At 65.3% G+C, this 57,671-nt stretch carries 51 protein-coding genes and 1 pseudogene (2 of these 52 cut by a window edge); 28 read left to right on the top strand and 24 right to left on the bottom strand.

Features of this window, described 5'->3' with window-relative positions:
* From gcvT to HOP03_03750, 4 genes are all read right to left on the bottom strand, one after another.
* On the bottom strand, positions 1–184 hold the 5' portion of the coding sequence (gene gcvT / locus HOP03_03735; protein ID NOT87275.1) for a glycine cleavage system aminomethyltransferase GcvT. 917 nt of this gene lie to the left of the window's left edge; the window shows 184 of its 1,101 coding nt (coding positions 1–184); the start codon lies at positions 182–184; its stop codon lies beyond the left edge, outside the window.
* Positions 185–320: 136 nt separating this feature from the next.
* Positions 321–848: a hypothetical protein gene (locus tag HOP03_03740; protein NOT87276.1), complete on the bottom strand. Its 528-nt coding sequence runs from the start codon at positions 846–848 to the stop codon at positions 321–323.
* A 42-nt stretch (positions 849–890) separates the two neighbouring features.
* Positions 891–1,325 (bottom strand): NfeD family protein, encoded by a 435-nt coding sequence (locus tag HOP03_03745; GenBank protein ID NOT87277.1) that lies wholly within the window; start codon positions 1,323–1,325, stop codon positions 891–893.
* Between the two features lies 1 nt (position 1,326).
* Positions 1,327–2,283, bottom strand: coding sequence for an SPFH/Band 7/PHB domain protein (locus tag HOP03_03750; GenBank protein ID NOT87278.1), 957 nt, complete (start codon positions 2,281–2,283; stop codon positions 1,327–1,329).
* Between the two features lie 220 nt (positions 2,284–2,503).
* Here HOP03_03750 and HOP03_03755 point away from each other — a divergent pair, with 220 nt between their 5' ends.
* Genes HOP03_03755 through HOP03_03765 form a run of 3 tightly spaced genes read left to right on the top strand, consistent with a single transcriptional unit; the run spans position 2,504 to position 5,434 of the window.
* Positions 2,504–3,148 carry a sigma-70 family RNA polymerase sigma factor gene (locus tag HOP03_03755; protein ID NOT87279.1) on the top strand — a complete coding sequence of 215 codons (645 nt, stop codon included), beginning with the start codon at positions 2,504–2,506 and terminating at the stop codon, positions 3,146–3,148.
* The gene (locus HOP03_03760; protein NOT87280.1) at positions 3,141–3,977 is read left to right on the top strand and encodes a hypothetical protein; all 837 of its coding nucleotides are present in this window, start codon (positions 3,141–3,143) and stop codon (positions 3,975–3,977) included. Before HOP03_03755 ends, HOP03_03760 begins: the two co-directional genes overlap by 8 nt.
* 41 nt (positions 3,978–4,018) lie before the next feature.
* Positions 4,019–5,434, top strand: coding sequence for a PDZ domain-containing protein (locus HOP03_03765; protein NOT87281.1), 1,416 nt, complete (start codon positions 4,019–4,021; stop codon positions 5,432–5,434).
* Positions 5,435–5,483: 49 nt separating this feature from the next.
* On the opposite strand, the gene HOP03_03770 is transcribed toward HOP03_03765, so the two are convergent.
* Positions 5,484–6,455, bottom strand: a complete 972-nt coding sequence (locus tag HOP03_03770) for an aldo/keto reductase (protein NOT87282.1) — start codon at positions 6,453–6,455, stop codon at positions 5,484–5,486.
* A 347-nt stretch (positions 6,456–6,802) separates the two neighbouring features.
* On the opposite strand from HOP03_03770, the gene HOP03_03775 reads away from it, so the two are divergent.
* Positions 6,803–7,399, top strand: a complete 597-nt coding sequence (locus HOP03_03775; protein ID NOT87283.1) for a TMEM165/GDT1 family protein — start codon at positions 6,803–6,805, stop codon at positions 7,397–7,399.
* 10 nt (positions 7,400–7,409) lie between these two features.
* On the opposite strand, the gene HOP03_03780 is transcribed toward HOP03_03775, so the two are convergent.
* Positions 7,410–8,867: a hypothetical protein gene (locus tag HOP03_03780; GenBank protein NOT87284.1), complete on the bottom strand. Its 1,458-nt coding sequence runs from the start codon at positions 8,865–8,867 to the stop codon at positions 7,410–7,412.
* Positions 8,868–9,034: 167 nt separating this feature from the next.
* Here HOP03_03780 and HOP03_03785 point away from each other — a divergent pair, with 167 nt between their 5' ends.
* The 6 genes from HOP03_03785 (at position 9,035) to HOP03_03810 (ending at position 15,209) form a co-directional block, all read left to right on the top strand.
* Positions 9,035–10,180: a GGDEF domain-containing protein gene (locus HOP03_03785; protein ID NOT87285.1), complete on the top strand. Its 1,146-nt coding sequence runs from the start codon at positions 9,035–9,037 to the stop codon at positions 10,178–10,180.
* A 208-nt stretch (positions 10,181–10,388) separates the two neighbouring features.
* Positions 10,389–11,729: a NupC/NupG family nucleoside CNT transporter gene (locus tag HOP03_03790; protein NOT87286.1), complete on the top strand. Its 1,341-nt coding sequence runs from the start codon at positions 10,389–10,391 to the stop codon at positions 11,727–11,729.
* A 129-nt stretch (positions 11,730–11,858) separates the two neighbouring features.
* The gene (locus tag HOP03_03795; GenBank protein NOT87287.1) at positions 11,859–12,851 is read left to right on the top strand and encodes a ribokinase; all 993 of its coding nucleotides are present in this window, start codon (positions 11,859–11,861) and stop codon (positions 12,849–12,851) included.
* Between the two features lie 88 nt (positions 12,852–12,939).
* Positions 12,940–13,278, top strand: a complete 339-nt coding sequence (locus tag HOP03_03800) for a YegP family protein (GenBank protein NOT87288.1) — start codon at positions 12,940–12,942, stop codon at positions 13,276–13,278.
* Between the two features lie 63 nt (positions 13,279–13,341).
* Positions 13,342–14,355, top strand: a complete 1,014-nt coding sequence (gene dusB / locus HOP03_03805; protein NOT87289.1) for a tRNA dihydrouridine synthase DusB — start codon at positions 13,342–13,344, stop codon at positions 14,353–14,355.
* 29 nt (positions 14,356–14,384) lie between these two features.
* Positions 14,385–15,209, top strand: a complete 825-nt coding sequence (locus tag HOP03_03810) for a methyltransferase domain-containing protein (protein NOT87290.1) — start codon at positions 14,385–14,387, stop codon at positions 15,207–15,209.
* A 47-nt stretch (positions 15,210–15,256) separates the two neighbouring features.
* Here HOP03_03810 and HOP03_03815 read toward each other — a convergent pair whose 3' ends face one another.
* From HOP03_03815 to HOP03_03835, 5 genes are all read right to left on the bottom strand, one after another.
* Positions 15,257–16,321: a metal-dependent hydrolase gene (locus HOP03_03815; GenBank protein ID NOT87291.1), complete on the bottom strand. Its 1,065-nt coding sequence runs from the start codon at positions 16,319–16,321 to the stop codon at positions 15,257–15,259.
* Between the two features lie 37 nt (positions 16,322–16,358).
* Positions 16,359–16,604 carry a hypothetical protein gene (locus tag HOP03_03820; GenBank protein ID NOT87292.1) on the bottom strand — a complete coding sequence of 82 codons (246 nt, stop codon included), beginning with the start codon at positions 16,602–16,604 and terminating at the stop codon, positions 16,359–16,361.
* A gap of 94 nt (positions 16,605–16,698) precedes the next feature.
* Entirely contained in the window at positions 16,699–17,418 is a 720-nt protein-coding gene (locus HOP03_03825) for a DJ-1/PfpI family protein (GenBank protein ID NOT87293.1), read from the bottom strand.
* Positions 17,419–17,512: 94 nt separating this feature from the next.
* Positions 17,513–18,328: a UDP-2,3-diacylglucosamine diphosphatase gene (locus tag HOP03_03830; GenBank protein NOT87294.1), complete on the bottom strand. Its 816-nt coding sequence runs from the start codon at positions 18,326–18,328 to the stop codon at positions 17,513–17,515.
* A complete protein-coding gene (locus HOP03_03835) occupies positions 18,325–20,055 on the bottom strand; it encodes a GNAT family N-acetyltransferase (protein NOT87295.1) in 1,731 nt (576 codons plus the stop codon). The genes HOP03_03830 and HOP03_03835 overlap by 4 nt, the downstream gene beginning before the upstream one ends.
* 204 nt (positions 20,056–20,259) lie before the next feature.
* Here HOP03_03835 and HOP03_03840 point away from each other — a divergent pair, with 204 nt between their 5' ends.
* The 3 genes from HOP03_03840 to HOP03_03850 all read left to right on the top strand — a co-directional run bounded on the left by HOP03_03840 (position 20,260) and on the right by HOP03_03850 (position 22,941).
* Positions 20,260–21,489 (top strand): methionine adenosyltransferase, encoded by a 1,230-nt coding sequence (locus HOP03_03840; GenBank protein NOT87296.1) that lies wholly within the window; start codon positions 20,260–20,262, stop codon positions 21,487–21,489.
* Between the two features lie 145 nt (positions 21,490–21,634).
* Positions 21,635–21,970: a helix-turn-helix transcriptional regulator gene (locus tag HOP03_03845; protein NOT87297.1), complete on the top strand. Its 336-nt coding sequence runs from the start codon at positions 21,635–21,637 to the stop codon at positions 21,968–21,970.
* A 2-nt stretch (positions 21,971–21,972) separates the two neighbouring features.
* A complete protein-coding gene (locus HOP03_03850) occupies positions 21,973–22,941 on the top strand; it encodes a hypothetical protein (protein NOT87298.1) in 969 nt (322 codons plus the stop codon).
* Between the two features lie 495 nt (positions 22,942–23,436).
* Here HOP03_03850 and HOP03_03855 read toward each other — a convergent pair whose 3' ends face one another.
* The 3 genes from HOP03_03855 to HOP03_03865 all read right to left on the bottom strand — a co-directional run bounded on the left by HOP03_03855 (position 23,437) and on the right by HOP03_03865 (position 26,962).
* Positions 23,437–24,429, bottom strand: a complete 993-nt coding sequence (locus tag HOP03_03855) for a hypothetical protein (protein ID NOT87299.1) — start codon at positions 24,427–24,429, stop codon at positions 23,437–23,439.
* 17 nt (positions 24,430–24,446) lie between these two features.
* Complete coding sequence (locus HOP03_03860) at positions 24,447–25,220, bottom strand: hypothetical protein (GenBank protein ID NOT87300.1); 774 nt, start codon at positions 25,218–25,220, stop codon at positions 24,447–24,449.
* A gap of 272 nt (positions 25,221–25,492) precedes the next feature.
* Entirely contained in the window at positions 25,493–26,962 is a 1,470-nt protein-coding gene (locus HOP03_03865; GenBank protein NOT87301.1) for a glycerol-3-phosphate acyltransferase, read from the bottom strand.
* A 294-nt stretch (positions 26,963–27,256) separates the two neighbouring features.
* Between HOP03_03865 and HOP03_03870 the strand changes: the two genes are divergently transcribed.
* Both HOP03_03870 and HOP03_03875 read left to right on the top strand, forming a co-directional pair.
* Positions 27,257–27,967, top strand: coding sequence for a hypothetical protein (locus HOP03_03870; GenBank protein ID NOT87302.1), 711 nt, complete (start codon positions 27,257–27,259; stop codon positions 27,965–27,967).
* Between the two features lie 13 nt (positions 27,968–27,980).
* On the top strand, positions 27,981–31,160 hold the full coding sequence (locus tag HOP03_03875) for a sialidase (protein ID NOT87303.1): 3,180 nt from the start codon (positions 27,981–27,983) through the stop codon (positions 31,158–31,160).
* An 89-nt stretch (positions 31,161–31,249) separates the two neighbouring features.
* Here HOP03_03875 and HOP03_03880 read toward each other — a convergent pair whose 3' ends face one another.
* Positions 31,250–34,093: a protein kinase gene (locus HOP03_03880; GenBank protein ID NOT87304.1), complete on the bottom strand. Its 2,844-nt coding sequence runs from the start codon at positions 34,091–34,093 to the stop codon at positions 31,250–31,252.
* A 111-nt stretch (positions 34,094–34,204) separates the two neighbouring features.
* A complete protein-coding gene (locus HOP03_03885; protein ID NOT87305.1) occupies positions 34,205–34,807 on the bottom strand; it encodes a sigma-70 family RNA polymerase sigma factor in 603 nt (200 codons plus the stop codon).
* Between the two features lie 302 nt (positions 34,808–35,109).
* Between HOP03_03885 and HOP03_03890 the strand changes: the two genes are divergently transcribed.
* From HOP03_03890 to HOP03_03930, 9 genes and pseudogenes are all read left to right on the top strand, one after another.
* The gene (locus HOP03_03890; GenBank protein ID NOT87306.1) at positions 35,110–35,724 is read left to right on the top strand and encodes a hypothetical protein; all 615 of its coding nucleotides are present in this window, start codon (positions 35,110–35,112) and stop codon (positions 35,722–35,724) included.
* A gap of 39 nt (positions 35,725–35,763) precedes the next feature.
* Positions 35,764–36,879 (top strand): hypothetical protein, encoded by a 1,116-nt coding sequence (locus HOP03_03895; protein ID NOT87307.1) that lies wholly within the window; start codon positions 35,764–35,766, stop codon positions 36,877–36,879.
* Positions 36,880–37,004: 125 nt separating this feature from the next.
* Complete coding sequence (locus HOP03_03900; protein ID NOT87308.1) at positions 37,005–37,307, top strand: hypothetical protein; 303 nt, start codon at positions 37,005–37,007, stop codon at positions 37,305–37,307.
* Positions 37,308–37,636: 329 nt separating this feature from the next.
* Positions 37,637–37,768 (top strand): annotated as a pseudogene (locus HOP03_03905) (endonuclease).
* A gap of 82 nt (positions 37,769–37,850) precedes the next feature.
* On the top strand, positions 37,851–38,216 hold the full coding sequence (locus HOP03_03910) for a hypothetical protein (protein ID NOT87309.1): 366 nt from the start codon (positions 37,851–37,853) through the stop codon (positions 38,214–38,216).
* A 64-nt stretch (positions 38,217–38,280) separates the two neighbouring features.
* Positions 38,281–38,466 carry a hypothetical protein gene (locus tag HOP03_03915; GenBank protein NOT87310.1) on the top strand — a complete coding sequence of 62 codons (186 nt, stop codon included), beginning with the start codon at positions 38,281–38,283 and terminating at the stop codon, positions 38,464–38,466.
* Between the two features lie 238 nt (positions 38,467–38,704).
* Positions 38,705–38,908, top strand: a complete 204-nt coding sequence (locus HOP03_03920) for a hypothetical protein (protein ID NOT87311.1) — start codon at positions 38,705–38,707, stop codon at positions 38,906–38,908.
* Positions 38,909–39,078: 170 nt separating this feature from the next.
* The gene (locus HOP03_03925; protein ID NOT87312.1) at positions 39,079–39,360 is read left to right on the top strand and encodes a hypothetical protein; all 282 of its coding nucleotides are present in this window, start codon (positions 39,079–39,081) and stop codon (positions 39,358–39,360) included.
* A gap of 89 nt (positions 39,361–39,449) precedes the next feature.
* Positions 39,450–41,612, top strand: a complete 2,163-nt coding sequence (locus tag HOP03_03930; protein ID NOT87313.1) for a peptidase domain-containing ABC transporter — start codon at positions 39,450–39,452, stop codon at positions 41,610–41,612.
* A gap of 810 nt (positions 41,613–42,422) precedes the next feature.
* On the opposite strand, the gene HOP03_03935 is transcribed toward HOP03_03930, so the two are convergent.
* The 6 genes from HOP03_03935 to HOP03_03960 all read right to left on the bottom strand — a co-directional run bounded on the left by HOP03_03935 (position 42,423) and on the right by HOP03_03960 (position 50,415).
* On the bottom strand, positions 42,423–43,211 hold the full coding sequence (locus HOP03_03935; protein ID NOT87314.1) for a response regulator transcription factor: 789 nt from the start codon (positions 43,209–43,211) through the stop codon (positions 42,423–42,425).
* Positions 43,141–45,792: a sensor histidine kinase KdpD gene (locus HOP03_03940; protein NOT87315.1), complete on the bottom strand. Its 2,652-nt coding sequence runs from the start codon at positions 45,790–45,792 to the stop codon at positions 43,141–43,143. The genes HOP03_03935 and HOP03_03940 overlap by 71 nt, the downstream gene beginning before the upstream one ends.
* A 150-nt stretch (positions 45,793–45,942) precedes the next feature.
* Entirely contained in the window at positions 45,943–46,539 is a 597-nt protein-coding gene (gene kdpC, locus HOP03_03945; GenBank protein NOT87316.1) for a potassium-transporting ATPase subunit KdpC, read from the bottom strand.
* Between the two features lie 10 nt (positions 46,540–46,549).
* Complete coding sequence (gene kdpB / locus HOP03_03950) at positions 46,550–48,598, bottom strand: potassium-transporting ATPase subunit KdpB (GenBank protein NOT87317.1); 2,049 nt, start codon at positions 48,596–48,598, stop codon at positions 46,550–46,552.
* A 10-nt stretch (positions 48,599–48,608) separates the two neighbouring features.
* Complete coding sequence (gene kdpA / locus HOP03_03955; protein NOT87318.1) at positions 48,609–50,309, bottom strand: potassium-transporting ATPase subunit KdpA; 1,701 nt, start codon at positions 50,307–50,309, stop codon at positions 48,609–48,611.
* 13 nt (positions 50,310–50,322) lie between these two features.
* On the bottom strand, positions 50,323–50,415 hold the full coding sequence (locus tag HOP03_03960) for a potassium-transporting ATPase subunit F (GenBank protein ID NOT87319.1): 93 nt from the start codon (positions 50,413–50,415) through the stop codon (positions 50,323–50,325).
* Between the two features lie 212 nt (positions 50,416–50,627).
* Here HOP03_03960 and HOP03_03965 point away from each other — a divergent pair, with 212 nt between their 5' ends.
* The 4 genes from HOP03_03965 (at position 50,628) to HOP03_03980 (ending at position 55,508) form a co-directional block, all read left to right on the top strand.
* A complete protein-coding gene (locus tag HOP03_03965) occupies positions 50,628–52,112 on the top strand; it encodes a hypothetical protein (protein ID NOT87320.1) in 1,485 nt (494 codons plus the stop codon).
* A 131-nt stretch (positions 52,113–52,243) separates the two neighbouring features.
* Entirely contained in the window at positions 52,244–53,656 is a 1,413-nt protein-coding gene (locus HOP03_03970) for a circularly permuted type 2 ATP-grasp protein (protein NOT87321.1), read from the top strand.
* Between the two features lie 2 nt (positions 53,657–53,658).
* Positions 53,659–54,693 (top strand): alpha-E domain-containing protein, encoded by a 1,035-nt coding sequence (locus HOP03_03975; GenBank protein NOT87322.1) that lies wholly within the window; start codon positions 53,659–53,661, stop codon positions 54,691–54,693.
* 68 nt (positions 54,694–54,761) lie between these two features.
* Positions 54,762–55,508: a peptidase gene (locus tag HOP03_03980; GenBank protein ID NOT87323.1), complete on the top strand. Its 747-nt coding sequence runs from the start codon at positions 54,762–54,764 to the stop codon at positions 55,506–55,508.
* Positions 55,509–55,908: 400 nt separating this feature from the next.
* On the opposite strand, the gene HOP03_03985 is transcribed toward HOP03_03980, so the two are convergent.
* Both HOP03_03985 and HOP03_03990 read right to left on the bottom strand, forming a co-directional pair.
* Complete coding sequence (locus HOP03_03985; GenBank protein NOT87324.1) at positions 55,909–56,127, bottom strand: polyprenyl synthetase; 219 nt, start codon at positions 56,125–56,127, stop codon at positions 55,909–55,911.
* A gap of 569 nt (positions 56,128–56,696) precedes the next feature.
* Positions 56,697–57,671, bottom strand: the 3' portion of a protein-coding gene (locus HOP03_03990) for a hypothetical protein (GenBank protein ID NOT87325.1). It continues 4,302 nt past the right edge of the window; only the last 975 of its 5,277 coding nucleotides appear in the window; the start codon falls outside the window, past its right edge — the gene reads right to left on this strand; it ends in the stop codon at positions 56,697–56,699.

Genomic DNA, 57,671 nt, shown 5'->3' on the forward strand with positions numbered 1-57,671 from the left:
TGCGAGCGCCGCGCAGGTCGACCACGGTCATGTGCGAGACATCGAACATGCCGGCGTCGCGGCGCACCTGGTGGTGTTCGTCGATCTGCGAACCGTAGCTGATCGGCATGTCCCAGCCGCCGAAGTCGACCATCTTGGCGCCGAGTGCGCGATGGGCGTCGTTGAGGATGGTCTTCTGCGTCATGGTGCCGGCCCCGTCGGAAAGATCGGCATTATCCCAGAGCGGGACGTCGCATGGGCGGCGCGCTTGCGACAACGCGCGACCGCACGGATGCGCATGGCGCGCGACGTCGTGGGCTGCCGCTCGCCCTGCGGTTCGGCTAGATGCCGATCCCCTCATTCAGGCAGTCGACCCGCTTGCTCGCAATCGGCATCAACTTGCCGCTGGCGATGTCGAACCGCCGCGCCCAGCGCACATCGCGCGAGTACTCGCGATTGCCGTGACGGACGAAGGCGGCAACGTTGGGACTGGCGACACGATCGATCCGGCAGGTGCCGATCTGAAGCCCATAGCCTTTGCGTGGCTTGGGCACGGCGGCGGTGTCGGTCACGTTCCAGCGCGCCTGTCGTGCGCCCGGGTCGAGATTGCGCAGCGCCAGCAATTGCGTGGACGTCGCCTCCCTCGCGGGATCGGTGGCGAATCTGCCGACCACCGTCAGACTGTAATCGCAGACCTGGGCCGGCAACGGACCGCCGGGGATACAGGACCCCTGCAGCTCGTCCAGCCCTGCGGGATACGGCGGCACATTGCGACCGACCAGATCGTCGCTCTGCGGGCCGGTGGCGAACGCCGTGGCGGACAGTAGCGACAAGCCGGCCGAACAGATCAGGTACAGACACTTCGTCATCGCAAAAAGCCTCATTGAACAGTGATGAATCCTGTCGCCGACCTACTCGACGGCTTCGACGCGCAGGGTCATGCCTTCCGCACCGACGATGCGCACGTCGACGCCGGCAGGCAGATCGGGGCCGCTCACTTCCCAATAGGCATCGGCGATCTGCACGCGCCCCGCGCCACGTTCGATCGCGCGCTCCAGGGACACCACGCGCCCCACCAGTTGCTCGGTACGGCGGTTCAGCGCCGGCTGGTCGCTCGGGATCTCCCGTCCGCGGAAGTACGTCCGGTACACCTGGATCGAGATGAAGCTGAGCGCGATGAACGCGACGGCCTGGGCGAGGATCGACATGCCCGGCACGACCAGGACGCCAAGGAACACCACCGACGCGGCGATGCCCATCCAGAGCATGAAGGCGCCCGGCACCATCGCCTCGGCCGCGAACAGCAGCAGCGCGATCGCTGCCCAGATGATCGCATCCCAGCGCATGTCAGCCTCCACTGCGCGGCATCGCCGGCGGCTTGTTGGCCTGCTGGTGGGTCAGCGCTTCCTTGGCGAGCTCGGTGATGCCCGCAAGCGAACCGAGGATGCCCGCAGACTCCATCGGCAGCATGATGAACTTCTGGTTCGGCGCTTCGGCCAGCGCCTTGAACGCTTCGATGTATTTCTGGGCGATGAAGTAGTTGATGGCGTTGACGTTGCCGCTGGCGATGGCGTCGGAGACCATCTGCGTCGCCTTGGCTTCGGCTTCGGCCAGACGCTCGCGGGCTTCCGCCTCGCGGAACGAGGCCTCGCGCTTGCCTTCGGCTTCCAGCACTGCCGCCTGCTTCTCGCCCTCGGCGCGCAGGATCGCCGACTGGCGCACGCCCTCGGCTTCGAGCACCGCCGCGCGCTTGTTCTGTTCGGCCATCTTCTGCTGCTGCATCGAGGCGATCAGATCGCGCGGCGGCTGGATGTCCTTCAGTTCGATGCGGTTGACCTTCAGCCCCCACGGATGGGTGGCGTGGTCGACGGCGGTCAGCACCTTGGCGTTGATCTCGTCGCGCTTGGACAGCGACTCGTCGAGATCCATCGAGCCGATCGCTGTGCGGATGTTGGTCATGACCAGATTGAGGATGGCCACTTCGAGCTGGGCGACCTCGTACGCGGCCTTGGCAGCGTCGAGCACCTGGAAATAGACCACGCCGTCCACCTTCACCACGGCGTTGTCCTTGGTGATGACGTCCTGGCTGGGCACGTCCATCACCTGTTCCATCATGTTGATCTTGCGGCCGACGCCCTGATAGATCGGCATCAGGATATGCAGCCCCGGCGCGAGCGTGCGCGTGTATTTGCCGAAGGTCTCGACCGTCCATTCGTAACCCTGCGGCACCATGCGGACCGCCTTGAACAGCACGACGATACCCGCGAACACCACGACCGCCGCCAGAAAAAATCCACCGCCCATGTCGAAACCTCCCCACTGGAATGGGGTCAGTATAGGGTGTGACCGGCAGGGTGCGCAGGCTGCTGGACAACAGCCTGCCATGCGGCCCGGGATGGCCGCCGCGACGAAGCAAGCGCAGGCGATCGCTTGGCCGGAAGCCGGGCCGCACACGGACCGGGTCGGCCATTCGTTCAGCCCGTCGGCAGCGGTTTTCGATGGCCTGCGACGTTTTCGCCTACTGATGCATCCAGATGATGAGATGACCTCACGACCCTCCAGCTTCGCCATCGATGTGCCCGACGCCCTGCTCGCGCGCATGCGCCTGGGCGAGCACGCGGCGTTCGAGCAGGTCTACCGCTGGTTCGAACGGCCGGTGTTCACGCTGGCGCTGCGGATCTGCGGCGAGCGCGAGCAGGCGGCGGACGTGCTGCAGGACACCATGCTGAAGGTCATCGCCCGGATCGGCGAGTTCCGCGGTAGCCGCATCGATCGTGTCGGTGCGGCGCATCTCGATGGCAGCCCGTTCTGGGGATGGCTGCGACAGATCGCGGTCAATGAAGCGCTGATGGCGCTGCGCCGGCGTCGCCGCAGCGACGATGAAGACGCCAACCATGCCGACGAAACCGATTGGGTCGACGACCGCACCCCGCCACCGCCCGCCGCCGCCGATGCCGCTTGCCTGCAGCGCGCCCTCGACGCATTGCCGGCGAATACCCGTACCGTGCTGTGGCTGTATCACGCCGAGGGCTACACCCACGACGAGATCGCCGTGCTGATGCAACGCACGCCCAGCTTCTCGAAATCCCAGCTCGCGCGCGGCACACGCCGCCTGCGCGAGTTGCTCGAACCCACCGCACTGCCGCTCCGCGAGGCCGCCCATGGCTGACGCTTCCCGTTCCCCGCATCATGCCGGTTCCGATCCGCCCGGCTGGAGCGATGTCTTCGCCGCGCTGCCGTTGGCTGCGCCTCCCGCATCCGCGTGGCCGGCGGTTGCCGCACAGCTCGATCAGAGGAAGGCACATGCGCGCAGCCGTACATGGCTGGCACTGGCCGCATCGCTGTTCGCGCTGACGTTGTGGCCGGTGGCGTGGATGCTGCGCGACGCGGAACGCGACACCGCCGCCGTCGCGGCATCGCCCGCCACGATCGCCCACGCACCGACCACCGCCACGCCGTCCGCCGCCATCGGCGGCGGCGATCCTCGCACCGATCCTCGCACCGATCCTCGCGCCGATGTGCGCGCCGATCCGCCCGTCGTCGCCGGTACCACTGACCGTTCCGCGCGGATGCTGTCGATCGCGGCGAGCACCGCCCGTCCGGCGCATGCGCACAGCGCGCGACGCAGTGCGGATCGCGCGCTACGGCGCACGACGCAAGCGCCTTCCACTGCAGGCATCGCGCAGCCGCAGGAGAATGCCGACACGACGCTGGAAACCCTGTACAGCGCATCCGCGCAGCTCGAAACCCTGCTGAGCTTCGCACGCGACACACGGGTCGAAAGCGGGCCGGCCGCAGCGCTGGCCAGCGCCTTCGATGCCGAACTCGCGACGATCGACGCGCAGTTGGCGCAACCGGGACTGGCAGCCGGCGAGCAACAGGCACTGTGGCAGGCACGCGTCGAGACGCTGCAGCGTTCGACGGACTTCGAAAGCAATCTGCGCCTGCTGGCCGCCGACGGCGGGCGCCTGGACGGCGCGCTGGTCAGTATCGATTGATGTTCCGCTCTTTCCTTTTCGTTTCCCTGTCCGAGGTTCCCATGAGACCGCTTCGCCCCCATCTCCTCGCTCTGGCCGTTGTCTGCGGATTGTCGTTCGCCGGCGCCGCCCTGACCCAATCCAAAGACCCGACGCCGGAACAGCAGAAAAAAATCGACGCGGCGCGCGAAGACGTGAGCCGCGCCGCCAAGCGCTTGGCTGAGCTCACCCGTGAGTACGGCGGCGATGGCTTCCACTTCGATCATGCGTTGCCGGCGCGGCGCCCTGTGGTCGGCGTGCTGTTCGCGCCCGATGAAGGCGGCGGCGTGCGCATCGCCGGGGTCACTCCGGATGGCGCGGCAGCGGCGAAAGGCATCAAAAGCGGAGACCGGCTGCTGCGCATCGGCGGCAAGACCATCGAGGGCGGCTCGCCGGAAGCGCGGGTCGAGAACGCGCGCAGGCAGTTGCAGGGCCTGGACGAAAACACTCCGGTGAAACTGGTCTATGCACGCGGCGACAAGGAGACGGAAGTCGAAGTCAAACCCAGACTGGACAGCCGGATCATGGTCTTCTCCGGCGACGGCAGAATGATGCGCCCCGACGGCGTCATCGGCATCGAAACCGATCGCCTCGACATCGAAGGTCTCGACGGCGCCCGCTTTCCGGGCGCGGGCGATGCGCCGCACGTGTTCGTCTTCAGCGGCGATGACGCACAAGGCGGGCACGGCGCGCCGCGCATCGACAAGCGCGTGATTCGGATCGACTGCAAGGGTGATGAGGATGCATGCCGCAAGCAGGCGCATGCGCAGATGATGCGCGCCCCCGTCGGTATCGACCCGGCCGGCATGAGCGGTCCTCACGAGATGCAGACGCATGTGTTCCGCTTCGACTGCAAACCCGGCGACACCTGCCAGGGTCAACAGCGGCTGGCCGAAGCGTTCCGCTGGAACGGCTTGAATCTGGCGTCGGTGGACAAGTCGCTGGGGCGTTATTTCGGCGCCGACGCGGGCGTACTGGTGCTCAGCACCGGGCCGTCCCTGGGCCAGTTGCAGGCGGGCGACGTGATCCAACGCGTCGACGGCAAAGCGGTGGCGACACCGCGCGCCGTGATGGATGCGCTGCGCGACAAGCCGGCGGACATTACCGTCGCGGTGGATTACCTGCGCGACCGCAAATCCGGCAGCGCGCAATTGAAGGTGCCCAAAGCGATGCTGTTCCCGCCGATGCCGCCGATGCCGCCGATACCTCCCGCGCCACCGGCACCCCCTGCGCCGCCGCATCCGCCGAAGGCCGGCGCGGCGCCGCACGCGCCTGACGGCGCAGCGATGGTGACGCATCGCAAGATCGTGATGGTCGACAAGGATGGCCAGGTGCAGACCTGGGAGGACGACGGCAACGACGCGATGCCGATGCCACCCGCGCCTCCGCCGCCTCCGCCGCCTCCACCACCGCCGCCGCCGCCGCCGCGCGTGGATTGAAGCGCGATCCGCATGACGCCCCCTCGACGGGGGCGTCGTTGTTTCGGGATCAGCTCGTCGCGGCTTCCACCCGCCGCCACACCGCGTCCTCGACGGTATCGGCGAGGGTCAACGCCTGCAGGTTCTGCAGCAATTGCTCGACCCGGCTGGCGCCGAGGATCACGGTGGATACGTGCGGGTTGCGCAGGCACCAGGCGATCGCCAGCGATGCTGGCGGCAATCCGAGTTCGACCGCGAGCGCGCTGAATTTACGTGCGCGTTCCAGGCGTCGATCCTCGCTGTCGCCCATGATCAGGTCCTGCAGCCAACCATGATCCTCCAGACCGAGGCGGGCATCGCCGGGGATGGCCGCATTGTATTTGCCGGTGAGCAGGCCCGAACCGAGCGGCGACCACGTGGTGGTGCCCAGGCCCAGCTCGGCGTAGAGCGGCGCGTACTCCAGTTCGACGCGCTCGCGATGCAGGAGGTTGTACTGCGGCTGCTCCATCGACGGCCCATGCAGCGAATGTTGCTTCGCGATCTTCGCGGCTTCGCGGATCTGCGCGGCGGGCCATTCCGACGTGCCCCAGTACAGCACTTTGCCCTGGCGGATCAGGCCGTCCATCGCCCACACCGTTTCCTCGATCGACGTGTCGGGGTCCGGGCGGTGGCAGAAATAAAGATCGATGTAATCCACGCGCAGGCGTTTCAGCGCAGCGTCGCAGGCGTCGCGCACGTGTTTGCGCGAGAGACCCTGTTGCATCGGCTTGGGTTCTTCGACCGCACCGAACATCACCTTGCTCGATACCGCGTATCCATCGCGCGGCAGGCGCAGATCGGCGATCACATCGCCCATCACCCGTTCCGCCTCACCGCTGGCGTACACCTCGGCGTTGTCGAAGAAATTCACGCCATTGTCCCAGGCGGCGGCGATCAGATCGCGCGCCGCGCCACGGCCGATCTGCTGGCCGAAAGTGATCCAGGCGCCAAACGACAGTGCGGACACCTGTAGGCCGGTCGAACCAAGACGACGGTATTGCATGATGTTGTTCCCGTAACGTCGAAGATGCGGCCAGTATACCCAAGCATCGCGCGCCGTCGGAACGGTTACAATGCGCGCCCCGTTGTCGGGGAATTCGCCCTCCGGGGAGTAGCCCGCCAGCGGAAGTTACCGCCGGTAGCCGCGTCAACATGCTTGGCCTGCAGGCCATGGCGCGGGTGGCATCGCAGTCGCGGAAGCACTGCGATATCGGGCAAGACCGAAGGCGGATATCGCGTGCCGGACCGGGCTGCGCGATATCTGTCTTCGCGTCCGCACGAAAGCCCGGCTCTGGAGTTCCCATGGATGTTTCCTCGCTTTCGACCCTCGCCGCCCTGCCAACGCTGGGCATGTCCACATTGGTGGTCGCCATCGCCGAGATCGGCGACAAGACCCAACTGCTTGCCCTGTTGCTGGCCGCGCGCTTCCGCCGGCCGTGGCCGATCATCGCCGGCATCTTCGTGGCCACCGTGCTCAACCACGCGCTCGCCGCCTGGCTCGGCGCGCTGGCCGCCAGTTACCTCACGCCGGATGTGCTGCGCTGGATCGTCGCCGGCAGTTTTTTCGCCATCGGCCTGTGGACGCTGAAACCCGACACGATCGACGAAGATGGCGAGAAGCTGCCCGCGCGCGGCGCGTTCATCGCCACCGTGATCGCCTTCTTCATCGCCGAGATCGGCGACAAGACCCAGATCGCCACCGTCGTGCTGGCGGCGAAATCGCCGCTGCTGTGGCCGGTGGTGATGGGCACCACCCTCGGCATGCTGCTGGCGAACGTGCCGGTGGTGCTGCTGGGCAGCCGCTTCGCAGCGAAACTGCCGCTGAAAGCCGCACGCATGGCTGCGGCGGCGCTGTTCCTGGCGCTGGCGGCGTGGGTCGCGGTGCAGGGTGTCTCCGTCGACGCCCAACTGCCTCAATCGGGCAAGACCGAATCACGCAACCCTTGATTCGTTTGCCTCAAAACGAGGTTTGCGGCCAATCCGCAACCCTCAACAGCTCGAACTGTTGCGACAGCGCAGTGCCGCAAACTTCCGTCCGCAATTGAATGCCCGTCGACAGCGTGCCGCCGGGAACGGTCGCGCAGTAGCTGCTGTTGTTCACGCTGCGCAGTTGCCCATTGGGCGTCAATCGCCATTTTTCCGAACTGCCGCCATCGCAGTTCCACAGATGCATCGCCTTGCCGCTGCCGGCGCTGCCGCCGGAAATATCCATGCAATAGGGATTGCTGCCTCTGGGCCGGAGCTGGCCCTCGGCGGTGTACACGAACTGCTGGTCGGAGCCGCCCGTGCAGAACTCCTGGTCGATCTGCGAACCGTTGGAATAGCCGTTGTTGCGGGTACCGATGCAGCGCGTGCCGCTGGCGCTCTTCGGCCGCAACGTGAAGTAACCCGGCAGGCCCCGGCGCACACCGACCAGCGGCAGCGTGGACGTCCATGACGGCACGAAGACATTCGGGTCCGCAAGCGAGTTGGTGACATCCATCCCGACCGCCGAAACACCATGCGCCATCGCGATGTAGGTGGCCTCGAAACTGGTGCTGTTGAAATCGCCCGCGGCACTCCACAGATGCATCATCTGGCGATATTCCGCCGCGCGGTTGGCGACGATCTGATAGTGGTCGCCCGCCTGCACGTTGGCGCACAGCACCTGCGCCGATGCGGCAGCCGACATGCCATCGACCGTACCCGAGACCTCGCCCGGATCCGGCGCGTCGATGTCCGGGCACAGGAACGCGTTGGCGAACGCACCGCGGAGCGCGATCATGTCCGCCATGCCCTGATTCACCGCGGCGATGCGACCACCGGTGAACCCGACGATGATCCTGCCACGCAGGGCATCGAACGCCGGCCAACCCACCGCCTTCAACTTCTCGCGCGGCGTCGCGCCGGGCGCAGCGGCGATCCGGTTGCGAAGATCGCTGTAACGATAGAGCCGCGTGCCCAGATAACCGGAGACGAAGCTGTCCAGCGCGTCGATCCTGCCCACGTCCCACGCGCTCAGCGCATTGTCCCAACGTGTCTTCATGTCGATGAAGACCACGATCGGCGCCTCGCCGGGATGGGCGTTCTGCCAGGCGACGATGTCGTCGAGGCAATCGGCCAAGCGATCGGCGGTGCCTCTGCAGTTGTTGTTGACCGGGCCGCCATCGTGCGCCACGTACGGCCCGCGTGGATCGGCCCACCAGGACGCCTGGTCCTGCACATCCAGTTCCAGCGTGCGGTAACCGGCGGTGAGCCAGCTCGAAAGCTGCGCGCCGTGTTCGTAACTGTTGTGCGGTTGGAGCATGTAGACCTGATCCATGCCCAGGGGCGACTGCGCGCTGGCGACCGTCGGACATGCCAGCAGGGTAGCGATCGCTCCGGCGATGGCGACGGCAGCGCTCCAATGGCGTTTGCGACCGTTGCGGATATTCATCAGATCTCCTCCATAAGCGTTCTGAACGAATCGTCATCATACGGCCATGTTGCGTTGCAGGAGAGGCGCCATCGCGCAGCCAGCCGCGCCGGTATCGATGCCGCACCCGCAAGTGCGGGTCGCGACGCTATCCTGTGCGCATATCGGCATCGGGATTTCGGGACGGCATGAGTATCACCGGCGAGTGGAAACGGGATCTGTTGCGGACGCTGTTCTCGCGCCCGGACGAGGTCATGCTCGATCTTGGCGCCGGTGGCGAGCTGCTGGTGGCCCGCGTCCGCGCGCTGCTGTCGGCGCTGACGCTGCTGCTGCCGCCGGTGGCGATCATCGGCAATCTCGGCGCCGGCAGCACGACGGAGCTGATGATCGGCCTGGGCGCTTCGATCTTCATCAACATCTGCGCCCAGGTCTGGCTGGCGCTGGCCGGCCACCGTCGCCGCCATCACTGGCTGTCCTACGCCACCACCACCTACGACGTCACCACCACCACGCTGGTGCTGGGACTGCTGCACTTCAGCGACCCGGTGGCGCCGTTCAACAGCATGGTGGTGTGGTGCTTCTATCTGTTCTCGATCGGCATGACCGCGCTGCGCAACGACGGGCGACTGACGCTGTACGCGGGTGCGATGGCGATGTTGCAGTACGGTGTGCTGGTGGCCGCGCTGCTGACCCGGGCCCACTCGCCGGATGAATTGATCTCGATCGACTACGGCACCGTCTCGGTCGGCGGCCAGGTCGAGCGGGTGGTGCTGATGCTGCTGATGACGTTGCTGACCACGACGATTGTCTACCGGATGCAACGGCTGATCGAATCCTCCGGCAGCGATGGCCTGACCGGGCTGCCGAACCGCGCCTGGCTGGTGCAGCGCATGCCGATGATCCTGGAATCGGTGCGCGAGGAGGGCGAATCGCTGACCCTGGCGCTGCTCGACCTCGACGATTTCAAGCGCATCAACGTCGAGTACGGCCATCTGGCCGGCGACCGCGCCATCCGCCACATCGCCGGCTCGATGCGCGAGATCCTGCACTCGAAGGAACGGCTGGTGCGGATCGGCGGCCAGGAATTCGTCCTGCTGCTGCGCTGCCCGATCGGCAATGCCTGGGAACGGCTGGACCGGCTGCGGCACATGATGGCGGAACGGCCGTTCGTGGCCGAACGCGGCGGCGACCCGCTGCCGATCACCTTCAGCGGCGGGCTGGCGGCCTATCCCAGCGACGGCAACGATGTGTCGTCGCTGCTGCGCAGCGCCGACCGCCGGCTGCAGGTGGCCAAGCTGGAAGGCTGCAACCGGGTGGTGGCGCGGGACGTGTAGGTCGGGCCCTGGCCCGGCATTGCAATGCCGGCATCACTCGGGCCAATCATCGAAACCGCCTCGATCGTTGTTCGGATCGTTGTTCGATGCGACCGGCAAGTCGGCAATGTCGGGCCAGGGCCCGACCCACATCGCAATCCCGACAGTTGCCCCGGCCGGCCCCGCTGGCCTACCCTGCCCCAGTTTGGCCGATGGCCTGGGGAGCGAATTGATGGAAGCTTTGACGCGGATCGGCTTCGGCCTGTTCGGATTGGCGGTGCTGATCTGCATCGCATGGGCATTCTCGAACAACAAGAAAGCGGTGGACTGGAAGCTGGTCGGTACCGGCGTGGCATTGCAGATCGCCTTCGCGGCGTTCGTGCTGATGACCACATGGGGCGGCGCGATCTTCGAAGGGCTGGGCAAGACGTTCGTGACCCTGATCGGGTTCACCACCGAAGGCTCGAAGATGATCCTCGGCGGCTTCGCCGACCAGGACAAATACGGTTTCGTCTTCATCTTCCACGCGCTGCCGACCGTGATCTTCTTCGCCTCGTTCATGGCCGTGCTCTACCACCTCGGCGTCATGCAATGGGTGGTGCGGGTCATGGCGATGGCCATCACCAAGGTGATGAAGGTCTCCGGCGCGGAAACCACCAGCGTCTGCGCCAGCGTGTTCATCGGCCAGACCGAAGCGCCGCTGACGGTGCGTCCGTACATCAACAAGATGACCGAGTCCGAGTTGCTGACGATGATGATCGGCGGCATGGCGCATATCGCCGGCGGCGTGATGGCGATCTACATCGGCATGCTGGCCGGCACCGATAGCGTATTGCAGCAGATGTACGCCAAGCACTTCCTGGCCGCTTCGATCATGGCCGCGCCGGCCACGCTGCTGATCGCCAAGATCCTGATTCCCGAAACCGGCACGCCACTCACCGGCGGCCGGGTCACGGTGCACGTCGAGAAGGAAAGCAAGAACCTCATCGACGCCGCCGCCGCGGGCGCATCGGACGGCATGAAGCTGGCGATCAACATCGCCGCGATGCTGCTGGCCTTCGTCGCGCTGATCGCGATGGTCAACTACATCATCGGCTGGGTCGGCGACCTGCATCTGAGCAGCTACCAGAGCCTCAACATGATGCTCAACGACGGTGTCGTCGATGCGGCGCAGCACAAGGTGCGGCTGAATCTCGGCCTGATCCTCGGCTACGTGCTGGCGCCGATCGCCTGGGTGATCGGCATCGAATGGAACGATGCGGTGATCGCCGGCGGCCTGATCGGCCAGAAGGTGGTGCTGAACGAATTCATCGCCTATCTGCAGCTGTCGCAGACCCCGGTCGGCAACGGCCCGGGCGCGATCAGCGAGAACTCGCGGCTGATCCTGACCTACGCGCTGTGCGGTTTCGCCAACTTCGCCTCGATCGCGATCCAGATCGGCGGCATCGGCAGCCTCGCGCCGGAACGCCGCAGCGATCTCGCCCGCTTCGGCATGCGCGCGGTGCTGGGCGGCTCGATCGCCACCCTGATGACCGCCACGATTGCCGGTGTGCTGATCCATTTGCGTTGACAGATACGGACGCCGGCCCCCGTCGGCGCACGACAACCAGAAAGCCCTGTTCCGCCCAATGTGAACTTCCCTGTGTCACCCGACACCTCCGGAGCGATCCGGAGGTGTCTTTTTCAGAGCGCCCGCAACATGTCGAACACATCCCCCAATCCCATCGCGACGCAGGTCGTCGTGGTCGGTTCGTTCAACGTCGATCACGTCTGGCGCTGCGACGCGCTGCCCCAGCCCGGCGCCACGCTCAGCGGCGACTACGCCAGCGGCCCCGGCGGCAAGGGCTTCAATCAGGCCACCGCAGCGGCGCGCAGCGGCGCCCGCACCGCATTCGTCTGCGCGCTGGGCAACGACCTCGGCGGGCACCACGCCCGCGCGCTGGCGACCGCCGACAGCATCGACCTGCGCGACCAGACCGCCGATGTTCCCACCGGCAGCGCCGGCATCTTCGTCGATACCCAGGGCCGCAACAGCATCGTCGTCGGACCCGGCGCCAACGCCGTGCTTTCGGCCGACTTCATCGAAGCGCATGGCGCCGCCATCGCCGAGGCCGCAGTGACGCTTGCACAGTTGGAATCGCCGCTGGAGGCGGTCGCGGCGGCCTTGCGCCTGGCCCGCGAATCGGGTCGGATCGCGATACTCAACCCGGCCCCGGCGAACGTGGCGCTGCCGCGCGAGTTGCTGGCGCAGGCCGACATCCTCACCCCGAACGAAACCGAATGCGCCGGGCTGTTCGCCCGCCATCTGGGCGAGCGCATCGACGGCGAAGCCATCGCCAGCCTCGATTCGCCGCGACTGCATGCGCTGTGCCGCGACCTGCTGCCCGGCGGCACCGTGGTGGTGACGCTGGGCGCCGCCGGCTGCTTCGTTTCGCATCCCGACAACGCCACCCGCGGCGACGACAGCGCGTGGTACCGGCTGGCGGCGGAACCGGCCACGCCGGTCGACACCACCGGCGCTGGCGATGCCTTCAACGGCGCGCTGGCGGCGGCGCTGGCGCAGCGCCCGGGCGCTGCGTTCGCGGTCCATCTGCGCGCGGCCAACCGATACGCAGCACTGTCCACCGAACGCCCGGGCGCCGCGCTGTCGATGCCCACCCGCGCGGACCTGGACGAACGATTCCCGGAATGACGGCTGTTTTCGTCGCCGGCCGCTGCTAATCTCGGCATACCGCTCAGCAATACCATCCCAGCACCACCACCACGCTAAGGAGGTTCTTATGGCCGGCAAGTTCGAGATCAGCAAGCGCAAGGACGGCGAGTTCCAGTTCAACCTGAAAGCCGCCAACGGCCAGGTGATCCTGACCAGCGAGGGTTACAGCACGTTGCAGGGCTGCGAGAACGGCATCGAATCGGTGCGCAAACACGCGCAGTCCGAGGCGAACTTCGACAAGAAGGTCGCCAAGGACGGCAGTCCGTACTTTTCGCTGATGGCCAGGAACGGCGAATCCATCGGCAGGAGCGAGATGTACAAGAGCGCGTCCTCGCGCGACAACGGCATCCGCTCGGTGATGACCAACGCACCCGGCGTCAAAGTCCAGAATCTCGCGGCCAAATAAACGCCGCAGCAGGCCCTGAAGCCCGGCTCCGGCCGGGCCCGATGGGCGGCTTACAATGCGCCGATGCAGATCGGCCCGTACACCATCGCTCCCCGCGTGATCCTGGCCCCGATGGCCGGGGTCACCGACAAACCGTTCCGGCAGCTGTGCAAAGGGCTGGGCGCAGGGATGGCGGTGTCGGAAATGACCATCTCCGATCCGCGTTTCCGGCACACCCGCAAATCCCTGCACCGGATGGACCACGACGGCGAGCCCGCCCCGGTCAGCGTGCAGCTCGCCGGCACCGAGCCGCAGCACCTCGCCGACGCCGCGCGCTACAACGTCGATCACGGCGCGCAGATCATCGACATCAACATGGGCTGTCCTGCCAAGAAAGTCTGCAACGCCTGGGCGGGCTCGGCGCTGATGCGCGACGAGGCGCTGGTCGCGCGCATTCTCGAAGCCGTGGTCGCCGCCGTCGACGTGCCGGTGACCCTGAAAATCCGCACCGGCTGGGCCGCTGGCCAGCGCAACGCACCGGTCATCGCGCGCATCGCCGAAGCCAGCGGCATCGCCGCGCTCACGGTGCATGGCCGCACCCGCGACCAGCAGTACACCGGCATCGCCGAGTACGACACCGTCGCCGAAATCAAATCCTTGCTGGCGATTCCGGTGATCGCCAACGGCGATATCGATTCGCCGGAAAAAGCGCGGGCGGTGCTCGATGCCACCGGCTGCGACGCGGTGATGATCGGCCGCGCCGCGCAGGGCCGACCGTGGATCTTCCGCGAAGTCGCGCATTACCTCGCCACCGGCGAGCACCTGCGCGCACCATCGCTCGCCGACATCCGCGACACGCTGCTGGGCCATCTCGATCATCTGCATGCGTTCTACGGCGAACAGCAGGGCGTTCGGATCGCGCGCAAGCACCTGGGCTGGTATGCGAAGGATCGCCCGGAACATTCCGATGCGCAGCGCGCCGCGTTCCGTGCCGTCGTCAATCGCGCCGAAACCGCCGAGGCGCAGTCGCGGCTGACGCGCGATTATTTCGATGCGTTGATCGCAGGCGTATCGCCGGAATGGCCTGCGGCGGCATGACGGCACCGCGTTATCGGAGCGATATCGACATGCATCACGACGACCAGAAGACCTATCTCCACGGCTTCTCCAGCACCGAACAGGCGCGACTGGTGAAACAGGCCCGGATCGCGGAAAGCACGATCTTCCGCAACATCGATTACACCGGCGCGCAGCGGTTGCTGGAAGTCGGCAGCGGCGTCGGCGCGCAGACCGAAATCCTGCTGCGGCGGTTTCCGGATCTGCATGCGACCTGCGTCGATCTCAACGACGCGCAGCTGACCGCCGCCCGGGACAACCTCGGCCGCATGCCGTGGCTCGAAGGCCGCTACACGCTGCAGCAGGCGGATGCCACCGACCTGCCGTTCGAGGCGCGCAGCTTCGACGCCGCGTTCCTGTGCTGGGTGCTGGAGCATGTGCCCTCGCCCGCGCGCGTGCTGGCCGAAGTGCGCCGCGTGCTGTCGCCGGGTGCGCCGGTGTACATCACCGAGGTGATGAACGCCTCGTTCCTGCTCGACCCGTATTCCCCGAACGTGTGGAAATACTGGATGGCGTTCAACGACTTCCAGCACGAAAGCGGCGGCGATCCGTTCGTCGGCGCCAAGCTCGGCAACCTGCTGCTGGCCGGCGGTTATCGCGACGTGACCACCGAGATCAAGACCTTCCACCTCGACAATCGCGAACCGGCGCGGCGCAAGACCATGATCGCGTTCTGGGAAGAGCTGCTGCTGTCCGCCGCCGATCAGCTGATCGCCGCCGGCTGCGTGACCCGCGAAGTCGTCGACAACATGCGTCGCGAAATGCACCAGGTGCAGAGCGACCCCGACGCGGTGTTCTTCTACTCGTTCGTACAGGCGCGGGCGGTGGTGTACTGAATGGCGACGTGGCGTCTGCGCTGCGATCGTTGTCGCTCACCGATACATCAACCGCCGCTTTCTCCGGCAAGCGTGGTCGGCCCGTTCCAGATCCGCGACCACAACGCGGGCAGGCGACCGACGGCATCCCACGGCCACTTCAATTGTTCCGGGCGGATCGCACGCCAATGGCTCGCAGGCTTCGGTCCCTGCGCCGTGTTCACGGACGCGTCGACACGCTCGGCAACCACGAACCGGAACGTGTAGTCCGGATCCGCACCCATGCGCAGATCGGTGAGCACCAGGCGTCCGTCGTGTACTTCGGCCTTGGCGAAATGATGGTTGAACCACAGCAACCGCGCGGCGGCGGGAATATCGGCCATCGCTGCGCGTGCGGCGCGGTCGTCGGCATGGGCGCGAAAACGCATCGGGCCGCGATCGGCGACGAGCGAGCGCTCGCCTTCGAGATAGCCGTCCGGCGTCATCGCCACCACGCGCCACAGCAGCGTGTTGAACGGCATCGGCACGCTGAAGCGCGGCGCGTCCTGCAAGCCCATCGCGGTCAGCGCGCGCGTCGCTTCGCGTTCGACCATCGCTTTCGCGATCAGCGACCAGCCGAGGTAACCGAAGCCCAGCACCAGCCCCGCGAGCAGCGCGCGATCGGCGGCGCGACGCATGGGCACCCACACCGCCACCGCGAATGCGGACACCCACACCAGCAGGAACAACGGGTCGATGATGAACAGGCTCGACCACATCGTCGGCGCCAGCGGCAACGGCCACAGCAACTGCGTGCCGTACACGGTGAAGGCGTCGATCAGCGGGTGCGCCAACAGCGTCAGCATGAACACCCAGAACCAGCGTCGCGGCGCCTGCGCCACGCGTCCGCCGCGTCGACGGAACCACGCCCACAGCGCCCAGGCCACGAACGGCAACAGCAGCAGCGAGTGCGTCGCGCCGCGATGGCAGGTCATCTGCGCGACCGGATCGCCGAACAGCGCCAGCGGGATGACGTCGAGATCCGGCAGCGTGTTGATCGCCATGCCGGCCAGCAGCGCCGCGCGCCGGTGTTCGCGGGGCGCGATCGCGGCGGCGATGACGCCGCCGTAGAACAGGTGGGTGATGGAATCCATCTGCGGATTCTAGTGCGCCGTGCGGGGCCGGCGCGCGTTACGGCGGAAAGCCCTGCTGGATCCACCCGGTGAACCGCGCGACCTCCTCTTCGGTCAGCGACGGATACGGCGGCGGCGGCATGTTGCCGTTGCGGATCCGCGCCAGGATCGGCCGCGCATGTTCCTTCACATCCTCGTACTTGGTCATGTCGAACCGCCAGAGCATCCCGGCGCGGTACAGCTTGAACAAAGGGGCGATATCGCGCTCGAACGAAATCTCTTCGGTCATCTCGTATTGATCCATGATGGGAGCATGCCTTGCCCCCGCAGCCCCGGATCATTGGGCGCTGCCGCGCTGTGGTCAAGGAGGAAACGCGTCGAGGCGGACCGGCAGGCCATCAGGCCGCACTTCCCTCGCATGCCAGCACCTGTCTGGTCGCTGCGATCAACCCTGCCGTGAACGACGCCTGCGATTGGGTCACGCTGATCACCAATTCCGGCGAGGCTTCGGTCGGGTCGCCCGCATGCACCGGCGGCGACGGCGCGTACTGCACGAACAGTTGACTCGTCTGCGCCGCATCGCGGCCGGCGATGGTCTCCACCAACTTCAGCGCCAGATCGATCGACGAGGAAATGCCGCCGCCGCTGAAACGTTTCCTCTCTTCGTCCAGATGCCAGCGCGGGTAGCCGGGCACCAGCTCGACCTTCGGAAACAGTTCCAGCACCGACCGCGCGCTCCAGTAGGTGGTCGCCTGGCAACCGTCGAACAGACCGGCCGCCGCCAGGATGAATGCGCCGGTGCAGACCGAGCCGACCCATTCGGCCTGCGCTGCGGTCTGTTTCAGCCAGCCCTGGAAAGCCGGGTCCAGCATCGCGGCGCCGACGCCATCGCTGCCGCCGCCGGGCATGAACAGGATCGACAGCGGCGGATGGTCGTCGAAGGTCGCGCCGGGCATGACCGAAACGCTTTCGGTGGTCGGGACCGGGTCGCGGGTCGCGGCGATCCAGACCACCTCGAATCCCGGGGTGTAGGCGAAGACCTGGGTCGCGCCCGCGAAATCCAGCAGCGTGCAGCCGGGATACAGCGGAAAACCGACGGTGATGGTGGAAGACGACATCCTTGCGCTCCTGATCCATGCGCGGCGAAACCGCGCTGGCCACCGTTTTAACACGCTTTCCGATATCGCCGACCGTGCAACTCCAGATCGCGTTTCAGGCGGCCTGCAAGGCGGGCGCTTCCGGCCGCGCGACTTCCCGCTGCGGCCGAATCTCGGCCAGCGTTTCGCCCCGATGCGAAAGCAGCCGCAGACGACCATCATGATCTTCGACGAACACGGTGAGGCTTTCGACCCAGTCGCCGTCGTTGGCATAGATCATGCCATCGCGCTCGAACAGCGCCGCGCGGTGGATATGGCCGCAGACGATGCCATCCAGGCCACGACGACGCGCGTCGCGGAAACCGGCCTCGACGAAACGCGCGATGTAGCGCTCGGCCGCTCCGCTCTGGCGCTTGAGGAATTCCGACAGCGACCAGTAGCGCAGACCGACGCGACGGCGCAGCCAGTTGAACCACTGATTGCCGGTGAGGATGCGGTAATAGAGCCAGTCGCCGAATTTTTCCTGCAGATTGCCGAAATGGGTGACCGCATCGTAGTCGTCGCCGTGCACCACCAGCAGGCGACGACCATCGGCAGTGACGTGGATCGCGCGACGCCGCACGCGCATGGCCGGCATCGACAGGCCGCACAGATGCCGCAACGGCCGGTCATGATTGCCCGGAATGTAGACGATCTCCGTGCCGGCGCGGCGCAGCGCATGCAGCCGCTCGATCACCCGGTTTTCGGCCGCACCCCAGCGCGCGCGGCGTGAGGTCATCCACCACAGATCGACGATATCGCCGACCAGATACAGCCGCTCGCACTCCAGCCCGGCGAGGAAGTCCGCCAGCTCGGCGGCGTGGCAGTGTTTGGTGCCCAGATGCAGATCGGACAGGAACACCGCGCGCCGTCGGCCGGCGGCGATGGTCACGCAACGGCCTCGCGCGATTGCAGATAGCGTTGACGCTTCTTCGGCAGCACCGTCTGCAGATCGACCTCGATCAAACCATCGATGCTGTCGCTGAACGCGGGGTCCACGCCGAAAGCGAGGAAGCGCGCACCGCCGGGCTCGCACAGTTCGGTGTACTGCTTGTACAGCACCGGCACCGATGCGCCGTGCGCGGAAAGGTTGCCCTTGAGCACGCCGTACGCGGTGTCCGCATCCATATCGCCGAAGCTCGGTGGCGCCGCGAAATAGCGGAACGGTCGCAGCGAGGCCGCAAGCGCGTTGTCGCCGGCGGTCGCGCCAGTGCCGTAGAAATGCGAGTAGTAAGCCACCAACTGCTCGCGCGCAGGCAGCGGCAGCGCCGCGCTGATCGACACCGCGCCGAACAGATAGCGCACCTGCGGATAGCGGCGCAGATACGCGCCGATGCCCTGCCACAGATAATCCAGGCTGCGGCTGCCCCAGTACTCGGGCACCACGAAGCTGCGGCCCAGTTCCATGCCCTGCGCGATGCGCGGCAGCGCTTCGTCGGCGTAGCGGAACAGCGAAGCGGTATAGAGCCCGGACAAGCCCTGGCGCGCGAGCACCCGCGCACCGCGGGCGACGCGATAGGCGCCGGCGATCTTCGCTGCCTGCGCATCCCACACCAGGATATGGTCGTAGTGTGCGTCCCACGCATCGAGATCGCGGGCACGGCCGGTGCCCTCGCCCACTTGGCGGAAGGTCAACTCGCGCAGCCGGCCGAGTTCGCGCATCAACGGGTCGCGTGCGAGTTCCACACCGTGCGCCGGTCTGGCCAGCCGGATTTCCTTGCCATCGCCGGTGCGACCGAGCAGTTCGGTCGCCGCGACCGCCTCCGCCAGCACGGCGGGCGCGATCGGCGCCGGCAGCGGCTCCGGGACGGCCGGCATCTCGCGGCGGCGGCCCAGCGCGTACAGCGCGCGTCGGACTTCCTGCAGCAATTGCGCGTTCTCGCGCTCCGGATCGAGCTGCAGCAGCGGGCCGATATGCAGCTCGACGCGGCGCTGCTGGCGCGCGAACATTTCCCGCGCCAGCAGCGCGGTCGCCGCCGGCTTGTACAGCGCCGACGCACCGTAGAACAACGCCGAGTTGCGGGCGACGATCCGCACCGGCTGCACCGGTGCGCCGGAATGGCGCGCGAAGCGCACGAAGCCCTGACGCCAGCGGCTGTCGCGCACGCCGCGCAGCCCCAACCGGGAGACTTCGCCCGCCGGAAACACGATCACGCATTGCTCGGCCGCCAAGGCCTGATCGATCGCGCGCAGGCTTTCGGCGCTGGCGCGGCCACCGAACACCCGCACCGGCAGCAGCAGGCCCGACAACGGTTCGAGCATCGACAGCACATCGTTGGCGACGATCCTCACGTCGCGCCGCACCCGGCCGACGGCATCCAGCAGGGCCAGCGCATCCAGCGCGCCCGAGGGGTGGTTGGCGACGATCAGCAGCCGCCCGGAGGCCGGGATCGAGGCCAGCGCCTGCGGATCGACCCGGTAGCCGGCCTGCAGGAAGCCCAGCGCGGCGGTGACGAACGCGAAGTCCCGAGTGCTGCCGTTGCGTTCCAGGAACTCGCCGATCTCGTCGAATCTCGACCAGCGGCCCAGGGTCCGCAGCAGCGGCCGGGTCAGGCCGGCACGACGGCCGGAGAACCATTGCGGGTAGCGTCGTTCAAGCTGTTGTTCTAGCGGGCGCATGGGCGAGGCATCGTGTCGGCCGGAATTGGCCGCCAGCCTGCCCACGATCCGCGACACTGCGATGGCGCCGTTGCGGCGATTGCGTGACACTTCCCGCCCCGGCCGACGCGCATGCAACGGCCCGCCACCGGGTGTATCATGCGCACCCATCTTTTCATCCCGATCAAGGGATGAATCCATTTCACTCTTAAGGAAGCCCTGTCGATGTCCAGCTACCTCTTCACCTCCGAGTCCGTGTCCGAAGGCCATCCGGACAAGATGGCGGACCAGATTTCCGACGCCGTGCTCGACGCCATCCTGGCCCAGGACAAGCGCGCGCGCGTCGCCTGCGAAACCATGGTGAAGACCGGTGCGGCCATCGTCGCCGGCGAAGTCACCACCAGCGCCTGGGTGGACATCGAATCGCTGGCCCGCAAGGTCATCAACGACATCGGCTACAACAATTCCGACGTCGGCTTCGACGGCCACACCTGCGCCATCATCAACATGCTCGGCAAGCAGTCGCCGGACATCGCCGCGGGCGTCGACGGCACCAGCAAGAAAGCCAAGAAGCCCGAAGAACAGGGCGCGGGCGATCAGGGCCTGATGTTCGGCTACGCCTGCAACGAAGCCCCGGAATACATGCCGGCGCCGATCTACTACTCGCACCGCCTGGTCGAGCAGCAGGCCAAGGTCCGCAAGAACGGCAAGCTGAAGTGGCTGCGCCCCGACGCCAAGTCGCAGGTCACGCTGCGCTACGACAACCAGCATCAGGTCATCGGTCTCGACGCCGTGGTGCTGTCCACGCAGCACGACCCGGGCATCAAGCACAAGGATCTGGTCGAAGGCGTGTACGAGACCATCCTCAAGCCGGTCCTGCCGAAGAAGTGGCTGGAATCGCTGCCGAAGAACAAGGTGCACATCAACCCGACCGGCATCTTCGTGATCGGCGGACCGGTGGGCGACTGCGGCCTGACCGGCCGCAAGATCATCGTCGACACCTACGGCGGCATGGCCCGTCACGGCGGCGGTGCGTTCTCCGGCAAGGACCCGTCGAAGGTCGACCGCTCGGCCGCGTACGCCGCGCGTTACGTCGCCAAGAACATCGTTGCCGCCGGCCTGGCCGACCGCTGCGAAGTGCAGGTCAGCTACGCGATCGGCGTGGCTGAACCCACCAGCATCTCGGTCACCACCTTCGGCACCGGCAAGCTGCCCGACGACAAGATCGAAAAGCTGATCCGCGCGCACTTCGACCTGCGTCCGTACGGCATCGTGAAAATGCTCGACCTGATCCACCCGGTCTACCAGGCCACCGCCGCCTACGGCCACTTCGGCCGCAAGCCGAAGGAAGTCACCTACACCGATGGCGCCGGCAAGCAGCACACCGCCACCGCGTTCTCGTGGGAAAAGACCGACAAGGCCGACGATCTGCGCAAGGCTGCGGGTCTGAAGTAAGCCTCGCAGGACATCGCGATAGCAGTCACACGAAGGGCGCCGAAAGGCGCCTTTCGTCGTTTCGGGAAATGCGCAGGCAACGTCAAGGACAGCACATCCAAGACCGGGATTGACAGACTGTGTGGCGCACAGTACCGTGCGCCGCATGGCTGACCAAGACGCTTTCGCAAAACTCGAGCTGGAGCTGCGTCGCGGGGTGCTGGTGCTGGCCACGCTCTCGCAACTGCGCACGCCGCGCTACGGCTACGAACTTCGGCAGGCGCTGGTGGAGAAAGGCATGCCGATCGAGGAAGGCACGCTGTATCCCCTACTGCGTCGTCTCGAAGCCCAGGGCGTGCTCGCCAGCGAATGGAAGATCGAGGACGGCCCGCCCCGCCGCTACTACGCGCTGAACGCGGACGGCCGCACGTTGCTCGACAAGCTCACCGGGTCATGGCAAGGCATGAACGCCGCCATGGATCGACTGTTGAAAGAGGACTGACCATGCATGCGAACGACACGAATCTCAACGAATTGATCGAAAACTATGTCTCCGATGTCGGCCTGAAGCTGCCGCGCGCGCAGCGCGATGATGTCGCGTTCGAACTGCGCGCGCTGCTGCACGAGGAACTGCAGGCCAAGGCCGATGCCGCCGGGCGCCCTGTCGATGCGGCGATGACGATGGCGCTGCTGCAGGCGTTCGGCCATCCCAACGAGGTCGCCGCGCGCTATCGCCCCATCCTGACCATCATCGATCCCGCCGACGGGCATGCGTTCCGCCGCATCACGCTCATCGGTCTGGCGGTGATCTGGTGCGCGGGGCTGCTGGAAGTCGTGCAGCAGCCCATCAACTCGGGATGGGACATCCTGACGCCATTGAGCCAATGGTGGTTGGGCGTCGTCATCCCTTCGCTGTGGTGGCCCGGCCTGCTGGTCGTCGGATTCGCGATGGCCGCGAGGTCGCGCCGCAGACGTCCGCACGCTGCCGTGTGGACACCGCGCACGGGTAAACGCACGCATGCGAATCGCATCGCGATGGCAGCGGGCATCGTCGGCATCCTGTGCGGCGTGTTCGTGCTGATCGAGCCACGTTGGCTGCTGGATGTCGTCTGGCAAGGCCGCGCCGCACAGGAGGCCTACACCGCGCTGACCTATGCCGAACCCTTCCGCCACCGTCAGGCCCCGATCCTGCTGGCACTGCTGCTGCTCAACATTCCGATGTTGACCGCCGCGATACTCGGCGGACGATGGTCGGTCAACATGCGTCGCATGGAAACCGCGTTGAGCCTCATCACCTGCAGCGTGATGCTGTGGACCGTCCTCGACGGCCCGGTGTTCATGGCCGACAGCAGCGACAGCACGGTCAAGTTCGTGATGGTCGCGATTGTTGCGATCACCTTGATCAACTTCGGGATTCAAGCGTTCCGGCGGGTGAGGCCGAAGCCGGACCGAGGGGTTCATGCACAGTCATGAGATGAAGGGCGCCGATGGCGCCCTTCGTTTTTTGGATGTTGCTTCTGGTCATCATGCCGGCATAGAAGCGCATACGCTGGCGCTGTCTTTCTGCTGCAGATCCCATGTCGCACAGCAAGCTCAAAACTGTTCCCTCTCCCCGTGCGAAGCACGGGGAGAGGGTGGGGTGAGGGGCGCTCTTCGTGACGCATTGCGGCTGCGTTCGCCCCTCATCCGGCGCTGCGCGCCACCTTCTCCCCGCTGTGCGGGGAGAAGGAAAATCCCACCAACGCTGTAGACCCGTAGGGTGGGCCCCTGGCCCACCGTTCGCGGCAAGAACATCGTGTCGGTATCGAACGAAGCAACGCGAGGTGTAGTCCCATTTACACGATCATCGTACGGATGGCGCTGGTGCGTGGATTCTCGTTTCGGTGGGCCAGGGGCCCACCCTACTTGCTACCCGATACAACTCTGCACGCCACTTCGGCGAAATGCAGGCGCTCGCCCGTACGTGGATTACCAGCTGGGCTCGATAATCGGCCCCGTGGCATGCCAGTGCGGGTTGTTCTCGTCCGATTGCGTCCACTCATGATAAAGGTGACCCACCGACCAGAACACGATGTCGCTGCCGTTGGCCGCGAATGGTTCTTCGATCGGCCAGCGATAACCCAGATGCTGGTCCCAATCGAAGTTCCAGCCATTGTTCTCCGCATCGTGGTAAAGACGAACGCCCATGTCCTTGTAACTGAAGTTGTACCAAGGCCCTCCGCTGCTCGCATCGCGCGCGCCGTTGCCCGGATAACGGAAACGCACATGTTTGTCGGAGCCGGGCTTGCCGATGGTCCATTCTATTTTCTGATCGTCCGATTCCTTCCACGAATTCCACTCCCTCGGGTATTTGAAGAACTGCACTGCGCCGCTGTTCTTGGTCTTGATGCGCCAGACTTCGTTCTGGGCGCCTTCGACGTCGAAATCCAGACGCCAATAAGGATGATGTTTGTGATCGAGTTCATTGCCGTCCTCGCCGCAAGACCATCCGCTGCTGTACAAGCGAGGCTCGAGTCTGCCGGTGTTCTTGAAATAGTAGGCCTGGTAAAGGTCGTAGCCGCCGATCTCGGCGAACACCGCGATCTCGAAGGTGTTCGAACTGAACTGGCGGCCGGTCACCGCCGTCTGCTGTCCCTGAACCACCGACAGCGAGTCCCAATCGATCTGATCCATCCACGGGCCGCAGCCATCGCCCAGACTGTCGCCATCACCACGATATTTCACGCGAATGACCGACAAGCTGGCGCGATACAGCACCAGCGTGCCTTTCCAGCGGACGTTCTTGATGACCAGCCCTTCCTTGTTGGCGTCGCCGACGCCGTAGTCGAAGGTCCAGTTGCCCCAGATGATCGAGCCGGTCTTGGGCAGAGGGATATGCGGCGGGTCGTCCGCGAGCGCCGTGATCGGCGCAAGCATCAAAGCGAGCATCAAAGCGAGCATCAGTGCAGGCATGAATTTCATTTTGGTCTCCTGGCAAATCAATGGCGGAGAGGCTTGGCGCGAACGACCCGGCCCTTGCTCATGTTGACGGTCGCTTCGTAGAGCGCTGGACGCTCCTTGCCCTTGTAGAACAACAGGTAGAGCAGCCGGTCGCCGCGTTCGCTCGGCGCCCGCAGACCGCGAGCGGTGAGGCCCGCGACCGCACGCGCATGCGCTGGATTCTTGGCGACGATATCCGCCGCCGCCTGCACTTCCGCGCGCGTTTCCTTCGGCTGATGACCCTTTGGCCATGGCTGCACGGAAACGACCCGGTCGTCGAGCAGAATGGCGCGGTAGGCGCGGTTTTGATCGTAGTTGTAGAAGTCCACGGCGATGTTGCCTTCGTTCGCCTTGAGCGCGCCTTTTCCAGGGTCGATGGTTCCGCCGCCAAGCGCCGCGTTGCGCTGACCGGCGACCGCTTTCACACGCGGATCGCTGAATGCAAGCGAAGTTGCGGCCACCATGCGCTTTTCGATGTCGGCGCCTCCCAACGCCCGGAATTCGACCTTGGCATCCTTGTCCACGGCCAAGCCCTTGAGCTGCGGCGGGAACGCATGCGGGTCGCTGAACTGCACCGGGTCGTCGATGGTGGGAAAACCGCCGCGTTCATATGCCTTGAGGTAATCGGGCCTTGCGTCCTGGGCGCAGGCGAATGATGCTGGAAACAGTATCAACAGCAAGGTAAAGACGAGAAGGTGCGTCATTGCAGTCTCCTGTTGGTCGCGTAATGCAACAGACATTCCTGTCGCATGACTGACAACGAGCTGTTGCAACGGTTTCGGCCAAACATGCGCCCAAGCGGCTCATCCCAAGAGACCGGCGCCCGTTGGCTCGTAGCGTGGGGTTCGCTGCGCTCACCGCAGCCCTGCGATTTGCGCTGTCGGGTAGGTTGCGCCGTTTTTCTCCTCCCCTTGCGCATAGCGCAGGGAGAGGTCGGGAGGGGTGCTTCTGCGTGGATATTGCTGCGAGCGCCCCTCCCCAACCCCCCCCTTCTCTACGCGAAAGGGAGGGAGGGGGTGATATTGCGGCGCGAATCGAAAACGCTCTAGCCAGCGCTCGAAACACGCATCGCCACCCCCGGATCCTCATCACCATCGCCGCTTTCCACCAGCAACCAATGCGCGATGGAATTGGCGTAGTAATTCAACAGCGCCAAGGATTCCGGCCCCGCGAAATACCGGTCATCGTCCTCGACCAGAACGCCGCGCCGCTGCAGCAGCTGCAGACTCTGCAGCAAGGTCGAATTGCGCGGTTTCTCTTCTTCGCGCATGGGCGCGCCGCCGTGGATCAGTTCGTCGATCAGGCGGTCGACTTCGACGATCACATCGATGGAACGCAAACCGGTCTGCGGGTTGCGCACGAAAACCGTCGAGATCAACGGCACCGGCAAGATCGGGATGACGTGGCGGATCCCGTCCATCAACGTATCGGCGAGCGCTGCGACCTGCTCGAAGCGCTGCTCCTTCGACAGGCGTTTGAACTGGATGTCCTTCGCTGATGAAAATGCCTTCGCGGACACGGGAATGCCGAAGTTCACGCTGGCGTAGCCGTTGCGCCGGAAGCGCGCGTCGCCGCCGACGAACAGATTGAAGCGCAGGAACCGCGCGACGTTGCGGATATGGAACGCAATCCCTTTGCGTTTGCTGTGCGGGTCGGTCCAGGCCAGCATGTTCAGATCTTCGAGCACGTGGTCGTAGTTGATGCCGATCGGGATGAAGACGATGTCGCGGTCGGTCTCCGCATCGAAAGAACGCAGCATGTAATCGAGGAAACCGAGCTTCGGCCGGCCGAAATTGCCGTCGCGGCTCAGGCCGCCTTCCAGATACACCGCCTGGCAGACGCCTTCGTGCGTGGACATGTGGATGTAGCGTTCCAGCACCTTGCGATACAGCGGGTTGTTGGATTCGCGGCGCACGAAATAGCCGCCCAGGCCCTTGACCACCAGGTTCAGCGGCAGCACCCGTGCCCATTCGCCGACCGCGTAGGACAGCGTGGCCTGGTTGGCGGCCAGGTAGGTGACCAGCAGATAGTCCATGTTGCTGCGGTGGTTCATCACGAACACCACGGTGGACTGCGGATCGATCTGGCGGAGCTTGTCGATATCGGCCGCGCCGACCTTCACCCGGTAGATGAAGCGCGAGATCTGCCGCGCCAGCCAGTAACCGAGGCGGTAGTACATGTAGGCGTTGAACGAGGGCACGATTTCGCGGGCATAGGTGCGCACTTTCTTCTGCAGCGCGCGCCTGGGCGCATCGCTGTCGGTGGCCAGTTTTTCGATCTCCGCGATCACCTGCGTGTCGTAGCTCAAGCGGTCGATCAGCACCTGCCGCCGGGTGCGCTGGAACGGGCGGATCTGGATCCGCAGACTGCTGTTGATCCGCTCGATGGCGCGATTCAATCGCCGCCGGACGAACCAGCGGACACCGGGCAGGAAAACGCTGTTCAGCACCGCATAACCGCTCGCCGCGATCAGCAGCAGCAAAAGCCAAACGGGAATTTCGACAGCACTCGTCATATCGCCCCCAGCATCGCGCCCCCAAGATATCGCCCCGGGCGTGGTCGCGCCGCTGCTGGATAGTGACCGGCCGGGGTGAAATCCGGAAGCATTATTTTCGATACCGCGACGATCCCTTTCTTGTCGTGCCGAAGTTTCTTGCCGAAGTTTCTTCCGGAAGTTTCTTTCCGAATTCCGCCTCCCGATTCTTCCGCAACGCAGCATGGCGTTCGCGGCATGACTTCCGGCCCTGAGCACTGCGCACGCGAAGGACTACCGTGCAGGCTGCCCACCATCCGGCGCAGGAGCCTCTCCATGTACGTTCGTCTCGTATTGATGGCCGGGCTTGCCGGCCTGTCCCTGTCCGCGTCTGCGGCCGATGCCATGACCGCCGACGCGCTGGTCGCCAGGACCCTCGAAGCGAGCGGCGGCGCCGACAAGCTGCGCGCGATCGCCAGCCTGCACACCGTCGGCAGGCTGCGGCTCGGTGGCGGCATCGAGGCCAGGACCGAATCCTTCGCCATCGCGCCCGACAAGATCCGCTTCGAATTCTCGCTGCAGGGCCTGACCGCGATCAATGCCTGGGACGGCAAGCAGGCGTGGGCGATCCAGCCGTTCCAGGGCCGGCGCGATCCGCAGAAGACCAGCAACGACGATGCGAAGGGCCTGATCCTTGCGGCCGACATCGGCGGCCCGCTGCTGGATTGGAAAGCCAAGGGCAGCAGGATCGAGTATCTCGGCACCGAAGACATCGACGGCACCGACGCCCACAAACTGCGCATCACGTTCAAGAACGGCGACAGCCGGGTGTCGTTCATCGATCCCGATCATTTCCTCGAAATCCGCATCGAAGACCATCAGTTCATCCGCGGGCAGGAGCAGGTCAACACCACCGATCTCGGCGAATACGCCTTGGTCAACGGCGTGTATTTCCCGTTCGAGCAGGGCCAGAACCACATCGAGTCGATCGAAGTGAACACGCCCATCGATGCATCGATCTTCGCCTTCCCCACCCCCAAGCCCTGAGCCGGAGCCGGTCATGCACGTTTCGATCAAAGTCCTGACCCTGGCGATCGGCGCGACGCTCGTCGTCGGCCTGCCAGCCATCCGCCTGCACGCGCAGGAGCGCATCGCGCAACCCGACCAGGGGTCGATTTCGGGCCTCGGTATCCGCAACATCGGCTCGGCCACGATGAGCGGCCGGATCTCCGCGCTCGCCGCCGCGCGCCGCAAGGACGGCGCGCTCACGCTGTATGTCGGCGCGGCCAGCGGTGGCGTGTGGAAGTCCACCGATGGCGGCACCACGTTCCGGCCGAAGTTCGACAAACAGCCGGTGCAGTCGATCGGCGCGATCGCGCTGAATCCCGGCAACCCCGATCACGTCTGGGTGGGCACCGGCGAAGCGTGGACGCGCAACTCGGTGTCGATCGGCGATGGCGTCTACCGTTCCACCGACGGCGGCGAAAGCTGGACGCACGCCGGCCTGCCCAACGCCGAGCGCATCGTCGGTCTTGCGGTGGATCCCCGCAACGGCGAGACCGCGCTCGCCTGCGTCACCGGCAAACTCTGGAGCGACTCCACCGACCCTGGCGTCTACCGCACCACCGACGGCGGCAAGACCTGGACGCAGGTGCTCAAGGGCGGCAACGCCTCCACCGGCTGCGGCGGCATGAGCGTCGATGCGAAAAACCCCGATGTGATGTTCGCCTCGCTGTGGGATTTCCGGCGCAAGGGCTGGACCTTCCGCTCCGGCGGCGAAGGCCCCGGATCGCCGTCCGGCAGCGGCCTGCACCGCTCCACCGACGGCGGCAGGACCTGGCAGGAAGTCGCCGGTGGCGGCCTGCCGGCGAAACCCTACGGCCGCATCGCGGTCGCGGTGGCGCCGTCGAATTCGAACGTCGTGTACGCGATGGTCGAAAACCTGAAGAGCGCGCTGTTCCGCTCCGACGACGGCGGCAAGACATGGGACCGCCGCGACGACAGCCAGATGATGGTGTGGCGCCCGTTCTACTTCGCCCACCTCGTCGTCGACCCGGGCAACGCCGACCGCGTGTTCAAACCGAACCTGCAGTTGATCCAGAGCATCGACGGCGGCAAGACCTTCTCGAACGCCGGTGGCGGCGCGCACGGCGACTTCCACGATCTGTGGATCGATCCGAACGACAGCAAACAGATCATCGCCGGCGACGATGGCGGCCTGTGGTTCTCCAAGGACGGCGGCGAGCGCTGGTGGAAAGCGAACAATCTGCCGATCTCGCAGTTCTACCACGTGAGCGTGGACGACAACGATCCGTATCGCGTCTACGGCGGCCTGCAGGACAACAGTTCGTGGGTCGGCGATTCGTCGTATCCCGGTGGCATCACCAATTCGCGCTGGGAAAACATGTACGGCGGCGACGGTTTCTGGATGTTCGCCGATCCGACCGATCCGGATTATCTCTACGTCGAATACCAGGGCGGCACCATCAGTCGCGTCCACCGTCGCACCCACGAGACCCGCGACATCCAGCCGCGTGCCGGCGAAGGGGAAAAGCTGCGCTGGAACTGGAACACGCCGATCCATCTTTCGCCCAACGACAAGGGCACGCTGTATATCGGCGCGCAATACCTGTTCCGTACCCGTGATCACGGCCAGGGCTGGGACCGCATTTCTCCCGACCTGACCACCAACGACCCGAAGAAGCAGCAGCAGGAACTCTCCGGCGGCATCACCGTCGACAACTCCGCCGCCGAGATGCACACCACGATCTACGCGGTCAGCGAATCGCCGAAGGACCGCAACGTGATCTGGGTCGGCACCGACGACGGCAATGTGCAGGTGACCCGCGACGGCGGCAAGTCGTGGAAGAACGTGATCGCAGGCGCCAGGGTGCCGGCGAATTCATGGGTGTCGTATATCGACGCAGGCCGCTTCGACGCGGGTACCGCCTATGTCGCCTTCGATCGCCACACCAACGGCGACATGGGGCCGATGCTGTACAAGACCACCGACTACGGCGCGAGTTGGCAGGCGCTGGTCACGCCGCAGCAGCCCAAGACCGTGCGCGGCTATGCGCACGTGCTGCGCGAAGACCCGGTGAAGCGCGGGCTGCTCTATGCGGGCACCGAATTCGGCCTCTGGATCTCGCTCGACGACGGCGGCCACTGGGCACAGTTCAAGGGCGGCGATTTCCCCGCTGTCGCGGTGCGCGATCTGGTCGTGCAGCCGCGCGACCACGATCTGGTGCTCGCCACCCACGGCCGCGGCATCTGGATCATCGACGACGTCTCGCCGCTGCGCGCGCTCACCGCCGAGGTGATGCAGCAGGAAGCGACGTTCCTGCCGAACCGTCCGCAGCAGCAGCGCCTCAATGCGTTCGGCGGCTGGTCGGAAGGCGATGCCAGCTACGCCGGCGCCAATGCATCGAACGACGTCATCATCACCTACTACCAGAAGACCCGGCACCTGTTCGGGCCACTGAAACTCGAAGTGCTGGACAGCGCGGGCAAGGTCATCGACACCCTGCCCGCCAGCAAACGCCGCGGCCTCAACCGCGTCGCATGGTCGATGAACGTCAAACCGCCGCTGGTGCCGCCGGCCGCCTCCGTTGCCGGCAACAGTCTGCAAGGCCCGCGCGTGCCGCCCGGCACCTATACCGTGCGCATGACCAAGGGCGACCGCGTGTACGAGGACCGGATCGTCGTCGCCCTCGATCGCCGCGCCACGTTCTCTGTCGCCGACCGCAAGGCCAACTACGACGCGACCATGAACGTGCACGCCATGTTCGGCCGGATGAGCGATCTGGTCGCGAAGATCCAGGCCGTGCGCGGCGGCGCCGACGGCATCGCCGGCAAGCTGACGCAGAACGACCCGCTGCGGGCGCAGCTGTCCAGGCTCTCGGACAGCGCCGACGGCATCCGCAAGCAGATCGTCGCGACCAAGGAAGGCGGCGCCATCACCGGCGAAGAACGCCTGCGCGAGCACATGGACAATCTGTACGGCGGCCTGATCGGTTACGAAGGCAAACCCGCCGACGCCCTGATCGCCTACAGCGCCGTGCTCGACCGCGAACTCGCCACGCTGGAGCGGTCCTTCGCGACGCTGCGCGATGGCGATCTGGCGAACACCAACGCCGCGCTCAAGGCCAAAGGCCTGCCGGAAATCGCACTGCCCGAACACGCACCGCTGGCGTGGCGCTTCTCCGGAAACCCGGATTCGATGCCGGCGGAACGCGACTGAAAGCCCGCGTTCAGCGCATTGGAATGCGATACGGGAAGGGCGCCGCGAGGCGCCCTTCGTTTTACAACTGCGAACCCGCCTCCTGGCGCTCAACCCCGCCGTGCGGGCGACGACATGCCGGAGGTCCGCTTCGCGTTCAACTCGTCCATGTAACCGTACTTTCTCGCGACCCGCTCGACATCACGATACGCAGCGCTGATCCGCACCGCATCGCCGCGCGCGATCTCGATATCCAGTTTCGACACGCCCATCACGAAGTGTTCGTGGGGCGCCTCCTCGATCGACGGGGCCAGGCACAGGAGGCGTGAGTGGATCGCAGAGGCCTCGTCGTAACGGCCTTGCGCGATACGGATCTTGAGCATGCTGGTCCAGGCCGCCTCCGGATAATCGCTGTCCGGGCCGAACAGCTCGCTCATCTCCGTAATCCCGCGCTGCGCTTGCCGCTCGGCCTCATCGACTTGATGGTCGTACAACAGCGTCTCGGCGTATTCATCGCGGGCATAGGCGATCGGCAAGCCCTGGCGCTCGCCCGTGCCCAGCACTTCGTACAGCAGGACCCTGGCTTCCAGGAACAGCGCCCGCTGCCTCTCTCCGCCCAGCATCCGCCCATTCTGCAGCAGCAGCGAGGCCAGATCGGTCTTCCGCTTGAGCGTCTCCTCGTGATTGGGGCCGTAAGCGCGCTCCAGCACATCGGCCGCCTCCCGTGCGATGTCCAGCGCGAGCGCGTAATCGCCGCTGTGGTATGCGATCGCACCACGGATGACCAGCGCATCGACGAAATCCGGATGCTGCTGGCCGAGCGTACGGTCGAAAATCTGCGCCGCGCGATCCAGCGCGGAAGCCGCGCGCACGGAGTTCTTGTTGTAGAACCACGACTTGCCGACGGCGATCCAGGCACGTCCGGTTTCCGGGTGCGCTTCGCCGAACAGCGTGCGGTTGCTTTCGAGCAGATCGGACGCCTGACGCAGCGCCGGCTTGCGATGACTGGTGAGAACCAGAAGGTCAACCAGATTCCTGCGCACGGCGTTGGCGGTCATTGGACTGCGGTCGCCAATCAGCTTGAGCGCTCGACGCAGATCCCTTTCGGCTTCCACGAACTCGAAGAGCTTGGTTTCCGCATAACCGCGCTGCCCCAGCAACTCCGCCTGTGCCGGCAACCCCTCGGCACCGAGTCCTTGCGCGGAGAGCACGGCGGCGTCGAGCACCACGATCGCGCCACGGGTGTCGCCCCTGCCCCAGCGCGCACGCGCGAGCTGCATCTGCAGGTCGAGCCTGACCAGATCGTCCTCGATACCGCGGCGTTCGGGCACTGTCTGCATCGCGGCGCGCACGATCCGCTCCGCGTCGGCATGGCGCGACTGCAGACTCAGCAACTGCGCCCGTGCGGCATCGGCCCGGGCCGTCAGCAGCGGATCGCCGGCACCGATCCTCTTCGCTTCGTCCGCCAGCCTCGCCGCCTGCCGATAATCGCCGCTGATCAGCTGGGTGCGGGCAAGCGCGATCAGGCCGAGCGCCAGCGGCTTCGGCTGGTCGTGGCCGACCCGCTCGCGAATCCGCTGTTCGGTGTCGCTCAACAAGGTCTGCGAACTCAGCGGCGCATTGCCCAGCGAAGACAGCGTCGCCACGCCGAGCGATTCCTCGAACACCCGGCTCAGCATCGCGGTCGCTTCCGCCGATGCCTGCGCGCTGCGATGCTGCACGAACATCGCCCCCGCCGACAGCATCACCGCAACCGCGCACATCACGAATGCGGCGATCGAAATCGCGTTGCGGCGCGCATGGGTGATGGCCCGGTAGCGCCAACGACCGCCGCGCGCGGATACCGGCTGGCGCTGGATCCATGCGCTCAGATCGCGCTGCAGTTCGGCCACCGCAAGATAGCGTTCCTGCGGATCGATGGCCACCGCACGCAATGCGATGGCATCCAGATCGCCGCGCAGCATGCGCGCAAGCGCCTGTGCATTCCGCGCGCCGCGCGAGCGCGCAACCTGCGGATCCGAACGGGATGCCAACACGCTGGGCGATTCCGGCGCCGCGTCTTCCGACGCCGGCAGCGACGACGGTTTCATCGGCCCTTCGCCGCAGATCAGCCGATACAGCACGACGCCCAGCGCGTAGACATCGATCGCGATGCTCGGCGGCCCGCCGCGAAACACTTCCGGGGCCGCATAACCGCAGCTGACGCCGATCCGCGCGCTGCCGCCCTCCGCAGCCGACGAGAGCAGCGACGACAGTCCGAAATCCAGGAGTTTGACTTGCCCATCCTGCGTGACCAGCAGGTTCGACGGCTTGATGTCCTGATGCAGGATCCCGTGCCCGTGGGCATGCCGCACCGCATCGCATGCGTCGATCAGTCGCAGGATGCGCGTCCGCAGATCGAGCAGATGCCCATCGCACCACCGGTCCATCGGATCGCCGGTCACCCGCTGCATCGCCAGCCACGGCTGGCCGTCCTCGCTGATCCCCGCATCGACCAGCGATGCGATGGACGCATGCTCGAGACGCGCGAGATTGCTGCGCTCATGGGCGAACGCGGCGAGCAGCGCGGGCGAGATCAGCTCGGAGCGGATGGTCTTGAGCGCGATGTCCTGCTCGTAGAGCCCATCGTCCCGGTGCGCGGCGTAGACGATGCCCATGCCGCCGATGCCGATGACGCTGTCCACGCACCATGCGCCCAGTCGCGTTCCGCTGCGCCAGATCGCGGTGGTGTCTCCGCGCGCGTCGCTTTCGCTTCTGGTCGCGATCCACCGCAACGGCGATGCGAACGTGTACGGCATCGCGTCCGCATCCAGCAGCGTGACCAACGACGCATGCACGGCCGCATCTTGCCGCTTCAACGCTTCGAGCGCGCCGTTCAACCGTTCGCGCGGCATATCGGCGTACTGGTCGAACAGGTCCAGCGCCCTGCTGGTGATCTCGTCGTCCTGATGCATCATCGGCGTTCGGCTGCAATCTGGGTGAAGGTCAAGGAAGCGTACGGACGGATCCGTCCATCACGCATTCGCGAACCGGCGCAGATCGCGGACATCGCCACGCGCGGACGATCACGGCGCGGATCGCGGCGCAGCCGGCACGACCTGCGGCGAGTCGCCGGAATTCGCGTCCTCCAGTTGCGTCAGCAGGAACGCGCGTGCCCTGCGCCAATCCCGGCGCAGGGTGCGTTCGGTCACGCCCAGCGACGCCGCGATCTCGTCTTCGTCCATGCCGCCGAAGTAACGCATCTCCACCAACTGCGCCAGGCGCACGTCCAGGCGCGACAGCCGTGTGAGCGCGGCATCCAAAGCCACCATCTCCGCCAGCGCGCTGTCCTGCCCGGGATCGAACCCGTCGTCCAGCGAGACCGCGCGATGTCCGTCGCCACGCTTTTCCGCCAGCTCTTTCCGCGCTTCGTCCATCAGTACGAAACGCATCGCGCGGGCGACCAGCGCCATGAAATGCCTGCGGTTGTCGACATTGAACTGCGCGCTCGCCAGCCGCAGCCAGCCTTCGCTGACCAGCGATGTCGCCGACATGCGCCCGAACGTGCGTTGCCGGATCTGCGAGTACGCGATGCGATGGAGGTCGTCGTAGAGCACCGCATAGATACGGTCCCACGCGTCGTTCCGACCGGCCTGGGCTCCCGCCAGCAATTCCGTGACGGAGTCCATCGATTCAGGGGAACAACCGAGATCGTGCATGACCATCGATTTGTCCATGTCCGCAACTCGTCTCTTGTTACGAATACCAATTCAAGTAAAGCACAAATTCCCGCCGACGGATGGACACCGCAATGCCACCCCCGGATTACGGCTCGATGCGATCGAACCCGTGGACACACGATGAGGCCACTCTGTCATTTGATCTTCGATAAACACGACCACCGTCACATTACCGCATCCGACCGGCAGCACTGCATGCGCGTGGGTCACGTCTGCCGCCGCTCTGGAAACGTTCCCATGGAAACGTACTGATGGCATCGACGCCGCTCTATCGTTCGGAAGTCCTCGAAGCCAAGCGCAATCGCTGGCTCGGCAGCCTCATCATCCGTCAACCCATGTCGCACTGGGCCATGACCTGGATCGCGATCGGCGCGGTCGCCGTCGCCATCGCTTTTCTCTACATCGGCGAATACGCGCGAAAAATCCGCATCGAAGGAAGACTGGTCGAAACGCAAGCCGCAGTGCAATACGCGACTGCCGACAATGCGGGCCGTGCGGGCAGCGGTCTCGAAGTCGAACTTCTGGTCCCCGAAAACCTGTTGGCATCGATTGCCGTCGGCGGCGAAGTGCTGTTGCGCTATCCCGCCTATCCGCATCAGCACTACGGCCAATATCGCGGCCGGATCGTCGGCATTTCGCGGCAACCCGCGCAAGCGGGCGCGATCGACACGCCGGCCGGGCGCTCGCATAGCCGCTATCGCGCCACCGTCGCGCTCGAACGCCAGCGCGTCCGCGACGACAGCGGCATCGAGCGCGATCTGCGGCCGGGTCTCGGCGTCGAGACCGACATCGTCCTCGAAAAGCACCGCCTGTACGAATGGTTGATCCAGCCGTTCGCGCGACTGCGCGAACGCATCGCCGCATGACACGAACCACCACGCCCTCCCCTGACAAGGAACGCACACATGGCCGATACATCCAAGACCGTCTTCATCCACACCATGCCCGACGACTGGCACGCCATCCTGGCGGAGGCTGCGCTCAAGCGGCGCGGGCATCGGGTGCTGCGCTATTTCGGCACGGATTTCCCGGAACGCGCCGAAGTCGAGTTCTCGTACGGCAAGGACGGCGAAGCGCTGCACCTGCATACCATCGACGGCAGCTTCGCGCTCTCGGACTTCGACGTGGTCTGGAACCGGCGCATGCTCGGACCGAAGGTTCCATCCCATGTCGATCCGCGCGACCGTGAGTACGTCTCGCAACAGATCCGCTTCGCGGATGCCTCGTTGCGCAGCCTGTTGCGCGAAGCGTTCTGGATCAATCCCCACGATGCAGCGCGCAACGCCGATCACAAGCCGAAGCAGCTGCAGCTCGCGCTGCGCAACGGACTGCGGATTCCCGAGACCTTGATCAGCAACCGCCCGGAGGCGATCCGGGCGTTCATCGAGCGGCACCCGAGCGTCATCCACAAGCCCCTGATCGGCGCCGCGTGGGAAGAGAACGACAAGACATTGTCCACCTACACGGCGCGGGTCCGCAGCGAAGATCTTCCCGGAGACGAGCTGCTGCGCGCCGGGCCCGGCATTTTCCAGGCGCAGGTCAAGAAACAGTTCGAAGTCCGCGCGCAGTTCTTCGGCGCGAGCTGTTTCGCGCTGAAGATCGATCCATCGCGGATCGAATACGGCGAGATGGACTGGCGCCTGCACCAGCACGGCGACATGACAGACGGCAGCGTCACCCTGCCGGACCAGGTGTACCAGGCCTGCTTGAAACAACTCCGCAGCCTCGGGCTGGTCGCCGGCGCATTCGACTTCATCGTCACCCCCGACGACGAATGGATCTACCTCGAAGTCAACGAAGCCGGTCAGTTCATTTTCGTCGAACAGTGGTGCGACGAACTGACCTTGTTCGATGCCTTCTGCCACTTCGTCGAAAGCGGCGACCCGGCTTTCGAATACCGCAAACCCTCGGACCCGCAGCGCCTCGCCGAGCTGATCGAACACACCCAACCGGAAGCGGTCGGCGAGCAGGACGCGCTGCGCAGGGAACCTTCTCCCGATACGCAGGCAGAGGCTGCGTGAACCCCATGCGCACCCGCGGACGCGCGGACAGCGGTCGCTGTTGCGGCGAACTCAGCGCCTGCACCAGTGTCGGCCCGTGATACGGGCATTTCATCCGGAAGTTCAATCATAAGGATCAAACAACAATGGACACCAAGAACCAACGCGTGCTCGGCCGCATTCTGGCCGTCGAAGAACTGACGACCGTGGCCGGGGCCAGACCGCCATTGACCCTGGCTTTCTATGCCGAAACCGACCCGCTGTCCGACAGCAGCACCACCGCAGACAGCGGCACCGTCTCGGACAGCGGCACGGTCTCGGATAGCGGCACCACCGCAGACAGCGGCACCACTGCCGACAGTGGCACCACCGCAGACAGCGGCACGACGGCGGACAGCGGCACGTTCACCGACACCAGCCCCGCGCTGCGGCCGGACTATCAGATCTGACCCCCAGGTTTTTTTCCAACCCCTGCGCGCGCCGCGCGCGCGACGCGCGCAGGGCGCTGGATTCCGGGACGCATCGAATGAAGAACCAAACAGATCGCGTCCTCGGGAAGCATTTTTCGCCGGCGTCGCACCCGCGCAGCGCATCGCCTGCAACCCACACCGCGAGCATCCCCCGACAGCGGTGAAACAAGAGTCGCATGTCGCGGCTCCATCCAGAACGCAACACCAGCCAAGGAGTTCCACAGATGAACGGAAAACACGAAAACCGTGTGCTCGGCCGCATCCTGGCGGTCGAGGAACTCGAAATGATCTCCGGCGCCAAATGCACCATTCCGGAGTACGACACTTCATGCAATGAAACCGGCACGACATCCGACAGCGGTACGACCTCCGACAGCGGTACGACCTCCGACAGCGGTACGACCTCCGATAGCGGCACCACCGCCGACAGCGGCACCACTGCGGACAGCGGCACCAGTGCGGACACCAGTCCGGTGGCCGAGACAAGGGCTTCGAGGTTCGTGGACCAGATCTGATCCGCGGATGATCGTGATTGAAACTGTGCAAAGCGAACCGCTGCGCACGACGAAGACATCCGTCGTGCGCAGCACCGGATCGCCTCGCGCACGAACGACGGCCGCCTTCGGTGCATGCATTCCTGCGAATGCGCGCACCGAAGACGGGCGACCAACGCCCACCTTCAAACCAACCTCCTATTGCGAGAACACGATGAACAACGAGAACACCCGCGTACTTGGCCGCGTCCTGGCCGTGGAAGAAACCACTGCCGTTTCCGGCGCCCGCCCGCTGACGACCTTTCCGCCGAAAGACACCGGCTACGTCTACGACGTCATTCCGCTCGATGCGCAGGACGTCACGATGTCTTCGTTCCACGCCAGGACGCTCTGAAAACGCCGCTCACCCGGCGCTCCCGGAGACCTTTCCGGTCTTCATCATCCACTGAGGAACCCACATGAAACAGAACGACAAGCGCATACTCGGCCGCATCCTGGCCGTCGAAGAAACCAACGATGTCGCCGGCGGCTGGACGCTCGGCAGCGCCGGCGACACCGCGAAATTCACCGATACCGGCCCGTATACCGTCGACAGCAAACCCCTCATCGACATCATCATCAGTCCCGACAGTACCAAACGCTGATCGAAGACACGGATCGGATAGCGATATCCGGCCGCATCGATCCGACATGCGCGTTTTCCGGATCGCACTTCGATGTCGTCCGTTTTTTGCGGTATCGCAAGCGCGAAGACGGTTCGCGCAGCGTGGCTCGGATCTTTTGAAACCATTCCGGCGGGCGTCCCTGCACGCAGGAACGCCCGCCGGAATCGAAACCCGATCGCACTCTCCATCGTTACGCCCATCGAAAAGGAACAGGCTCATGGACAACGACAACAAACGCATTCTCGGCCGCACGCTCGCCGTCGAGGAAACCCTGGCCATCTCGGGCGCAAGGCCCACGTCGACGCGTGCCGATACGCGCATCGACGTCAACGGCAATCCGGACACGGCGCCTACCCAGGATTCGGGCACGGCCGCGGATACATCCAACACGATACTCGACCCGTCCCCCGCCGGCGCCTGATGCGGTTGACGACGGAATTGCGCACGGCGAATCCATCCGTCGTGCGCAATTCTTCTTCGCATCCCGGGCCTGGAAATCATCGCGCGCGATTTCGGCCAGTCGTCTGAAGCAGGCAGACTGGCCGAAGCCCAGCCGATGCCGCCGGGCTTCCGCATGTCATCAATCACAACATGGAGAATTACGTGAACAACGGTGGAAATCGCATTCTCGGCCGCATTCTGGCGGTGGAAGAAACGAAGCATGTCGGCGGCGCGACAGGCAGGGATCTCGGCACCGGCCCCGACGGCGGGTCCGACATCTCGCTTCCTGTGGAGGACAGCATCCCTTGCAACGAGAGCAGCTCTCACACCGACACGGCCTGTCAGCCGAACTCGGATATCACGCCCACCGATCCGCTGCTCGATTGCAACTCGTCATCGACCATACGCGATATCTGTCTCGACCCCGCTTGAAGACTTCTGTCTGCATTCCCGATACAAGATGAACCCGGCTCCCCGCGCTTCACGGCGGGGAGCCCTACCGATCCAGGAACGCGCCCGCCATGCCCATCCTCAAAAGCCTGCTGCAGACCGAAGCCGCGCAATGCGGGCATACCTGTCTGGCGATGGTGCTGGACTATCACGGCCGGCAGATGGACGGCCTGGCGCTGCAGCGCGAATACCCCTCTTCGATGCGCGGCGTCACCCTGGCCAATCTGATCGACGACGCCAGCGTCGCCGGACTGCAGTGCCGTGCGCTGCGGATCGAGCTGGAAGAACTGCCGCAGCTGGAGACGCCCTGCATCCTGCACTGGAACATGGATCACTTCGTGGTGCTGGCGAAGGCAACCGCGACCGGGATCGTGATCCACGACCCCGCCACCGGCGTGCGCAAATTGCGCATGAGCGAAGCGTCGGCGCAGTTCACCGGCGTTGCGCTCGAGCTTTCGCCCACCGCGACGTTCCAGAAGCGCAAACTCGACGACAGCATTTCGCTGCGCCACCTCGTCGGCCAGGTCACCGGCCTGAAGCGCTCGGCCGCGCAGATCCTGTCGCTGTCGCTGATCCTGCAGCTGTTCGGGCTGCTGACCCCGTTCTACATGCAGTGGGTGCTGGACGATGTGCTGGTTACGCAGGACAAGGATTTCCTGTGGTTGATCAGCGTCGGTTTCCTGTTCTCGATGCTGATCACCTCGGCGATCGGCTGGCTGCGCAGCTGGTGTCTTGCGTATTTGTCCACCCGCATCGGCCTGCAGTGGTTCGGCAGCATCCTGGCGCACCTGCTGCGCCTGCCGATGGATTATTTCCAGAAGCGCCATCTGGGCGATGTCGTGTCGCGGATGGAATCGGTGCATGCGATCCAGACTACGCTCAGTTCCAGCTTCATCGAGGCCCTGCTCGATGGCCTGATGGTGGTGATCGCGGTGGCGGTGATGGTGTCGTACAGCTGGAAGCTGCTGCTGATCAGCGTGATCGCGGTCGGCCTGTACCTGGCGATCCGTTGGGCGACGTTCCCGACCATCAAGCGCCTGTCCGAACAGCAGCTCTCCGCCGCCGCCAAGCAGGACACCCATCTGCTCGAATCCATCCGCGGCATCCAGGCGCTGAAACTCAATGCCGCCGAATCGATGCGCCGCGCGACCTTCGGCACGCTGATGGCCGACACCGCGAATCTCGGCCTGGACATCCAGCGCTTCATGCTGCGCTTCGGTTTCGCCAACCAGATGCTGTTCGGCATCGAACGGCTGCTGGTGGTCGGGCTGGCCGCGCTGCTGGTGATGCAGGGCCAGATGAGCGTCGGCATGCTGGTGGCGTATCTGGCCTACAAGGAAATGTTCACCGGCGGCGTCAGCCGCCTGATCGACACCTGGATGTCGTTCCGCACCCTGCGCGTGCAGGCGGAACGTCTGGCCGACATCGTGCTGACCGAACCTGAGGAAATCACCGCGCCCAGCGGCCCGGCGCTGCCGCAGGATCGCCCGCTGGGTCTCGAGGTGCGCGGACTGCGCTACCGCTTCAGCGATTCCGATCCGCTGGTGATCGACGACTGCGCGCTGACCGTCGCGCCGGGCGAAACCATCGCCCTGGTCGGCCCGTCCGGCTGCGGCAAGACCACGCTGATGAAGCTGATGCTGGGCCTGCTCAAGCCGCAGGCGGGCTGCATCCTGGTCGAAGGCCGCGATATCACCGACATCGGCCTGCGCCGCTATCGCCATGTGGTCGCTGCGGTGATGCAGGACGACCAGCTGTTCGCCGGTTCGATCGCCGACAACATCGCCTTCGGCAGCGAGGATCTGGATTTCGAACGGATCGAAGCCGCCGCGCAGTCCGCGTCGGTCCACGACGATGTGATGCGCATGCCGATGGGTTATCAGACCCTGATCGGCGACATGGGCGCGGCGCTGTCGGGCGGGCAGAAGCAGCGCGTGATCCTGGCGCGCGCGCTGTACAAGCGTCCGAGCATCCTGTTCCTGGACGAGGCGACGAGTCATCTGGACGTGGATTCGGAGCGCGCGGTCAACGAGGCGGTGCGCAAGCTGAAGTTGACCAAGATCCTGATCGCGCATCGTCCGGAAACCATCGTCAGCGCGGAGCGCGTGCTGGTGATGGCGAATGGGCGGGTGGAGCGCGAGTATCGTCCTGCGGAGCGGGCGTTGCGGTTGGTGGCGGATGCGGAAGCCGGGCAGGATGGGGCTTCGGCGCAGCGGGGGGAGTTGTTGGCTTGAGCGTCGCTGGCGCTGTTTCGGCTTCACTCATTTGGTTTCATGCACGATCTTCCTGTGACCTTGACTGATGTTTCGTGGCGCTGTCTGTATCGGCGTTTCATGCTGAACGGGTAAGGCCTGTCATCTTTTTCGCGCTGGGGCGCGAGTTACTTTCTTTGGCGCAAAGAAAGTAACCAAAGAAACACTCAGGTCCAATTCAAACCTGCGGTCTGAGGCGAAGCCGGGATTTTTCGATGAGGCGTCCTGCCTCATCGAAAAACGGCGCACGTCCTGTGCGCCGCCCTCCGGGTCTGCGATCAGGGGAAAGTGTGCCGTCTCCGCTAGATCATCAGGACGTTGCCCTCTGCCGGCATTCAAGAATGCTTCCGTCGTTTTCGTGGCGTTTCATGCATGGCATGCTTCAGCACCTCGTGAGATTGTCCGCACGTTGTGAAAAAAACCAGCAATCTACATCGTCCTATCCATACCCAGACCATGGTTTCGTCGGACCTGGTTGTAGACCCGGAGGGCGATGCACAGGATGTGCATCGTTTTTCGATGAGACATGGATGTCTCGTCGAAAAATCCCGGCTTCGCCTCAGAAGGCAGGTTTGAATTGGACCTGAGTGTTTCTTTGGTTACTTTCTTTGCGCCAAAGAAAGTAACTCGCGCCCCAGCGCGAAAAAGGTGCCAGGCTTTACCCGCACCGCATGAAGCGCCGACACAGACAGCACCACGAAACATCAGTCAAGACCGTTCGACGATCATGCGGGAAGCGCTTGTGCGAAGTCGAAGCCACCGCAAAAAATGAAGTCGTGTAGCCCCGCAAACTCAATGCGGCGCAACAAACCGCAACCCCACCCCCGGCTCCGTCGCGATCCAACGCGGCGCGGACGCATCGTCGCCGAGCTTGTGCCGGAGTTTCCCGACCAGGATCCGAAGATAGTGGGTGTCGTGCTGATGCGTCGGCCCCCACAACTCACGCAGCAACTGCGGCTGCGTGACCACACGCCCGGCATGCGCCACGAGATGCGCCAACAGCGCATATTCCTTGCGCGACAGCACCAGCGACACACCGTCCAGCGTCACCTGGCGCTGCGCCAGATCGACCCGCAGATGCCCATCGTCGAACACCGCCGGCGCATCCGCCGATGCACTGTGCGCGCGCATCAGCGCGCGGATGCGCGCCATCAGTTCCTGCACGCCGAACGGCTTGGTGACGTAATCGTTCGCGCCCGCATCGAGCGCGGCGACCTTCTCCGCTTCGCCCGCGCGCACCGTCAACATGATCACCGGCACCAGCGACCACTGCCGCAGTTCCCTCAATACTTCATGGCCATCCTTGTCGGGAAGACCGACATCGAGGATGACCAGATCGGCGCCGTGCGTGGCGAGCGAAATCAATCCTTCCTGGCCGTTCGCTGCCAGCACGACCCGGTAGCCCTGCGCGCGCAGGCTGATGTCCAGGAATTTGCGGATCTGCGGTTCGTCGTCGATCACCAGCACCCGCGCCGGTGGCGCGGACGTCGGGGACATCGGATCGATCAGGTCAGGCATCGCTCTTCTGCGGCAACGGTTCGATGAGCGGCAGGGTAATGCGGATCGTCGTCCCGTGGCCATCGCTTCCGGGCAATGCTTCCACGCTGCCGCCGTGCGCGCCCACCATGCCCTGGCTGATGGTCAGTCCCAGACCGGTGCCGTGACGCCCACGGTCGCCGCGCTCCACGCTGTAGAACATGTCGAAGATCCGCGCCCGCTCTTCTTCCGGAATGCCCGGTCCATGGTCGCGCACATCGATCCGCAGCTTGCCTTCGACCAGGCGCGCGTCGACTTCCACGGGCTGGCCGGGTGGCGAGAACTTGGCGGCGTTTTCCAGCACGTTGAACAGCGCCTGTTCGACCAGCGCCGGGTGCACCCAGATGGGCGTCATGCCGGATTCGATACGGATGTCCAGCTTGACCTGCGGCTGATAGCGGAGCAGCCGGCCTGTGGCCGATCCGATGAGTTCGTCCACGCCGATCCAATCGCGGTTCAAGGTCAGGCCGTTGTGACCCAGCCGGGTCATGTCGAGCAGGTTCTGGATGTAGCGGTCCAGGCGTTCGCCTTCCAGTTGGATGGTCTCCAGCAGGCTCCTGCGGTCTTCGGCGCTCATCGCCTCGGAATAACTGGCCAGGCTGCTGGCCGAGCCGATCATCGACGCCAACGGCGAACGCAGGTCGTGCGAGACCGACGACAGCAGCGCCGAACGCAGGCGTTCGGTCTCGCCGCTGACCCGCGCGGTTCCCAGATCGGACACCAGACGCGTGCGCAGCGCGGCCTGGCCGATGTCGTCGGCCATGGCTTCGGCCAGACGGCGCTGCTCGAAAGCCAGGCGCGGATGGTCCGCTGCGAATCGCAGGCCCGCCACGCCCAGCGTGCCCTGGTCGTGACGCAGCGGCAGGAACCACCACCGCGAACCCGACAGCGTATCGGTGTAGCGGCCGGTGGCCTGGCCGTGGCGCTGTGCCCATTCGGCTGCGCCCAGGTCGGTGTCGGTGAGCTTCGCGCCATCGGATGCGGCCGTGTCGTCGCCGATACGGACCCATGCCTGTACGCCGAAGGCCGCCTGCAATGCGGAGCGTCCAGCGGCGAGCACCTGCCCGAGATCGGCGGCGCTGGCCAGATCCCGCCCCAGTGCCTGCAATGCGGTGGCATGCGCATTCGCCGCCCGCAGCGCCACCACCTGCATGCGCAATCTGGAGGCCAGCCGTCCGGCGACCAGTGCGGCCACCAGGAACAGGAACACCGTGGTCACGCCCTGGCGCGCACCGATATTGAAGGTGAAGCGCGGCTCGATGAAGAAGTAGTTGTAGGCCAGGAAGCAGAGCACGGCGGTGATCACCGCAGCGGCCATGCGCGTGCGCGAAGCCACCAGCACCACCGCGACGATGAAGATCATGGACAGATCGTCCAGGGCCACCCAGCGTTCGGCCAGCCATGCGATGGCGACCGCCAACACGGTCGCCACCAATACCAGCATCGAATCGTCGCGCGTCAACGACAGGCGCGGCGCGTGCGATTCGCGGCGCGAACGCGCGCGCGCTTCCGGCGTGTTGACGATCGTCAACTCGTAGTGCGCCCCCCGCTGCAGCAGCTGCTGGGTGAGCGTGCGGTTGAACATGCGTGCGACGGGCCGTTCGCGCGTGCGTCCGAGCACGATCGCCGATACGCCGGTGCGGCCGGCGTGATCCAGCAACGCATCGGCGACATTCGCGCCGCGCAGCACATCGGTGTCGGCGCCGAGCTTGCGCGCCAGCGCGAAGGCCTGGTCGAGTTCCTGCTGACGCGCCTCGTCGATGACCCCGGTCTGCACGGTGACCACCGCCCACGGCGCATCGCGCCGTTCGGCGAGGCGTCGGGCCACACGCACCATGTATTCGGATTGGCCAAGACCATCGATGGCGACCAGCACGCGGCGACGTACGTTCGCACCGGACATGCCGCGCGCGGCCTGGAGTTCGCGCAGATCGCTGTCGACGCGGTCCGCAGCGGTCTGCATGGCCAGCTCGCGCAGCGCGATCAGGTTGGAAGGCGAGAAAAAGGTCTGCAGCGCCTGCGCGGCTTGGTCCGGCACATAGACTTTGCCCTGGCGCAGGCGTTCGATCAGTTCGCGCGGCGGCAGATCGACCAGCACGATGTCGCGCAGGCGATCGAAGACCAGATCCGGCACGGTTTCGCTGACCCGGATGCCGGTGATGCGGAACACCACATCGTTGAGGCTTTCCAGATGCTGGATATTGACGGTGGTGTAGACGTCGATGCCGGCGTCCAGCAGTTCCACCACATCCTGCCAGCGGCGCTCGTGACGGCTGCCGGCGGCGTTGCGATGCGCCAGCTCGTCGACCAGGGCGATGGCGGGCTTGCGCGCCAGCAGCGCGTCGAGATCCATTTCCTCGAAGATGCGATCGCGATATTCCAGGCGCGCGCGCGGCATCAGTTCCAGGCCATCGGTCAACGCTGCGGTTTCGCTGCGGCCGTGGGTCTCGACGATGCCCACCACCACGTCGATATTCTGTTTGCGCAGCTCGCGCGCGCGCGACAGCATGGCGTAGGTCTTGCCCACGCCCGGAGCCGCACCGAGAAAGATCGTCAGCCGCCCGCTGCCTTCGCGGCGAAGTTCGCCGATCAGCGCATCGGCCTGATGGGTGCGGGAGTCGATCATGCGGTCATTGTGCGCCAGGAAAAATCCAATTTTCGGCCGTCATCCCCGCGAAAGCGGGGATCCCGTGTCTTGGCGCCTTTACACGCAACGTCGCTGGGTTCCCGCTTGGCCAGACATTCATCTGTTGAAGGCCGCGGGAACGACGAGTCCTCATTTTTCCGCATCCAGTGCCAAATTGAGCTCCAATACGTTGACGCGCGGCTGACCGAGGAGGCCGAACTGCGGTCCCCGCGCATGCATGGCGACCAGTCGCTCGACCTGCGCCGGATCGAGCCGCCTCGCCTGCGCCACGCGTGCGACCTGCACCCGCGCACCGGCGGGGCTGATGTCGGGATCCAGCCCGCCGCCTGATTGGGTGAGCAGTTCGCCGGGCACGTCCTGCGCGGCGATCCCGTCGCGCGTGGCCACCGCCGCCCGGGTCTCGTCGATGCGCTTGCGCAGATCGGGATTGGTCCGGGCCTGGTTGCTGCCGGCGGCGGACATCGGGTTGTAGCCGGCCGCGGAAGGACGCGGCTGGAAATAGCGCGCGTCGGCGAAGGGCTGCGCGACCAGCAGCGAACCGACCGGCTTGCCGTCTCGATTCACGATGCTGCCGGTGGCCTGCTGCGGAAACAGGAGGCTGCCGATCGCCGTGCCTGTCAGCGAATAGAGCAGGCCCATGCCGAGAAGAATGACCAGTGCAAAGACCAGCGAAGCGCGCAGGGCGCCGTGGTCCTGCAAGGAGGGGGTATGTGCAGTGGTGTTCATGTGAATTCCTTTATGCGCCGATCGTGGCGACCAGCGCCAGGTCGATGAGCTTGATCGCGACGAACGGCAACAGCACGCCGCCGCCGCCGTAGATCAGCATGTTCCGGCGCAGCAGCGCGGTGGCGCTGGCGGGTTTGAAGCGTACGCCGCGCAGGGCCAGCGGAATGAGCGCCGGAATGATCAGCGCATTGAAGATCAGCGCCGCCAGCACCGCATTGGTCGGGCTGGACAGCTGCATCACGTTCAAGGCCGCCATGGACGGAATCGCAGCGGCGAACAGCGCCGGCAGGATCGCGAAATACTTGGACACGTCGTTGGCCAGCGAGAACGTGGTCAATGCGCCGCGCGTGATCAGCTGCTGCTTGCCCACTTCCACCACCGCCAGCAGCTTGGCCGGATCGGAGTCGAGATCGACCATGTTGCCGGCCTCTTTCGCCGCCTGCGTGCCGGAGTTCATCGCCAGGCCCACGTCGGCCTGCGCCAGCGCGGGCGCATCGTTGGTGCCGTCGCCGACCATCGCGACGAGGCTGCCCTTGGCCTGTTCGCTGCGGATGCGCGCCAGCTTGTCTTCGGGCGTGGCCTCGGCGATGTAATCGTCCACGCCGGCTTCGGCAGCGATGGCCGCAGCGGTGAGCGGATTGTCGCCGGTGATCATCACCGTGCGCACGCCCATCGCGCGCAGGCGGGCGAATTTTTCCTTCACGCCGTGCTTGACCACATCCGAAAGCTCGACGACGCCCAGCACATGCTTGCCTTCGCTCACCACCAGCGGCGTGGCGCCGCTGCGCGCGACCTGTTCGACGCGCGCGGTGAGTTCATGCGGCACCAGGCTGCCCTGCGCTTCGACATGGCGCCTGATCGCATCGCCCGCGCCCTTGCGGATGGAACGACCGCCATCGAGGTCCACGCCGGACATGCGCGTCTGCGCGGTGAACTGCAGATAGTCGGCGCGATCGGGTTCGGGCGTGGCGCAGCCCTGCTCGCGCGCCAGCTTGACGATGGATTTGCCTTCCGGCGTGGGGTCGGCCAGCGACGCCAGCATCGCCGCTTCGCGCAGCATCGAGGCGTCCACACCGGCCAGCGGATGGAACACCGTCGCCTGGCGATCGCCGTAGGTGATCGTGCCGGTCTTGTCGAGCAGCAGCACGTCCACGTCGCCGGCCACTTCCACCGCCTTGCCGGATTTGGCCAGCACGTTGGCGGACAGCGCGCGGTTCATGCCGGCGATGCCGATCGCCGGCAGCAGGCCGCCGATGGTGGTGGGAATCAGGCACACCAGCAGCGCGATCAACAGCAGCGGCGCGACCTGCACGCCGACGAACGCGCCGATCGCCGGCAGCGTCGCGACCACGATCAGGAAGGTCAGCGTCATCGCCGCCAGCAGCATGGTCAACGCGATTTCGTTCGGGGTCTTCTGGCGGTTGGCGCCTTCGACCAGCGCGATCATGCGATCCAGGAAACTGTGGCCCGGTTCGGCGGTGATGCGGATGACGATTTCGTCCGACAGCACCTTGGTGCCGCCGATCACGCCGGAGCGATCCGTGCCCGCCTCGCGCAGCACCGGCGCGGATTCGCCGGTCACCGCGGACTCGTTGATGGTGGCGAGACCGCGGACGATTTCGCCGTCGGCCGGAATCTGTTCCCCGGCGCTGACGATGACCAGATCGCCGGGGCGCAGATCGGCTGCAGGCAGACGCGTTTCATTACCGCCCAGATCGTTGTCGACCTTGCGCGCCACCAGATCCTTGCGCGCGCGGCGCAGCGAAGCCGCCTGCCCGCGACCGCGCGCTTCGGCGATGGCTTCGGCGAAATTGCCGAACAGCACGGTGACGAACAGGATCGCGGTGACCGCGCCGCCGAAGCCGGGCGATGCCTGCCCGGCCAAGGTGATCACCGCCGACAGCACGGTGCCCGCCATCACGATCGCCATCACCGGGCTCTTGAGCAGATGACGCGGCGACAGTTTCAGGAAGGCGTCGCGCAGCGCGCTGCGCATCGCGGCGGCGTCGACGAGCGCGGGTTTGCGCGCAGGAGGATGCTGGTAAATGATCTCGCTCATGTGCGTGCTCTCAGTGCGCTGCCGCAGTCAGCGACAGGTGGTCGGCGATCGGGCCCAACACCAGCGCAGGCATGAACTGCAGCACGGTGATGATCGCGACCACGGCGATCAGGGTCAGTACGAAGGTCGGCGTTTCGATCTGCAGGCTGCCTGCGGTTTCCGGCGACGGGCGCTTGCGCGCCATCAGTGCGGCGACCGCCAGCGGCACGATCAAGGCGGGATAACGTCCCAGCGCCAGGACCAGCGCGCAGCTCAGGTTCCACCAGTAGGTGGCATCGCCCAGACCCTCGAATCCCGAACCGTTGTTGGCGTAGGCCGAGGTGTACTCGTAGAAGACCTGGCTGATGCCGTGGAAGCCCGGATTGGAATTGGCGGTGATCGATGGGATCGCCAGCGTCAACGCGGTGAAGCCCAGGATCACCAGCGGCTGCAGCAGCACCAGCAACGCCAGCAATTTCACTTCCGGCGCTTCGATCTTGCGACCGAACAGTTCCGGCGTGCGGCCCGTCATCAGGCCGGCCAGGAACACGCTCAGCAGCAGGTACACCAGGAACTGCTGCAGACCGCAGCCGATACCGCCCCAGATGGCGTTGACCAGCATGTTGACCAGCGTATCCAGCCCGGTGAGCGGCGCCAGCGAATCGTGCATCGCATTGACCGAACCATTGGAGGTCTGCGTGGTCAGCGATGCCCACAAGGCGGAGGCGTCCGCACCGAAGCGCACTTCCTTGCCTTCCATCAGTGCGGCATCGGACGTGGTGGCCGAATGCGCTTCCGACCAGACCGCAAGACCGGTGGACGCCGCCGACATCAGCAGCATGCTGCCGAAGATCATCGCGGTGAGTTTGCGGCGACCGACCAGCGGCCCGACCATGAAGACGACGGACAGCGGGATGAGGATGATGCCGACCACTTCCAGGAAGTTCGAGAACGGCGTCGGGTTCTCCAGCGGCACCGCACTGTTGGGGCCGTACCAGCCGCCGCCGTTGGTGCCCAACTGTTTCGCCGCCACCATCGCCGCGACCGGCCCCAGCGGGATTTTCTGCTCGGCCATCTGCGCGCTGGCATCGATCGGCGCGACCGTGGGCCCTGCGGCCAGCGTCGAAGGCACGCCCTGCGCGGTCAGCAACACCGACCAGAGCAGACACAGCGGCAACATGAAGCGGACGGCGGCGCGCGTGACATCGACCCAGTAGTTGCCCATGTCGGCCTCACCGGTGTCGTGCGCGTTCTTTTCGCGTCCGCCGAACAGTGCGCGCAGGGTGGCCACCACCAGCGCCAGGCCCATCATCGGGGTGATGACCTGCAGGCCGACGATGCCGACCATCTGCGCCAGATACGACAGCTGCGCCTGGCCGGAATAGTGCTGCTGATTGGTGTTGGTGAGGAACGACACCATGGTGTGCAGCGCCAGGTCCCAACGCATGTTGGGAATGGCATCGGGATTGAGCGGCAGCCAGGCCTGGGTCATGAACAGCACCCAGACCAGCGCGCCGACCACAAGATTGCTCAACAGGAACGCCTTGGCATAGCCGCGCCAGCTCATGCCGCGCAGCGGGTCGATGCCGAGCAGCCGGTAGACCGGCTTTTCGAGCCAGCCGAACAGGCGATCGCCGCGCATCGGGGCGCCGCGCATCACGTTTGCGAGGTAGTGGCCCAGCGGCCAGGCCAGGCCGATGGCCACCGCGAAGACAAGCAGGATCTCGATCATGGTCGTCATCCGCTCAGAATTTTTCCGGGCGCAGGATCACCAGCAGCAGGTACACCGCCGCCACGATCACCACGATTCCGCACAACATCGACAACCAGCCGGGCATCTGCGCATTCCTCATGCATTCCGATCGGCGCAGTGTCCGCCTGCGATGCGTAAACGCGCTATTCGCGTCGAAGCGCTGGGCGTAAATTCTTCGTAACCGGTCATGCTTCCTGACCATGACTGCCCTGACCGTGGCCTTGGATGGATGTCGCTGCCACATTTGCCTTGCAAGTACGCAGAGGCGAAGATCGGGAAAACACACCCGACGCAGGCATGAACACGTCCTCTCCCGGCTGGCGCGAAGCGCTGACCACTGCGCTGCAACGCGCGCTGCGCATCGAATGCGATATCGATCGAGCGCCGCAGGCGCTTCACGATGTCGCCGGACGCCGGCTGCCCGCGCTGGAAGAAGCCATTCGCCGCGAGTATTGGCATGCCGAGCTTCCCGGCTTCGCATGGCCGCTGGCTGCGCAGCCGGACGAAACAGCGATCGACGCGCAGCTGTTCTGCGCGGGTTGCCACCGCGACGGCCGCATCCGCGAACGCGCGCTGCGGCTGATGCGCGACCGTCCGGGCCGGCTCGCCACCGCGCTGACCCTGATCCGCTGCGACGACTGGGTGCCGCAGGTACGCCTGTGCGCCGAAGAGGCGCTGCAGCGGATCGTCGCCACCGACCCCGCCGCGCTGTTCGCGCATCTGGATGTGCTGTTCGTGCTGCGCGAGCGGCAGCGCATCCAGGCGGGCGTCTGGCGCACGCTGATCGAGCCCGCGCTGCTGGCACCCGCGCATTCGGCGGCGCGCTGGCAAGCGCTCGATCACGGCGGCAGCCTGCAGCGCCTCTTCGTCTGCGATCTGATCCTGCGTGCCGACCCCGCGCGGATCGACGCGCTCGCCGCGCAGACTGTGCGCAACCGCGACCCGGTGATCGCCCGCTGGGGTCTGCGCGATCTGCCGCGTTTGTCGGGCAAGCCGCTGAGCGACGATCTCATCGCGTACGCACTGCGCCACCCGCATGCATCGGTACGCGCGCATGCCCTGCGCCTGCGCGCACACAGCCCCGACGACGCGTTCCGCGCGCTGCTGCGCGAATGCCTGCTCGATCCCTCGGCCTCGGTGCGCAACGTCGCCGCCCATGCCTCGCGGAGCCTGGGATCGGAGCCGCGCGAGGTCTGGCGCGATGCGCTCGATCGCTGTATCGAACCCGGCGGCATCGAACACGAGTGCCGCCACGCGCTGCTCGCCCTGAGCGATTGCGCCGAAGCCGAAGATCTCGACCGGGTCGCGCCGTGGCTGCGACACGCCACCGGCGACCTGCGCTGCGCCGCGCTGCGCGCCGCCGTGCGCGCCGGCATCGACGACCCTGCCGCGCATCTGCGCGACGCATTGGCCTCGCCATCGGGCAAAGTCGTCGCGTTGGCGCTGAAACTCGGCGCCACCGTGCCCGCGTTCCTCACCCGCGACACCCTGGCGAACGCCTTCATCGCCGCGCATCCCCACACCCGCCAACGCCTCGTCGACGCCACCCACCAGCTGAGCCGCTGGGACGCCCTCGACTGCCTGCTCGACGGCATCGACCACGACGCCCACGCCAGCGAACTGCTGCACGCCCTCGTCGACTGGCATCGCGAAATCGGCCACCGATACGCCCCGCTGTCCGCTGCCCGCAAACAGGCGCTGCTGCAGCGCATCGACGCCATGACGCCGCGCAACATGCACATCGCATGGCTGCCGGTCCGGCGGGTGGTCGAAACCGGCTGAGCCCGGCACGCCGGCCGGAAGCGGGCGCGGCGCGTCCCAGCCGCCTGCTGCACCGCAACATCTAGGCAAGCCCCGCCCTGCGTGCTATTCAATGGGACGAAGGGTCCGCCTTCCCTGTCCGGGGCCGCTGCATGACGCAACGATTCGACGAGATGCACGACGACGCAGGCGCACCGCGCCCGCATTACCGCGTTTTCGACGAATGGCTGCGCAACACCCCCGAGCCGGCCATCGCCAGCAAGCGGCAGGAGGCCGAGATCGCCTTCCACCGGGTCGGCATCACCTTTTCGGTCTACGGCGAGGAAGCCGGCAACGAGCGCCTGATCCCCTTCGACATGGTCCCGAGGATCGTGCCCGCCGCCGAATGGCGGATGCTGGAAGCCGGCCTGCGCCAACGCGTGCATGCGCTGAATCTGTTCCTCGGCGATGTCTACGGCGAGCAGCGCATCCTCCACGACGGACGCGTGCCCACCGATCTGGTGCTGGGCAACGAGGAATTCCGCCGCGAGATGTGCGGCCTGCGCGTGCCGGGCGGGGTGTATTCGCACATCTCCGGCATCGATCTGGTCCGCGCCGGCGACGGCGAGTACTACGTGCTGGAAGACAATCTGCGGGTGCCGTCCGGCGTGTCGTACATGCTGGAAAACCGGCGGATGATGGCGCGGCTGATTCCCGAACTGTTCGCGCGCCAGCAGATCGCGCCGGTCGAACGCTATCCCGACGCGCTGCTCAGCACATTGCGCGAGGCCGCACCCGAAGGCATCGACGATCCGGTGGTCGCGGTGCTGACGCCGGGCTCGGCCAATTCCGCATATTTCGAACACGCCTTCCTCGCCCAGCAGATGGGCGTGGAGCTGGTGGAAGGCGCCGACCTGTTCGTCCGCGACGACACCGTGTACGCGCGCACCACGCGCGGCCCGCAGCGCGTGCACGTGATCTACCGGCGGATCAACGACGACTATCTCGACCCCACCGTCTTCCGCTCCGAATCGATGCTCGGCGTACCCGGTCTGTTCGGCGCCTATCGCGCCGGGCGCGTGACCTTGGCGAACGCACCGGGCACCGGCGTCGGCGACGACAAATCGGTGTATCCGTACGTGCCGGAGATGATCCGCTTCTATCTCAGCGAAGAACCGATCCTGCACAACGTGCCGACCTGGCAGCTGCGCAAGCAGGACGACCTGCGCTACGTGCTGGACCATCTGCCGGAGCTGGTGGTGAAGGAAGTGCACGGCGCCGGCGGTTACGGCATGCTGGTCGGGCCGGCGTCGACGAAGGCCGAAATCGAGGAATTCCGCCTGCGCATCCTCGCCAACCCGTCGAATTACATCGCGCAGCCGACGCTGTCGCTGTCGACCTGCCCCACCTTCGTCGAAAGCGGATTGGCGCCGCGCCATATCGATCTGCGTCCGTACGTACTGTCGGGCAAGCGCATCCAGGCGATGCCGGGCGGATTGACGCGGGTCGCGCTGCGCGAGGGCTCGCTGGTGGTGAATTCGTCGCAGGGCGGCGGCACCAAGGACACGTGGGTGTTGGAGAGCTGAGCATGCTGTGCAGAACCGCCAACGATCTCTACTGGGTGTCGCGACACATGGAGCGCGCGGAGAACACCGCGCGCCTGATCGACGTCACCACCCGCATCGCGATGCTGCCCGAGCGGCTGGATCGCGGCAAAGCCGAGGCCGCACCGTGGCGGCGCGCGCTGGACGCACTGGGCGCGGTCGAGACCTGCCAGAAACGCTACGGCAGCATCGACGCCGACAGCGTGCTCGATCATCTGCTGCTGTCGCCGGACAACCCCTCGTCGATCCTCAGCTGCCTGCGCGCCGCGCGCGAATCCGCGCGCGCGCAGCGGGTCGCGATCACTTCGGAAATGTACGAAGACCTCAACGCCTCGTGGCTGGAGATGCGCGGCCTCGGCACCGCCAGCATCGGCCGCGAAGGGCTCAGCAATATCCTCGAACGGGTGAAAAGCCGCTCGGCGTCTTTCCGTGGCGTCACCATCGGCACATTGGGACGCGGCGAGGGCTATCACTTCATGCAGTTGGGCGTGTTCATCGAACGCGCCGAATGGGCGATCCGCCTGCTCGACGTGGTCGGCAGCGACCGCGACCTGCCCGAAAGCGGCGAAGCGCGCGACACCATCGAATACTTCCAGTGGAGCGCGCTGCTGCAGTCGCTGTCGGCCTTCGAGACCTACCGTCGCCTGCACCGGCAGTCGGTCACGCCGGCAGGCGTGGCCGAAGTCATGCTGCTGCACGAAGCCAACCCGCGTTCGCTGCAGACCTGCACCCATCAACTGCATCAGGTGCTGCTCACCCTCGCGGGCGGGCAGACGCTGGAAGTGGTACGCCAGGCCGGCGCGCTGTCGGCGCACACGCGCTATGCTCGGATCGACGAAATCATCACCGACGGCCTGGAGCCCTGGCTGCAGAACGCGATGGAACGGCTGGACCGCCTCGGCAACGCGATCCATCGGCAATTCATGACCGCCGTCGATGCCGAAGAGGCCCGGCTGGCACTCAAGCCTGTGCAGCATCCGCCGCCGCAACTTCAATTCCAGGCGCAGACCTTGGCCTGATCCGCTTCACACTTGTGCGCCGTTACGGGCAAAATCAGCGCTGCTTCCGCGCGGGTACCGTGTCCTCCATGACTTACTGCATCGGGTTGAATCTCGACCACGGCCTCATCCTGGCCTCCGACTCGCGCACCAATGCGGGCGTCGACGACATCCGCCGCACCGGCAAGATGCGGCTGTTCGTCTCCGAAGGCGAATACGTGGTCGCGGCGCTGTCGGCCGGCAATCTGTCGCTGACCCAGAACGCACTGAATCTCATCGACCAGCGCTCCACGCTGGACGGCGGCCGGCCCGGTATCGGCAAGGCCACCTCGATGTTCGAAGTGGCGCAGTTGGTGGGCGACGCGCTGCGCGAGATCCGCAAACGCGACGACGCCTACCTGCGCGACAGCGGCATCGACCCCAACGGCAGCTTCATCGTCGGCGGCCAGATCCGCGGCGAAGCCCCGCGCCTGTTCCTGGTGTACTCGGAAGGCAACTTCATCGAAAGCTCGCCGGAGATGCCCTACTTCCAGACCGGCGAAAGCAAATTCGGCAAACCCATCCTCGACCGCGTCATCACCCCGCAGACCTCGCTGAGCGAAGCCTGCAAATGCGTGCTGGTGTCGTTCGACTCGACCATGCGCTCCAACCTCTCCGTCGGCCCGCCGCTGGACCTGCTGCTCTACCGCCGCGACAGCTTCACCGCCAACCTGCGCCAGCGCCTGGACGAAGACGACCCGTACCTGCAAACCATCCGCCGCGAATGGAACGAAACCCTGCGTCGCGGCGTCCGCGAACTGCCGGGGCCGGCGTGGTTGCGGGATGCGGAGGGTTGAGCGTCGCGAAAGGTCGAGCGAAGCGCGCAACGCATCGCGCATCGATCGAACGCCGGTTCGTCGAAACAGACCCTGATGCTTTTCCTTCTCCCCGCGCGCGGGGAGAAGGTGGCCGAAGGCCGGATGAGGGGCCGCCTGCCGCAAGCATCTTCACCTCAAGCGCATAAGGCGTGCTCAAGCACGCCGAACAACGAACCGCAAGCAGGCTTTTCGTAGCCCGTGTCTCGCCATCGGCGAGACACGGGATGACGGCAGGGAAGCGCTTAACCGCAAGGACGGATTTCGACCAGTAACGGACGTGAAACGTCCGCTCGGACCCGAGCCGAGCAACATGGGACTCTCATCGAAAATGCAGCCCAAGAAACAATAGACGCGGCCTGGTAATGCGCATCGCTGTCGCTCACTTCTTCAAGCCAGCGACGACTTCCGACACGCCAAGTCCAAGTTCGAGCTGAAGGCGCACGTATTCGCGCTCCTTGCGCGACAGGCTGCGACCCATCTCGATACGCACATCCTCAGCCTCCAGAATGCGCAGGATCCTTGGCATCGCCGAGCCTATGGCATCCGGCCCGTAACCTGCCTCGCGCAAAGCCGCAATCAGAAGGGCTTGTATATCCATGATGCGTCCATCTCTATTCAAGACACTGCATTGTGCACCAGCAGGTGCGTGCGCGGCATGAGATTCATGCCAGGGTCGCTTGGTTCGCTCATTTCGGATGAAACGAGGGCCTACCGCGCAAATCGCCAGTTGGAGACCGGAAAATCTCTGCAGGATCGGGCGCTGCGTCTTCAAGGTTGCTATACGAACTATCGATGTCGGCTTCGGATCGGAAGACGCCTCTTCCTGCTTCCGATGATCATTCCCGATCCACGTTCACGCCATCTTGATGACCGACTCCGTCCGAGGGCGGGCAATGGCCATTCCTTGTAGGGCGCATCAGCCGAAGGCGTCATGCGTCATAGAAGGATCGCAACTTCTGAATACTCTGAAATGGTGCATGACGCTTCGCTTATGCACCCTACTCGTATGCGCCTTACGGCCTTGCGCGCTCCCTAGAAGTCCGCTTCCGGCCAGGAGCAGACATTGGCTCACGTAGGATGCGTAAGCAAAAGGCGTTATTAGCAATGCTCTTCAAAGACTGCCGAAGGTAATGGCAAATGGATACGTGGACAGTAGGGATCGATTAGCTAAGACGACCGTTGCTGATGCCGCTGCCTTCTTTGGCGCCGGGGCAGTCGAGGCCGACGGACCACGCTAGAGCCACGGAATCGGCTGTCGATCTGATCTAGCGTAGCGCGCGCTTCAAAGGCGTCAATTTCCAAGAGCTTTTCAAAAAGCTGGGTGCCTTCCTCGCGAGTAGAAGGCCCGAGCCGATGTAGTGTCACTGCTAGGTCGACAAGGCCGGACGCGTGTGCTGCAATGCCAGTCCTGATGTCGCCCAGATCACTATGCCATTTCTCGACAAGTGTTATCGCCAAGCGTGCGACCAGTGGAGCTTCATGCGGCAACAAGAACTGAAGCTGATCGACGATAAAAGTCGCACTTATGTTAGGTGCCGAGCTAACATGATCTGCGATCGATTCGAGAAGCAGCGCCGTACTCTCATCAGGAGGCAATTGATCGACAACCCGGAAAACATCGAAAATTGCGTTCCACTCTGCATCGCTAGCTTGAGGGATAATATCCAACAGGAATCGTGTCGCGGATGCGCGGTGCGCCGGATTCTCCCAGAGATTCACCGCTGTCATCGCTGCGCCTGCCCGAGCAACGGCGTCGTCACTTCGCCGGATCTCTGTCAACTCCGCTCTTGCAGAGTCGCGATCAGGGTGCGAAAACGCTAGCAGCGCAACGAGTTCACCATAGCCGCGTCGCACGATGTCTCTTTCTGAATTTTTCCAGCGCGAAAGCTCGCTTTCGACTAGCGCTGGCGCCCACCAATGGATGTGCCCGAACAGGAATGCAAGATTGTGTGTACCCATCAAGCCGGGAAAACGCTCAAGGATAGCTGCAATCAGAGCGGTTGCCGGGCCAGCTTCAGTGTCTTCTGAAGGCCGTAGATATCTGAGAAGCGGCAACAGGTGTGCCCAAACACTCTGCGCAAAATTTAAAGCTAAGGATTCGTACAACAGGCAGCGCAGCGCCTCGTGATCCTGCGTGATAAG

It is taken from the genome of Lysobacter sp. (assembly GCA_013141175.1).
GTDB lineage: Bacteria > Pseudomonadota > Gammaproteobacteria > Xanthomonadales > Xanthomonadaceae > Lysobacter_I.

Excerpts from the sequence above, each read along its gene's own strand:
- HOP03_03740 (NOT87276.1), bottom strand. The coding sequence starts at position 848 with ATGACGAAGTGTCTGTACCTGATCTGTTCGGCCGGCTTGTCGCTACTG.
- HOP03_03745 (NOT87277.1), bottom strand. The coding sequence starts at position 1,325 with ATGCGCTGGGATGCGATCATCTGGGCAGCGATCGCGCTGCTGCTGTTC.
- HOP03_03750 (NOT87278.1), bottom strand. The coding sequence starts at position 2,283 with ATGGGCGGTGGATTTTTTCTGGCGGCGGTCGTGGTGTTCGCGGGTATC.
- HOP03_03755 (NOT87279.1), top strand. The coding sequence starts at position 2,504 with ATGCATCCAGATGATGAGATGACCTCACGACCCTCCAGCTTCGCCATC.
- HOP03_03760 (NOT87280.1), top strand. The coding sequence starts at position 3,141 with ATGGCTGACGCTTCCCGTTCCCCGCATCATGCCGGTTCCGATCCGCCC.
- HOP03_03765 (NOT87281.1), top strand. The coding sequence starts at position 4,019 with ATGAGACCGCTTCGCCCCCATCTCCTCGCTCTGGCCGTTGTCTGCGGA.
- HOP03_03770 (NOT87282.1), bottom strand. The coding sequence starts at position 6,455 with ATGCAATACCGTCGTCTTGGTTCGACCGGCCTACAGGTGTCCGCACTG.
- HOP03_03775 (NOT87283.1), top strand. The coding sequence starts at position 6,803 with ATGTCCACATTGGTGGTCGCCATCGCCGAGATCGGCGACAAGACCCAA.
- HOP03_03780 (NOT87284.1), bottom strand. The coding sequence starts at position 8,867 with ATGAATATCCGCAACGGTCGCAAACGCCATTGGAGCGCTGCCGTCGCC.
- HOP03_03785 (NOT87285.1), top strand. The coding sequence starts at position 9,035 with ATGAGTATCACCGGCGAGTGGAAACGGGATCTGTTGCGGACGCTGTTC.
- HOP03_03795 (NOT87287.1), top strand. The coding sequence starts at position 11,859 with ATGTCGAACACATCCCCCAATCCCATCGCGACGCAGGTCGTCGTGGTC.
- HOP03_03800 (NOT87288.1), top strand. The coding sequence starts at position 12,940 with ATGGCCGGCAAGTTCGAGATCAGCAAGCGCAAGGACGGCGAGTTCCAG.
- dusB (NOT87289.1), top strand. The coding sequence starts at position 13,342 with ATGCAGATCGGCCCGTACACCATCGCTCCCCGCGTGATCCTGGCCCCG.
- HOP03_03810 (NOT87290.1), top strand. The coding sequence starts at position 14,385 with ATGCATCACGACGACCAGAAGACCTATCTCCACGGCTTCTCCAGCACC.
- HOP03_03815 (NOT87291.1), bottom strand. The coding sequence starts at position 16,321 with ATGGATTCCATCACCCACCTGTTCTACGGCGGCGTCATCGCCGCCGCG.
- HOP03_03820 (NOT87292.1), bottom strand. The coding sequence starts at position 16,604 with ATGGATCAATACGAGATGACCGAAGAGATTTCGTTCGAGCGCGATATC.
- HOP03_03825 (NOT87293.1), bottom strand. The coding sequence starts at position 17,418 with ATGTCGTCTTCCACCATCACCGTCGGTTTTCCGCTGTATCCCGGCTGC.
- HOP03_03835 (NOT87295.1), bottom strand. The coding sequence starts at position 20,055 with ATGCGCCCGCTAGAACAACAGCTTGAACGACGCTACCCGCAATGGTTC.
- HOP03_03840 (NOT87296.1), top strand. The coding sequence starts at position 20,260 with ATGTCCAGCTACCTCTTCACCTCCGAGTCCGTGTCCGAAGGCCATCCG.
- HOP03_03845 (NOT87297.1), top strand. The coding sequence starts at position 21,635 with ATGGCTGACCAAGACGCTTTCGCAAAACTCGAGCTGGAGCTGCGTCGC.
- HOP03_03850 (NOT87298.1), top strand. The coding sequence starts at position 21,973 with ATGCATGCGAACGACACGAATCTCAACGAATTGATCGAAAACTATGTC.
- HOP03_03855 (NOT87299.1), bottom strand. The coding sequence starts at position 24,429 with ATGAAATTCATGCCTGCACTGATGCTCGCTTTGATGCTCGCTTTGATG.
- HOP03_03865 (NOT87301.1), bottom strand. The coding sequence starts at position 26,962 with ATGACGAGTGCTGTCGAAATTCCCGTTTGGCTTTTGCTGCTGCTGATC.
- HOP03_03870 (NOT87302.1), top strand. The coding sequence starts at position 27,257 with ATGTACGTTCGTCTCGTATTGATGGCCGGGCTTGCCGGCCTGTCCCTG.
- HOP03_03875 (NOT87303.1), top strand. The coding sequence starts at position 27,981 with ATGCACGTTTCGATCAAAGTCCTGACCCTGGCGATCGGCGCGACGCTC.
- HOP03_03880 (NOT87304.1), bottom strand. The coding sequence starts at position 34,093 with ATGCATCAGGACGACGAGATCACCAGCAGGGCGCTGGACCTGTTCGAC.
- HOP03_03885 (NOT87305.1), bottom strand. The coding sequence starts at position 34,807 with ATGGACTCCGTCACGGAATTGCTGGCGGGAGCCCAGGCCGGTCGGAAC.
- HOP03_03890 (NOT87306.1), top strand. The coding sequence starts at position 35,110 with ATGGCATCGACGCCGCTCTATCGTTCGGAAGTCCTCGAAGCCAAGCGC.
- HOP03_03895 (NOT87307.1), top strand. The coding sequence starts at position 35,764 with ATGGCCGATACATCCAAGACCGTCTTCATCCACACCATGCCCGACGAC.
- HOP03_03900 (NOT87308.1), top strand. The coding sequence starts at position 37,005 with ATGGACACCAAGAACCAACGCGTGCTCGGCCGCATTCTGGCCGTCGAA.
- HOP03_03910 (NOT87309.1), top strand. The coding sequence starts at position 37,851 with ATGATCGTGATTGAAACTGTGCAAAGCGAACCGCTGCGCACGACGAAG.
- HOP03_03915 (NOT87310.1), top strand. The coding sequence starts at position 38,281 with ATGAAACAGAACGACAAGCGCATACTCGGCCGCATCCTGGCCGTCGAA.
- HOP03_03920 (NOT87311.1), top strand. The coding sequence starts at position 38,705 with ATGGACAACGACAACAAACGCATTCTCGGCCGCACGCTCGCCGTCGAG.
- HOP03_03925 (NOT87312.1), top strand. The coding sequence starts at position 39,079 with ATGGAGAATTACGTGAACAACGGTGGAAATCGCATTCTCGGCCGCATT.
- HOP03_03930 (NOT87313.1), top strand. The coding sequence starts at position 39,450 with ATGCCCATCCTCAAAAGCCTGCTGCAGACCGAAGCCGCGCAATGCGGG.
- HOP03_03935 (NOT87314.1), bottom strand. The coding sequence starts at position 43,211 with ATGGCCACGGGACGACGATCCGCATTACCCTGCCGCTCATCGAACCGT.
- HOP03_03940 (NOT87315.1), bottom strand. The coding sequence starts at position 45,792 with ATGATCGACTCCCGCACCCATCAGGCCGATGCGCTGATCGGCGAACTT.
- kdpC (NOT87316.1), bottom strand. The coding sequence starts at position 46,539 with ATGAACACCACTGCACATACCCCCTCCTTGCAGGACCACGGCGCCCTG.
- kdpB (NOT87317.1), bottom strand. The coding sequence starts at position 48,598 with ATGAGCGAGATCATTTACCAGCATCCTCCTGCGCGCAAACCCGCGCTC.
- kdpA (NOT87318.1), bottom strand. The coding sequence starts at position 50,309 with ATGATCGAGATCCTGCTTGTCTTCGCGGTGGCCATCGGCCTGGCCTGG.
- HOP03_03960 (NOT87319.1), bottom strand. The coding sequence starts at position 50,415 with ATGCCCGGCTGGTTGTCGATGTTGTGCGGAATCGTGGTGATCGTGGCG.
- HOP03_03965 (NOT87320.1), top strand. The coding sequence starts at position 50,628 with ATGAACACGTCCTCTCCCGGCTGGCGCGAAGCGCTGACCACTGCGCTG.
- HOP03_03970 (NOT87321.1), top strand. The coding sequence starts at position 52,244 with ATGACGCAACGATTCGACGAGATGCACGACGACGCAGGCGCACCGCGC.
- HOP03_03975 (NOT87322.1), top strand. The coding sequence starts at position 53,659 with ATGCTGTGCAGAACCGCCAACGATCTCTACTGGGTGTCGCGACACATG.
- HOP03_03980 (NOT87323.1), top strand. The coding sequence starts at position 54,762 with ATGACTTACTGCATCGGGTTGAATCTCGACCACGGCCTCATCCTGGCC.
- HOP03_03985 (NOT87324.1), bottom strand. The coding sequence starts at position 56,127 with ATGGATATACAAGCCCTTCTGATTGCGGCTTTGCGCGAGGCAGGTTAC.